Source organism: Thalassotalea sp. G2M2-11, assembly GCF_017168195.1.
In the GTDB taxonomy this organism is placed as follows: Bacteria; Pseudomonadota; Gammaproteobacteria; order Enterobacterales; family Alteromonadaceae; genus Thalassotalea_E.
This window is the reverse complement of sequence record NZ_JADNYL010000001.1, coordinates 57,672-115,342: the sequence shown is the minus strand read 5'-3', so window position 1 is coordinate 115,342 and position 57,671 is coordinate 57,672. Positions and strand designations below refer to the sequence as shown.

Genomic DNA, 57,671 nt, shown 5'->3' with positions numbered 1-57,671 from the left:
CAGTACTCGCTAGTTATGCAATAAAACTGCTTAAGCAGCTAAAAGCACAAACCAATCAGCAAAAGCAATTAGCCGAGCAAAAACAGCAAGCATTAAAAACTCATGACAAAAAAATCTTAGATAGCGTTGTGATCATTGTCAGAGCGATGAAAGAAGAGCAATGTGATATCTCTGAGGGATGTTGGCGACTGGCGGTATTGCTGGACTCTTTAAAGACGGTAAACGACCTAAGTGTGCAATTTCCTGCTATATTTGAGTTATATAGTGCAATAAAACATATGCCAATTCTTGAAGCACGTAAAAAGCTTAGTAAGCAAGAACGCATGAAATTCGATCTCGAGCGAACTAAGATAGAAGCGCGTTTACAACCTTCAGTTTTTCAAGCAGTTGATCATTTGCACAATTATGCGGTAGAAAAGATCAGCGCATTATCGCAGTAGCTGCTCTGTTCTGCCTTCTTGCAGAAGTAGGAGCAAGCTATGACACAAGAGTTAAAGCAACAATTCACTGAACGTATCATCGAATTACAGCAACGCGTTGAAGCAATTCATCAAGACTTTGCCCAAGGGCGCGATGCTGACTGGTCAGAGCAAGCCGGTGAACGCGAGAATGACGAAGTACTGAATGCTCTTGAATCTGAAGCTAAAGTTGAGATTCAACAACTATCATTAGCTTTGAATAAAATTAAACAAGGAAATTACGGCATTTGTGAAGGCTGTGGTGAAGCAATTGCACCTGAACGGCTAAATGTACAGCCCGCAGCGATTAAATGCGTTCAGTGTGCCGAATAAGTTTCAACAATTTGGACAAAAATTCCCAAGCAATGTGACAAAAATCACTTTGCTTGCGCTCGATCAATAACTAATCAACTCCCTTATCTTATACTGCTCAGGTACTTTAGATAAGGAACAAGCATGCAAACCGAGCAATTTTTTGATAGCCAATTATTAAACAAATACAACACCAGCGGGCCAAGATATACTTCTTACCCTACGGCACTTGAATTTAGCGATAAATTTGGCCATGACGAGCTACTTAATGCTATCGAAGCATCGGAAAATAGAGAATTATCACTCTATGTTCATATCCCTTTTTGTCATTCACTATGCTATTACTGCGGCTGTAATAAAGTGATCACCCGTCATCGTGGTAAAGCTGATACTTACCTTGAATTTCTGGCTCAAGAAATTGCATCTCGAGCGCCATTATTTAAAGACTATACCGTTAAACAGTTACACTGGGGAGGCGGTACACCCAGTTTCTTAACTCACGAGCAAATTACGACACTAGTGACCTTGTTAAAGTCTAAGTTTCACTTTGCTGAACAGGTTGAAATGAGTATTGAAATCGATCCTCGGGAAATTGAATTGGACCTTGCCGATCACCTTTATAGTTTAGGCTTCAATCGCCTAAGTATTGGGGTGCAAGATATTGATGAAAAAGTTCAACAAACCATTAATCGTGTGCAGTCGACTGAGTTTATCGAACAATTTATCGCTCATGCCAAACACGTTGGCTTTCAGTCCATTAATGTTGATTTAATCTATGGTTTGCCGCATCAAACCATTGAAACCTTTACCCGTACCTTAAATAAAGTGCACGAGATGGATGTTGATCGCATTTCACTGTTTAGCTATGCCCATTTACCTAGTCGTTTTGCCGCGCAACGTAAATTACGTGATGAATGGCTGCCAAGTGTTAAAGAGAAGTTTGCCTTAATGAAGCTTGCGATTGAGACATTATGTGGTTTTGGTTATGACTTTATCGGCATGGATCACTTCGCTAAACCAGACGATGAATTATCTATAGCACAGAAAAATGGTACGCTTCACCGTAATTTCCAAGGCTATACCACTAAAGGTAACTGTGACTTACTCGGCTTGGGTGTGTCTTCAATCAGTGCTATTGGCAATAGCTTTAGTCAAAATATTAAAGATTTACAGCCTTATTACAAAGCCATCGACCAACAAGGCCATGCGCAAGTAAAAGGCATTAGCTTAACCCGAGATGACATCATTCGCGGGGAAGTGATCAGAGAATTAATGTGTAATTTATATCTTGATAAAAACATGATCAGTGAGAAATATACTATCGATTTTGATCAGTATTTTGCTGAAGATCTGCCGCTGCTAAATACCTTTATTGATGATCAGCTCATTACAATTAATGAAGATGAAATTATTGTCGATCAAAAAGCACGTTTACTGATCCGTATTATTTGTATGAGCTTTGATGCTTATATGAAACAACATATTAATCAACAACGCTTTTCGCGGGTTATTTAAGTATCCAATTAACCAATGGCACGACTGACTATTGAGCTATGGCTTAGTCGTGCTATTCAAGCTCCCCTAAGACAAATTGCTGGCCTGCACTAGTAAATGCTAACACTTGCTTGTCATTATGCTCAGTCTCTGTGGCTAAATCTGCCCACTGGTAATAGACATTCCGATGCACTTTTGCGTAAAGGTTTCGGCGCACGTTAACGTATAATGTTCCTTCATCACTGAGCTTCATCGGGTGATCTTGGTTAAGCACAAACCTATCACCCAAATTGGTGATTAATTGCATCTGCCTTTTGTCACTATCAAGCCATTGCCATTGTGTGATCAGTAAGGGCGCATCTTCTACGGTGATTTTTACCTTCTCCACCGGTGTCACTAAAAAGTAATCGTCTTGCTCTTTTTTCAACACCGAAGCAAACAATTTAACTAATGCCTGACGCTTAAAAATACTGCCATTGTAATACCAGTCACCATTAGCTTTTATACAGATATCTATTTCACCACAATAGGGAGGATCCCATAACTCTACCGGCGGTAATGACTGTTCATCATCTGATAATTGTGAAATTTGCTGAGATATTTGCTCAATCGACAAGGTAACATGCTCCCATAAGCTGAGTTATTACTAGGGCGTGTTTATCTTTCAAATTTATTTTTGCAGCAAAGATAAACACATCCTAGTAGTTTAGCTTATTCTAACTGCCTTGACTTGGCTAGTGTCTGTTATCTTGCCGTTAAAACTTTGCGATGTTAGCAAGGTGGCAATAACGTAAAATGGGAGGGAGCAGTGAAACCGACACTAAACACCAAATTGGCCGATTTCACTCATGATATTATGCAATTTTCATTTCACGCACGTTATCACTGATCACTAACTCACCTTCAGTCAACGACTGAATTTGTTCAATTGACACACCGGGCGCGTACTCTAACAAATGAAATTTACCTTCTTTAATTTCTAAATAAGCTAAATCTGTCAGTACTTTTTTAATGCAATTTTTTCCCGTCAGCGGCAATGAACAGTTACTTAATAACTTAGATTCACCGTGTTTTGACGCGTGCGTCATAGTGACAATGATATTATCGGCACCTGCCACTAAATCCATTGCACCACCCATGCCTTTAATGAGCTTACCTGGGATCATGTATGATGCAATATTACCGTTTACGTCCACCTCGAATGCACCAAGCACAGTCAAATCAACATGACCACCTCGGATCATGGCAAACGATTCTGCACTGGAAAATATAGATGCACCCGTCGCCATTGTCACCGTTTGCTTACCGGCATTAATTAAGTCAGCGTCGAGTTCTTCCTCGGTTGGAAACTCTCCCATGCCAAGTAAGCCGTTTTCTGATTGCAACATAACGTCGATATCATCAGGCACATAATTGGCCACCAAGGTAGGAATACCAATGCCTAAATTCACGTAATAACCATCTGCTAATTCTTGTGCAACGCGCTGCGCCATTTGTTCTCTTGTAAGTGCCATTTCACATCTCCCCTGTTTATAAACTAGCGCGCACTGTGCGTTGTTCAATACGTTTTTCGAAAGTACCTTGAATCACACGGTCAACATATATACCGGGTGTGTGAATTTGATCGGGATCGAGCATTCCCGGCTCAACAATTTCTTCTACTTCAGCGACGGTTATTTTTCCCGCAGTTGCTGCCATTGGATTAAAATTCCGTGCAGTTTTACGATAAACCAAATTACCATAGGTATCTGCTTTCCATGCTTTAACAATGGCAAAATCACCACGGATACTTTCCTCTAAAATATAATCTCGTCCGTTAAATGAGCGTTGTTCTTTACCTTCTCCAACGGGTGTGCCATAACCCGTAGCGGTATAAAATGCCGGAATACCCGCACCGCCTGCCCGCATTTTTTCAGCCAAGGTGCCTTGTGGCGTTAGTTCTACTTCCAGCTCACCACTCATCATTTGACGTTCAAATTCGGCATTTTCCCCCACGTAAGAAGCGACTATTTTAGCAATTTGATGATCGCTGAGCAGTCGCCCTAAGCCAAAATCATCAACACCACAGTTATTAGAGACAATCGTCAGGCCTTTGGTGCCTTTACGTTTAATCTCCTCAATCAAGTTTTCTGGAATTCCACATAAACCAAAACCACCCGCAATCACTGTCATATTATCAGTGAGGCCAGCCATTGCAGCTTGATAACTGGTAACTACTTTATTAAAGCCTGACATTGTTTTCTCCTATTTTACTGTCCAACCGCCATCTAATACCAAGGCTTGTCCGGTCATGTTTTTTGCTTGTGGGCTTGCTAAAAAGCTCACCGTCGCGGCAATTTCTTCAATATCAATAAATGCCTTCTTCGGCATAGGTGCAAGCATGATTTCATCAATTACTTGTGCTTCACTGATACCATGCTGCTCAGCCTGAGCCGCAATTTGTTTGTCTACTAATGGCGTTTTTACATATGCCGGACAAATGGTATTAATCGTAATATCCGTATCGGAAGTTTCAAGCGCGATGACTTTTGAGAAGCCGATTAAGCCGTGTTTAGCTGACACATAAGCCGATTTAAATGGCGATGCGACTAAGCCGTGAATAGAACCAATATTAATAATACGGCCAAAGCCTTGCTGACGCATTTTAGGTAGTAACGCTTGGCAAGTACGTGCTGGCCCCGTTAGTAACACATCGACAATTTTCTGCCAGCTCTCCATTGGAAAGTCTTCTAAACGTGATACATGCTGAATGCCGGCATTATTAATCAATACATCAATCCGAGTATTAGCCAATGACTGCACCAGTTGTTCGACGTCCTGCGCGTTAGTGACATCTAAAATGAGCCCTTGTACAGATGCACCATCATTCGATAATGTGTTGGTCGCCTCACTCAGTGCTGCTTGATTGATATCAGTAATGATGAGGTTAACCCCCTGCTTGGCTAGTGACTGGGCAATACCGAATCCAATACCACTACCAGCACCAGTGATCAGGGCTGTCATGTCTTTCATTTTGTGCTCCAATTTGAAGATAAAGCTTATGTAGAATATCGATTAATTGTGCAGCAGCTATGCTAGAAACGGTATAGTACTTAAGTACCACAGACGATAGCGCGCAATTGCTCTACATTTATCTTCAATGAAGCTGCACTAAATAGGACAACTATTTCAGTATATTATGCTGTACGCCCCTAGTAACGTGTGATTAATTGGTGTTTAATACTGTGGATATTATTGCCTATGAGCCTTGAAACCGTGAAAATTGCCATTGCAGATGATCATCCGTTATTCCGTACTGCTTTAATTCAAGCGGCAAAAAAATCACTACCGGATAGTCAAATTATCGAAGCAGACTCATTTGAAAGTCTGCTCAAAGTGATCAATGACCATAGCGATCTTGAACTGATTTTCCTTGATCTCAATATGCCTGGAAATGACGGCTTTACTGGTTTAACCCGGATCAGAAACGCTCACCCTGATATTCAAATTGTCATGGTCTCTGCGACCGAAGACCCTCATGTTATCAATAAAGCCATTAGTTTAGGCGCATGTGGTTATATACCAAAATCAGCCGGATTAGATGAGATTTCTAATGCCATTGATGTGGTATTAGATGGTGAAACCTGGCTACCAGCTAATATTGATATTATGGAAGATGAAAATTCGGAAGCTACTGAAATTGCAGAAAAGTTAAGTAAATTGACACCGGCTCAATACAAAGTACTTGATATGATTTCCAATGGCTTATTAAACAAACAAATTGCTTATGAAATGCATATTCAAGAACCCACGGTAAAAAACCATGTGTCTGCTATTTTGCAAAAACTTGCCGTTAATAATCGAACGCAAGCCAGTACCCTGTTTCAAAAACTCAAACAACTGGAGCAATAACCCTCGCAGTCTCAGTCTTTAACTGACATCTACAAATCATAAGTTATTTGTTATAATGAAAAAATGTTAGTGTGAAGATCAACTGCTTTTGTATTACTTACTTTCACTATTATTGCTTTTTTCCAGCATTACTGCCGCTTATGATAAACAAGCGGTAACTGTTTTTTTTTACCATAATAAACCTCCCCTTGTGATTGATATTCAAAAACAACAAGGGCTATATTACGATTTCACTGACTACCTCAATCGCCATAGCGAGCATTTTACTTTTGACGCCGTTCATGTGCCGCGTAAACGTATCGAGCGCATGCTCATTCAGCACCAATTAGAAGGTATATTGCTGGGGGTAAACCCCGTGTGGTTTGACGATAAAGAACAACAAAAATACTTTTGGTCGGCGCCATTCACCGTAGACAGAGATGAGATTGTATCCTTAGCCAGCACCAGTTTTGAATTTACCAATCCCGAATCGTTTATCGGGAAGGTTTTTGGCGGCGTCAGAGGATTTTATTACTTTGGAATTAATGAACTGGTCAAGCAACAAAAATTGCAACGAGTTAACACTGCCAACGAAGTAGACTTATTTTATATGCTGCTTAATCAACGTATTGATGTAGCGGTGATCAGCAACTCAACCTTCAGTTATATGGTGAAAAAAAACAACTGGCAGCAATTATTTCATTTATCCAAAAAACCACACGATATCTACAATCGCAAAGTGCTAGTACCCAAACATTTACCTGAGATTTTTAACGATATTGATGACATTATTGCCACGCTACCAGCTAATAAGTCGTGGTTAAACATATTAAAACAATATCATTAGACTATCAGTTTTTTAATCGCTCTTTTTAGCGCTGCTGGCTTAACCGGCTTATGAATAAAGACGTAGCCATTTTCAACCACTTGCTCATGTATCTCATCTGAATGATCCGCTGAATTGATGATCACAGGAATACAGAGCCCGAGTTGTTGATTAACAAACTGCACCGCTTGTACCCCTGTTTTACCCGCATCAAGATGATAATCAGCAATAATGATGTCCGGTTGCTGTTTTTTACAGCAATCTAATGCTATTTCTTCATCCATGGCAGATTGTGCCTTACAGCCCCACTCTGCTAAACGTTTTACCATTGCTAATAATACCGACTGGTCATTATCTATCACTAAAACATTAAGCTTAGCCAGATCAAGCCGGCTTTTTTGTCGTGAAGACGAGGGGGCCAGCGAAGGTTTAGCCGTAACATTAATAATAGGTAAGCTAATGGTAAAACAACTGCCTTGCCCCTCTGTTGATTGCACACTTAATGATATACCCAGTATTTTACAAATCCGCGAGGTAATCGCTAACCCTAGTCCTAAGCCAACATGATGATCTTCATCCGTTGTATGTCCTATCTGCTCAAAGTCATTGAAGATACGTTGCTGATCAACCGCAGCAATACCAACGCCTGTATCACGGACACTAATGAGTAACTCACTTTCATGCTGCTGAGCAACAACGCAAATTTCACCTTTAGGCGTATACCTCACCGCATTTGATAATAAATTCTGCAATACACGGCGCAATAATGCTTTGTCAGAGCGCGTTCCCAATTGCGCAATGTGCTGGGTAAATACCAACCCCTTGGTTTTGGCAATTAAGGCGTAATCTTGGCAAATAGGTAAGATAAACTCATCAATATAAAAATCTTCAACAAATGGCTGAGTAGTGCCTGCATCGAGCTTGGTCAACTCTAAAATCGAGGTCAATAATTGCTCGGCATTACTCAATGAACGGTGGATATTTTGACTGAGTTCATTTACCTCTTTGCTATCAACCAGTTCCTCTTCTGTTTTCTCGACTAAAATGGATGAAAATAAACTCGCAGCATTAAATGGTTGCAATAAATCATGACTGAGTGCGGCGAAATAACGAGTTTTATTAATATTCGCCTGCTCCGCTTCTTGTTTTGCTGCTTGCAGATGTATATTTAATTGCTGTAAATCCTGAGTACGTTGCGCTACACGGCTTTCCAAATGCACATTAATTTCTTCTAGCGCTTTTTGTGTATTCACAAATTCCGTGATATCTGAATAGGTGGTAACAAAACCGCCACCAGGAAGCGGGTTACCTGACATTTCATACACTTTGCCATTTCGCTGCACACGCTGATAACGATATGATTTGCCTTCCTCTAGATAAGCAATCCGCTTAGCTACTTCTAACGCACTGTTATGCTTAGGAAAAAAACCACGTTTTGCGTTAAATCTTAAGACCTCTTCGACCGGTCGTCCGACAAAAATTTCAGCTTCTGGGTAATCAAACATTTCAATATAACGTCGATTCCAAGCAACCACCCTTAACTCTTTATCGACCACGGAGATCCCTTGCTCAACATTTTGGATGGTCGCTTGTAATAAAGAACGGTTAAACTTTAATAGCTCACTCGCTTCATCAACAATATCAACTACCTCATTGAGCTGAGCATGTCGTCTTCTTTTAGCAGAATCGAGCAAAAGTTTAGCTGATGCGCCACCAATTACCCCAGCCAACTCTTGTTCTGCTTGCTGCTCAAGTTTGACTGATGCGGTATGATGCCAATCAAATGATTGTTGCTGAAAGTGTTGTTGTAATAATTGATCAGCAAATTGTTGACCAAAAAAGCGCACTAACACATGGTGTAATTCTTTAATGGATAATTTCGACGCTAAATGCTGAGTCTCTTTACCGGGGCTATCTTTGCCAATAAAACTATGTGCCTGTAATTGTTCATTAATATCTGGCTGAACAATCAAAGAATAATAAATAAAGACCACAAAGCTGGTGACTAAACTGACGATCACACCATGTGAAATAAACTCTAATTCTAAGCCAAACATCATGGTTGGACGAAGCCATGAGATACCAAGTAAGCCATGTTCAAGCAAGGCATCAATGTTGACCAAATTATGATTTAGTGATGGCAGCAGTAAGGTATAAAACCATAACGACGTACCAACTAAAATACTTCGATAAGCCGCTTTAACATTCGCCCGTCGCCAAATTAATCCTAACAATAATGCTGGTGAAAACTGCGCCACCAAAGACATTGACATCAGTCCTGTCATCGCCAGCAACTCGGCATTAGAGGTCACCTGATGATAGGCATAGGCCGCCAGTAAAATCACGACGATGGTGATACGACGAATGATCAGTAAAGTATTTGGACTCAAGCGTTGCTGTTGTTGTAAGCCGCTCTCTCTGACTAACAATTTAGGCGTTACTAAGTCATTTGACACCATAATACTCAACACTATGGTTGCCACTATTGCCATACTGGTTGCAGCCGAAAAACCACCTAAATACGACACAGCCGTCATCCAGTAATTTCCTGCCAACATAGGTAATTGCAACATAAAGCTGTCGGAGCCAATACTGGAACCATCGAATAAAATCAAGCCAGCATAAGCAATGGGTAAAGCAAAGACATTCAACAAAATCATATACAATGGAAATAGCCAACGAGCAGCGTTTAATTCACGTTCGTTATCATGCTCAATAAAAGTCATATGAAATTGGCGGGGTAAACAAAACATCATTAACACCCCCAGCAAGGTTTGAGTCAGATAAACATAGCTCGGTGGTGCACTGATATCTTGTACCGCTTGATTGGTTTCCGCTTGAGTAAATAAATCAGACATGCCATCAAACATGACAAAACAGACAAAAAAGCCAATAGCTAAAAATGTCACCAGTTTTACGATAGATTCAAAAGCGATTGCTAACAGCAACCCGGGATTATGCTCAGAGGATCGAATACGCCGTGTACCAAATAAAATAGCAAAAACCGCTAATGTTAAGGTAAACAAAAGTGTGATATCGATACGACTCAACGCAAATGAATGATTGGTTACGGTATTAAAACTATTGGTAATGGCGCGCAGTTGTAATGCAATATATGGAATGATGGCAAACACCGCAGTAATAGTAATTAAGCCAGCAAGTTTTGACGATTTACCATAGCGAGAGGCAATAAAATCGGCTAACGACGTCAGTGATTGTTCACGACAAATACGTGCAACTTTGAGCACCAAAGGCCAAGCAAAAATAAAAACCAGTATTGCGCCGGTAAAAGTTGGCGTAAACCACCAACCCGTTTGGGCAAATTGTCCGGTAACGCCATAAATAGCCCACGACGTACAATAAACCCCTAAGCCTAAGCTAAAAACTACCGGTTTTAATTTCGTTGAAATCGTGTATTTATCGCCAACAAAAGCAATAGCAAATAATAAAACTAAATAGAAAAATGAAATTAAAACTAGCGCGGAAATCGATAGCATATGAGCTCATGTTTATTATTGGTCTGCATGCATTTTAATCCAATGTTTTGTAAAAGCGAATAGTGCTAAAGTGTGAGCCCTCGCCTTATTTACTAACTTAGACTCTGCGTATGGATAAGTGAAATGCTGCTATGTATGGATTACTGCAACATCGCCTCATCAATAGGAATATATTCATCAGCACTATTGATTAACGAATTGGCTGTTAAGCGTAATACGCCGTATACTTTAGTATGTACTTGATATTTATCCTTAATACTTTGCAGCAATAGATCAAAATCGCCATCACCAGAGAGTAAAACAACTTCATCAACATCAGGTGCAGTTTCCATCACATCGATTGTAATACCAACATCCCAATCACCTTTTGCTGAGCCATCACTTCGTTGAATATAAGGTTTTAACTTAACGTTAAAGCCAATATGTTTTAACGCTTTTTGAAACTTGTGTTGAGCATCATCACTTCGTTGTATGGCATAGGCGTTGGCAATCACAATAACGCCCTCTTCACTCAGCATTTGCCAAAATTTACGGTAATTAAACTGCCGTTGAAAGGCATCGCGAGTGGTGTAATAAATATTTTGTACGTCAACAAAAACAGCTATTTTTTTCACGGCAGCTCCAGTGATTTTTAATCCGTTATACGAGATAAACGGTATAACAACAATGTCGTTTTCTCAATATTTTTAGCCAATGAGGTAATATCAGCCACTTCATCCTTAGTATGTCCGCCTCGACCCATTAAGCCTAAGCCATCTAATGCCATATCAACTTTATTCGCAGCAAAGGAAATATCAGCAGCACCTGCTTTTCTCGGGTTTGCCGCCACAACTTCATTGTAGCCTAAGTCTTGGCTAACTTGACTGTATAATGCTAACAGCTGACGATTGCCAGCACTTGGTGCCATCGGAGGGTACCCTGTTTCAAACTCAATACTTGCTTGAGTATGAGCAAGATTTTGTTTGACAATTGTTTGCATGACTTGTTTGGCGTGAGCCACTTGCTGTGCAGTTAATGCACGCAAATCACCAGACACTGTTACTGTTTGCGCAATCACATTAGATTTACCAAAAACCGATAGAGTTGGTAATTGCGCTTGGTCAATGCGTGTACCGCCTGCAATTACACCTGGGTTAAACGATAAATACTCTATAGAGGATAATTGCTCTCTAAAGGCATTTAATATACGTGCGGCTTCAAAAATAGCGCCAAAGCCTTCTTGTTCAGTAAAAATTTGTGAAGAATGAGCCGGTTTTCCACTCACTTTGAGAGTCCAACCAGTATAGCCTCTGCGGGCAACCATCGCGGTTTTAATGTTGCTGTCACCGTCTTCAAACCCCAACGCGACATCAGCCCACTGACTTGCATCAACAATCGCCTTTTTTGAGAGAGACAGAGGTCTGCCACTACTTTCTTCATCGCCAGTCATCACCACTTTAATGCTGATGTCATCCAATATACCGGCATTTTTCAATGCCCGTATGCTGGCAATAATAATGGCATTACCCCCTTTCATATCGGTGATCCCTGGGCCCGCGATTTCGGTTTCTGAAATTTTGCTAAATTTTTGAAAACTATCATCTTGAGCAAATACGGTATCTAAATGCCCTATCATCAGAACTTTTTTAGCATCAGGATTGTGACTCATATAAGTAGCAACCACATGACCTGCACGATTAAAGGCACTGCCATCATGCCACTTAGCATCAAATCCTAATTGCGATAATTGCCTAAGCATTAAATTACCAACCGCTTTAACCCCATTAAAATTCATCGAGCCACTGTTGATATTTACCGCTTGCTCAAGCTCAGTTAAAGTAGTGTTAAGATTTTGATGAATATCTTGCACCATGTGCTGTTCAACAGCACTTAATGCAGATTGATTCTCTGCACAGACTAAGTTAGGTAACGCAATTATCGAGATAGCAATCCAAAATATTCGCAAACTCATATTAATAATTCCCTGCTAGTATAAATGCACTTATGTTCATTAGCATATTGCGGTAAAATTCGCACAAAACGACAAGTTTAGTGAAAACTGCTAAACTAATAATCCTAATAAAACCGAGTAAAACCAGATGTTAGCATTCCGACAATTTTTCTACTTTCTATTAAATCTACCGATAAAAATTTGGGTAAATTGTAGAATTGTTGCCGATAATGTCCTCGATAATAAACAAGCTAATAACAATAAACCAATCTTTTATGTGGTACGCAATAAATCTGCAAGCGATTTATTGGCGTTAAAAAAAGCCTGTAAGAAACTGCACTATCCTGATCCTCTGGAACAAGTCACCATTGATGGTAAACGTTACGATCGTACTTTTTGTCTTGAACAGCCTAGTCGCCTATTCGGCTCTGCGGGCACAACCAATCAGGCGGCTCAACTTCAAGGAGAAGCAATATTAACCGCGCATCACATCAATAACGCACTCGATGCTCAGTTAATCCCCGTGAATTTGATCTGGGGACGTAAACCCACGGTTGAAAGAAACAAAGCCAGTATTGGTACTTTACTCGCTGATCAGGAGTCTCCCAACTGGCTGCGTAAGTTCTTTATTGTTTTATTTTTAGGACGTAACACCTTAGTGCGCTTCAGTGATCCATTATCGTTTCGTTTTATGGCAGATAAGCATGGTACCGACGATAAAATAGCCCGTAAATTACTACGCGTTGCTCGTTTTCATTTTTATCGACAAAAAATTGCGGCGACAGGCCCACGTCTAATGCATCGCCAGCAAATGTTTAAAACCTTAATGAAAAACCCATCCATTAAGCGGTTAATTTCAGAAGAAGTCGCCAGTAAAAAAATCACTGAAGAGAAAGCCAAAAAACAAGCGCTCGCTATCATGGACGAAATTGCCGGCGATTATCGTGAATCAATGATCCGTGTGGGCGAACGCATACTGCATTGGTTATGGAATCGATTATATAGTGGTATTGAAGTCAATAATGCCAATACTTTGCGCGAATTAGCTGACGAAGGTCATGAAGTTATCTATGTTCCTTGTCATCGCAGCCATATGGACTACTTACTGCTAACCTACATCATTTATCAACAAGGCTTAGTTACCCCCAGAATTGCTGCGGGTATTAATTTAAATTTTTGGCCGGCAGGACCAATTTTTCGAAAAGCTGGGGCATTTTTTATTCGCCGTAGTTTTCGTGGTAATCGTATGTACTCCACTATTTTTCGTGAATATTTAGGCTTATTGTTTGAACGCGGATATTCGGTGAAATACTATTCTGAAGGTGGGCGTAGTCGCACTGGTAAATTACTTGAGCCAAAAACGGGTATGTTAGCCATGACTATTCAAAGTTTACTGCGTGGTATCAAACGTCCGCTGACGATTGTACCTGTATACTTAGGGTATGAACATGTGATGGAAGTAGGCACTTACCATAAAGAATTAAGTGGTAGTAAAAAGCAAAATGAATCTATTTTTGGTGTATTTAAAGCCATTCGAAACCTGCGTAATTACGGGAAAGGCTATGTTAATTTTGGTACACCGATTAATATCAATCAATTTTTAACTGAGCAGGTACCCGATTGGAAGTCTGCCATTGATGAAGTAGAGCCTCAAAAACCTACTTGGCTAACTCCTAGTGTGAACGTACTGGCAGATCAAGTGATGGTTGCCATTAACAAATGTGCGGCGCTTAATAGCATCTCATTAATAGCCTTGATCCTTCATGCTTCAGAAAATAAAGCCTTATCTCGTCAAGAGTTAGAAGCACAGCTCGACTTTTTCTTAATGATGCAGCGAGATGCTCCATACAGTGATGAACTGACCATTCCTGAACAAAATGGTCAGCAATTGTTATCACATGCAATCAGTTTAAATAAAGTGACAGTCGAACAGGATAGTTTCGGCGATATTATTTCACTAAGCGACTCAGCCGCACTTGAAATGCGTTATTATCGCAATAATGTTCTCCATACCTATATCCTGCCGGCATTAATCTGCCGAATATTAGACCGCACCGCCAAGATCAATCAACAAGATATCATCGAGCATGTCCTTACTCTGATGCCGTTATTAAAAAATGATTTCTTCCTCTGGCAAAATGACGAGCAATTAGCGAGCGCCACCAAACAAATTTTATCGGTATTAGCAGAGCAACAACACGCGAAACAAAGTAAAGCTGGATTTTGGACGCTGGTAGATGATCACAATTCACTGAACAAAATCAAATTACTCGGTGAATGTGTTGAAGAAACATTACTACGCTTAACAATCATCACCACGCTAATCAAACGACTGTCGCCAATTGGCAAAAATGAATTCAGTGAAAAAGTCGTGGCAATTGCTAAGCGCTTATCTGTAATTAACAATATCAATGCCCCTGAGTTCATTGATAAAAAAGCGCAAATGACCTTAATTAATGCGATGCGAGAACACGGATTTATCGCAAGTGATGATGATGGAAAATTAATGGCCAGTAGCACCATAGAAACGCTCAAGCCTAAAGTGCACAACCTAGTTGATATCGCAGTATTACAAAGTATTTTACGTTAATGTTTGTATTTAACGATCACAGGTATTCAACGTAAATCCCAATAAAGACCACTAAGCCAACCCAATGATTATTCAGAAAAGCCTGAAAACAGGGTTGGCGCTCTCTCGTTGCAATTAACATTTGTTGATAACAAAATAAACCGGCTGATATCACCAAGGCCAATTGATAAGGCCAGCCAAAGGCTAAGATTTCCCCAACGCTAAAAAGCAATGCTAACGTCATAAGCTGTAAAAAGCCGATAATCCGCTTGTCGTTTTGACCAAACAAGATGGCCGTCGATTTCACCCCGATTAATATATCATCATCACGATCCACCATGGCATACATAGTGTCGTAAGCCACTGTCCACATTAAGTTGGCAGCAAAAAGCATCCAGGCGACCAGTGGTACTTCACCCATGGTTTCAGCAAACGCCATGATCATGCCCCAGCTAAATGCTGCACCTAATACCACTTGCGGTAAATGAGTATAACGCTTCATAAATGGATAGCTGGCTGCTAACAATAAGGCGATAACCGATAATTGAATAGTATAAAAAGTCAAAGTTAATACCAGTGCCAAGGCTCCACCAATTAGAAAAGCAAACAAACTTAGCGCTTGCTGACTCGTCATAGCACCAGAAACCAAAGGTCGATTCTCAGTGCGTTTTACTTTGCCATCAACATGACGATCGGCATAATCATTGATGACACAGCCTGCACTGCGCATAATAAAAACCCCTAAACCAAAAACAAATAAGTGATGAAATGTGGGAAAACCATCGGATGCTATCCACAATGCCCAAAATGTCGGCCACAATAATAAGTAAGTGCCAATGGGTTTATCCATGCGCGTGATTTGCTTAACCGCATGCCATTTATTTTGCCAAGAGGAAGTTGAAGCTTGGGTCATCAGTTCATACTCTTAGCATTATATGCCGCAGCATGAGGGAGAAATACTTCAGAAACAATTAAAGGTTTATCCGCCAGCATAAAAATTGAACGTCGTCCCCACAATGGTGATGACACCGGCAGTTGGCAATGCTTGGCTAAACTCGCGACGGTTGATGCCTCATCAAATGACGCCACTTCAATTCGTTTACGTACCAAGTTGGGATGAGTAAAAATCACTTGCCCTAGGGGTTGTTCACCTAAATTAGCCAGTTGCTGAGCATCACCGGTTAACGAACTAAGCGGCAACAAACTACGAGCAAATACGCTAGGTTGCTGATCACAATATAAAATCACTTCTCGCACTAACACATCTTGATCAACAGCAACTTCTGCTGTTGCTTCATCAACTGGGCAAGGCAACACTTGTTGTCCCAACACTTCGACACGAAACTCTCGACAATGTTGTTTCAAACGGGCAGTCAGCGAACTGGGTTCTAGCAACCAATCACGCAGATGTTCAGGAAGAGAAAACGATTGTGCATCACGCCAATTCGCGTGTAGCTGCACAGGAAACAGAGTATGTTGATCAGCGTACTTTGTCATTAATTTTTACGAGCCATAACCATTAAAACGGGCGTATGATAACAGTTTTTTTTCATCAGGTGTTGATATTTGCCACGAGGCTTTTACTCCTATTTTACAGCGAGCGACTATTTTATCGTTAAACGAATAAATTAAATGAAAATCTTTGCTAAGATGGCTACAATAACTATCAATAATGACAATATTTATCATGACAATAGGCTAAACAAATATGATCAGATGCGTTATCTTACTGATAATTTTCCTAACAACATTCTCTGCTGCTAAAGCAGCCGATTATGCATATTATGGATTTGAGCCTTCCATTGTCACTAACTATGTCGCTGTGAAAAAGAAAATGGGCTATGTTCGATTAACCGTGGAACTAATGATTGAAAAATCAACTAATTATGAAATAGTTGAACATCATGCACCATTATTACGTGACGCCATTATTACCATTATTGGTCAGCAATCGGAGGCCAAAATTAAATCGATTAATGGCCGACACGAAATTCAAAAATTATGTGAAATAAAAGTCAAAAATTTACTGACCAAAGAAACTGGCAAGCCATTGATTAAAAAGTTATTGTTCACGCAATGGCTCGATAATTAAAGCGTTACTCCTATTCACTTGCTTGGCGAGGAGAAAACTTAAGCCAAGCAAGTAAACAACCCACAATTAAACCAACTAGATGCGCTGTATTGGCAACGTTAACGGGTAGCATATCAACAAATCCCAGCAACAACCAAAAGAGCAAGAAGCCGATAATGGGTCGAGATAACTGTAAGCCTTTTTCAGGTGCTAACCAGCCTGCCCACCATACATAACCAACCACCCCATATACCACACCCGATAAACCGCCAAAGTTTGGACCCGATACTAAAAACTGCGCAACATTTGATAATATTCCTGAGATCAAAAAGAGTTGCAACAACTCAAACTTACCTAAGCGTTGTTCGATATCGCCGCCTAATTGCCACCACCACATAGTATTAAAGGCAATGTGTAAAATGGAGAAATGGAAAAATACCGGACCAATCAACCGAATTGGATTGTCAAAAAATGCTTGAACAGATAACTGCTCAAAGAAATGTATGCGCTCAAAAATGGCCAACTGCCATCCCATGATACCGGCAAGATAAACTGCCCAGCACAATGCAAAAATGGTTAAAGTCACTAAGCCTGCATGGGCAAGAAACTGGCGCTTAAAAGCCGTCCACAATGATGGTGCATGACCAACCACATCCGTTGTTTGCCCACTTTGCCATGCTGCACTTTGGTATTTAGCATCATAAGGGTTTTCAATAAATTGCTCGAATAACTCTTTTGCTTGCTGCCACTTATCAGATTGACAATAAATAACAAATTGCTGATCTTGCTGATGAACTTCAGCCGCAATGTCATTATTAATTAAATAATTAGCAAACAATAACGCCACATTATGCTGCGATACGCCAACCAGCGCAGTTAAATCCATCGAGCTCATTATGCACCCTTTTCAATATGCTCAGGGTAATGTAATTGCCAATCAACAAAACCGCCATCAAGGGAGTAGACATCAGTAAAGTCCTGGCTTGCTAAAAACTGCGCAGCTTGCTGACTTGAATTACCATGATAGCAACACACCACAAGCGGCGCGTCTAGATCAGCTTCGCGTATAAAGTCGCTGATATTATCATTGGTTAAGTGAATTGCATTTGGAATATGGCTTGCTTGAAAAGAAGCCGGATCTCGAATATCAACAACTACATGGCTCTGCTCTGCTAACACTGCATATAATTCATTAATATGCATATGTTTAAAAACCACTTCCGTCATGATTACTTACCTCAACGTTGAAAACAAAAACCATAAGCGTATTGCTTATATTACTGGCTATTGTACGTCAAACTGGGGTGGGTTGAGTAGTCATTTGAGTAAGCATGAGCGATTGGTAAAGAGATAGCAGCCTAATATCTAAGTATTAGGCTGCGTTTAGCAGTTATTATGCTCTGACTTGCCCATCACCATAGACCACAAATTTTTCAGTGGTGAGTGATGCTAAGCCCATAGGACCGTAGGCATGTAATTTACTGGTAGAAATACCAATTTCTGAGCCTAACCCTAATTGCCCACCATCAGAAAATCTTGATGAGGCATTCACCATTACAACAGACGAGTTAATCTGGCGAATAAACTGCTGAGTTCGTGAAGTATCTTGGCTCACTATGACCTCAGTGTGATCAGAGGTGTATTCATTGATATGACTAACCGCGTCATCAAAGCTTGCCACCACTTTAACCGCAATTTCTTGCGCCAAGTATTCTGCATGATAATCCTCTTCACTAGCGGGCTCTGCTTGTTCAAAATACGGTAAGCTTTGCGCACAGGCATGCACTTTTACTTGTGCTGCATCTGCAAGAGCCTTTGCCGCTAACGGTAAAAATTGCTCGGCAATCTCTTGATGCACAAGTAACGTTTCAATTGAATTGCAGGCACTAGGTCGTTGAGTTTTACCATTGATTAGAATATCAACTGCTTTATTGAGATCAGCTGCTTTATCAATAAATAAATGACAAACCCCTTTAAAATGCTGAATCACAGGGATCTGGCTGTTTTCAGTGACATAGCGAATCAAGCCTTCACCCCCACGAGGGATGACCAAATCGATAGTCTCACGCTGTTTTAATAACTGCTCGATAACGCCACGGCTAGTATCTGGGATAACTCCCACAATATTTTTATCGATATTCTGCTGTTCCAGTACTTGATGTAAGCACTGTGCTAATGCCAAATTGCTGTGGATAGCTTCTGAACCACCTCGCAAAATAACGGCATTACCTGATTTAATACACAACGCCGCCGCTTCTGCAGTGACGTTTGGTCTCGCTTCATAAATCATCGCAATCACACCCAGTGGGATACGCATTTTACCCACTTGCATGCCATTTGGACGTAGAGATAGGTTACTAATATCGCCAACAGGATCAGTCAGTGTCGCAATTTCACGAATAGCATCACTAATATCTTTAACACGCTCTGGCGTTAGCAATAGTCTATCAAGCATGGCACTAGTTAAACCTTTAGCCTCGCCTGCATCAATGTCTTTTTTGTTTTCAGTAATGATAGTGTCAGCAGATGCTTCAATTGCATCAGCCATTTGATTTAAAAGATTATTTTTTTCAACTGTTGTCAGTTGTGCAGCAACACGGCTAGCAACTTTACTGTTCGCTGCCATGGCTTCCATAGAAAAAGTAGTCATTTTATTACTCTATATTTGGTTAACTTGTACGGTACTTATTTGCTGTATTCTTTCAGGATCACCATGTCATCACGATGTACAATCACATCGCCATAATTATGACCCAGTATCGTATCGATCTCATCACTATGCTTACCCATAATGCGTCTTAGATCGTTGTGGTTGTATAAGCAAATACCTTTAGCAATAATTTCCTTTGTCGTATCATCGAGCAATTCGATAGTATCACCCGCTTGGAAAGTATTACTGACAGATATAATCCCTGACGGTAACAGCGATGCGCCTTTATTCACTAGTGCATCAACCGCACCTGCGTCTAAAGTAATCTGTCCCTGACTCTTTAATGTGTGTTTTAACCAATGTTTCTTTGCAGTAATAATCTCTTTTTCAGCGGTAAAGCGAGTACCTGGATTATTACCCTGTAATAAAGAAGCGAACGTTTCACTCTTGCTACCATTGAGAATATAAGTATCAATACCATGCTCAATTGCTTTTTCAGCAGCTTCAATCTTTGTTTTCATGCCACCTGTAGCGAGGTGACTTCGGCTAGTACCTGCCATGGCATATATTGCATCGGTAATTTCGGTGATTTCAGGCACTAATTCAGCATCGCTGTTCACTTTCGGGTCTTTGGTGTATACGCCATCTATATCACTTAAAATAAACAAGCAATCTGCTTCACACACTTGTGCAACTAATGCAGCGAGGTTATCGTTGTCGCCAACAGCAAGTTCATCGGTTTTGACCGTATCATTTTCATTAACAATTGGTAATACACCATTGGCCAATTGCACATTGATGGTTTCTTTAATGCTGATAAAGCGCGCCCGATCGGCTAAATCACTTTGGGTGATTAAAATTTGACTGCACGGGTTATCAAAAAAACGCTGCCAATTGGCCATCATTTGCATTTGCCCTACAGAGGCCATCGCTTTACGTGTAGTCACAGATAATTCAGGGGAACCGTGATGGATAATACTGCGACCTGCAGCAACTCCACCGGATGAGACGAGTATGATTTCTTTACCTTGGTGTTGACAGTTGGTGATAAATTGTGCGATTGCTAGCGCATACTGACCGCTACAACCATTGCTTGTTGGCGCGATTAACGCGCTTCCTACTTTTATCACCGCTCTTTTAAAATCCATTAATCCTCCATTCTATAAACTTACTATTAGAATGCCTTGATTCAATTATAGATGCAAATAAAGGTCTGACCTTTGTTAGAAAGAATTGTTCTTTTGATTGCTTTAGGGCAATTACAAATGATAGTAGAACATTTTTGGACATTTACTTAGATTAATTGACCATAAAAACAATAGAAAGATTATATTTGATTAGTTGTTAGCCAGTATAATAATGAAAAGTAAAAATTTAGCTGAAAGGGAAAGTAAATCGCTTTATGATACCCTCTATCAATGGGTTAATTATTGTATATATTGCATTATGTTAAGTTTTTTGCCATCAATATTAATTGGGTTCTTGTCTTTTTGTTTATACGCCATCAATACTTTTTTATGGCTCATACCAATCATTTTATTTTCGCTGTTAAAAGCCATTTTACCTTTCCACGGCTGGCGTAAATTTTTTAGTTATTTACTCGATCAAATGGCCAGTAATTGGGTCGCTCTTAATACCATCAACCAAAAAATATTCACCAAAACGAAGATTTCAGTGAATGGTTTAGAAAAATTAGAGAAAAAGCAATGGTATCTTGTTATCGCCAATCATCAATCATGGGTCGATATATTGGTGCTACAACGGGTGTTGCACGGTAAAGTACCTTTTCTCAAGTTCTTTCTAAAAAAAGAATTATTGTATGTGCCTTTTCTTGGTATTGCTTGGTGGGCGTTAGACTTTCCATTTATGAAACGTTATAGCCAAAGCTTTATTAAAAAAAATCCGCACCTTAAAGGGAAAGATATTGAAACCACCCAAAAAGCGTGTCAAAAATTCAAACATAAACCCGTATCTATCATGAACTTTATCGAAGGTACCCGCTTTACTAAAGCAAAACATCAAGCGCAACATTCACCATTTAAGCACTTATTAAAACCTAAGGCTGGTGGCATTGGCTTTGTGATGTCGACCATGGGGGATCAATTAAATAAAGTACTCGATGTCACCATTTACTATCCCAATAAAACGCCTAATTTTATTGATTTCTTATGTGGTAAGATGCAACAAGTGCAAGTCGACATCAACATTACTGATATTGATCATTCCCTCACGGGCGACTACATCAACGACAGAGCACATAAAATTCGCTTTCAAAAATGGGTCAATCAATTATGGCTCGACAAAGATGAGAAACTGGCTAAGCTTCATCAACAACAATAATCAAGGATTAACATGCTAGCGTTTATTTCTTCATGGTTAACTGAACAAGGGGTTTCCTCTGACAACCTAGCACTCGCGACATTGTTGATAGGTTTAGCAATTACCTTAGTGCTATGCGCTCTTGCCTATTATTTTACAAAATATAAGTTACTGTCACTAATTAATCATTTGGTTATGCGTTCTCGCAACCAGTGGGATGATTTAATACTTGAACATAAAGTCTTCGAGCGCATAGCGTTAATCATACCATTACTCACCTTATGGTTTCTTGCTCCGCAACTATTGGCACAAGAAACAATTACCCTCACGATTCTAATTGTTGCCACCAAAGTGGCGGTTGCTTTTCAAGTGGCAAGAACACTTGATGCGATTTTAAATGTGATTAAAAGCTTATCACAACAATCGGCCAGTAAGCGCTATTTACCCCTTAATGCCACCATTCAGGTGATCAAGCTTATCATCTACCTAGTCACCAGTATTTTATCCATTTCATTTATTCTTGATAAGTCACCCATTTATTTATTAAGTGGTTTAGGTGCCTTAACAGCCGTGTTATTACTCGTATTTCAAGACACAATAAAAGGCTTAGTCGCCAGTATTCAAATATCAGCGAATAAAATGCTCGCACCAGGTGATTGGATTGAAATCCCCCAATATGGAGCAGACGGTGATGTCTTAGAAATTGGGCTGAATACCGTCAAAGTACAAAATTTTGATCGTACCGTCACCACTGTACCAACCTACGCTTTGATCAGTGGCTCATTTAAAAATTGGCGCGATATGTTTGCTTCTGGTGGTCGGCGCATCAAACGAACCATCACCATTGATATTTCCAGCATTCATTTTTATCAATCAGATGATATTGAGCGGTTAAGTCAGGTTAAGTTGATTAAGCAGTACTTAATGGACAAGCAGCAAGCAATTACCGCATACAATCAACAAAATGGCATTACAGATAATGATTTGGTCAATCAAAGGCAACTCACCAACATTGGTACTTTTCGCGCCTACATTGAAGCTTATTTACGCCAACATGACAAAGTACACCAGCAAATGACCTGCATGGTCAGGCAATTGCCCGCAACGGCCACAGGCTTACCTTTGGAATTATACTTTTTCAGTAATGATCAGAACTGGGTCAATTATGAAAGCATTCAAGCCGATATATTTGATCACCTTTATGCCATGGTGCCAGTATTTGAATTACGCGTATTCCAGCATCCAAGTGGTGCCGATTGGCGACAACGTTAAATGTTAACGTTGTCGGATAACGCCTTCTTGCATAGTGGTTGCCACTAACTCGCCAGCTTGATTGTATATCTGACCACGTACCAGCCCACGTCCCCCCATAGTGGTAGGGCTTTCCATCACATATAATAACCATTGATCAAAGCGAAATGGACGATGAAACCACATAGCATGGTCTATGGTGGCAATTTGAAAGTTCGGCTGCCAGTGACTCACACCATGGGGGAATAATGCCGTTGGTAGAAAATGAAAGTCTGACGTATACGCCAACATATATTTATGAATGCGCGGATCATCTGGCAAGTTACCATTAGCCTTAATCCACATATGGCAAATAGGCTCAGACTGTTCGGGCTTAATCCAATTATATTGTTCAACAGGGCGTAATTCTATCGGTTTTTCAGATAAAAACTTACCCCTGACATTTTCTGGAATAAGCTGCTGATGATCAAAAATAAAGTCACTAAATGAAGGAAGCTCTTCAGGTCCCTCAACCTTAGGCATAGTATTTTGATGTTCAAAGCCTTGCTCTTCTTGCTGAAAAGATGCAGTCATATAAAAGATAGCCTTGCCATTTTGAATCGCCTGCACCCGACGAGTGTTAAAACTTCGACCATCGCGAATATTTTCAACATCATACACAACTGGCTTTTGTGCATCACCAGGACGTAAAAAATAAGAATGTAAAGAATGAATATGGCGGGTAGATTCGACGGTTTCTTGTGCCGCAGATAATGCTTGTCCCATCACTTGGCCGCCAAACAATGCTTTAAAACCAAGATCTTGGCTTTGACCACGAAATAACCCCTGCTCTATCTTCTCCAGCGTTAACAACGCCAATAAATCATTTAAAACCTGGCTCATAAAAACTCTTACTCTTAGTGCATTTGTTCTAAATTATATAATGCTTACTGTAAAACAAAAACCACATACTTTACCCATAAGCAGATCGTTTTAGTTATTTGCAAATAAAATTCTCTTTTAGTATTATCCGCAGCTGATCATCTATGGTCGATTTTATCAGCGATAGATGTCAAAGGATTATTATATTTACCAATGGGATGGTAGCCTTATTTTTACCCTAACTGCGATAGTAGAGCTATCTTTGTTAGAAATATGGCTTGCCTATTGGAACACTCTAGCGAAACCAGAGCTAGGCAAGTCTAAATGATGGAATTATCATGATTAAGACTAGTGTATATAATTTGACCGTAGGAATGTACGTAGCCAAGCTTGACCGAAATTGGCTTGACACCTCATTTTTTCGCCATTCATTCTTAATAAAAGATCAAAAACTACTCGAACGTCTTAAAACTGAGTGCGACTTTGTTTTTATCGATCCCGCTAAAAGTGTTTCAACTACAAACATCAAACAACAAAACCAAATTGACGCAATTAATGCTGCCAAGCTAGAAAGAAACAAAGCCAAAAAAATACTTGTGCAGTTCTTCGATAAAATTCAACGAGGCGATCGCATTGATAGTCATTTTTTAATAAATTTTATTGGAACGTTCACCAATAAAATATTATGTGAAACAGAATCATACTTATACCTAAACATGCTTGAAGAAAAAGATAATTCACTCGCTGAAAAATCTATTAGGGTATTTGTTTTTTTCTTGGTCTTTGCCAAACATATTGGCGTCAAAAAAACCCAATTGCTAGACATTGCTATAGCGGCCATGCTACATGACGTAGGCATGTTATCGGCGCCTAAAGAACTTCTTAACTCTGCATTTATCAGCAAAAATGAGCGTAAGTATATTGAAAACCATACCAAAATTGGCGTTGATATATTGAAAAAAGAGAACACATTTTCTGAACTCATTTTGAACACGATTAAACATCATCATGAGAATATTGATGGTTCGGGTTATCCAAGTGGCTTAAAGGGCCGGGAAATAAGCTTGTATTCCCGCATGCTTAATATCACCTGCATGTTTGAAGCGTTAACACGAAACCGAGTATACAGAAAAGCTGTTTCCCCAATAGAAGCAATAAAAAGCTTAGTACATAACATAAATACTAAACTTGATCACAGATTAACTCTCAGATTTATCGAAGCTATGGGGCTTTATCCTCCTGGTTCAATAATTTCTCTAAAAAATGATGCGCAATTCAAAGTACTCTCTTATAACCCCAAAACTGGTTATAGCGTTGTAGAGAACAAGCTCACAAATGGAACTCCTGCGCCACTAATCATTCAGGCAAAAGACATTGAACAACTAATAAGCTGTTAATCATTATCAACGGCAGTGCTAACGAAAAAATGAAAGCAGAATTAACTGACATTATCCTATTACTGAGAGGTAGAAATCCATGTGTACGGGTAGCACACAACTACGATGAAGCTTTAACGGGGTACGATATAAGCTTTTTTAACTGGCAAGGCAGCACATATCAGAGCCAGTGCCAAACATTAACTCAGCTCAATTTTCGGTCTAATAAAGACATGATAGAGCTTCGAGATTAAACCAATAGTCTAGGTTCTAATCTTTATTTCATTGAGACTAAATTTTGAGACATCAAGTAAAAAAAAGTAAATATATGCAGAGCAATCTACACTCATTTTTCAGCGATTTAATCATGAAAACCAAAACTAAACATAAGCAAATAGAAAATATTGCCCATTGTGATAAATTGACTAAGCTGATCGATCGTCAGGAGTTTTTAGAACATATTAAACAACGACTCATTATTTCTGCAAAAAATGAATACCAAAGTGGGCTTTTATTTATTGATTTAGACGACTTTAAACAAATCAATAACTCCTTTGGTCTTTCATTTGGAGATGAATTACTAAAGCAAGTATCTGAATGTCTTCGTTCGGTAGTGTGCACTGAAAAACTGAGCTTTAAAATGTCACCTCAAACGTTTGAACTAAACCTTGCGCGCTTAGGAGGAGATAAATTTGCCATTTTTATCCATAAGCTCAAGTCTTCAGAAGACACGATTCGCATCGCGCAAAATATTATATTTGAACTAAAAAAAGGGTTCCTTATAGCAAACAAAAGTATCAATATAAGCGCAAGTATTGGTATTGCAATTTATCCAAAAAATTCCTCAACAACTCCAAATGCCTTATTACAAATGGCAGATGTTGCCATGTATCACGCGAAAGCAAACGGTCGAGGGCTTTGTTACGTATATTCGTCAACAATGAGTAAAAAAATGCGCCGACACCACTACTTGGTTGAAGAAATGCGCTTAGCACTTGCATCAAATAGCTTTACCCTCTCGTATCAACCAATTGTTAACGTAAATAGTCTCGAAATAAATTATTTCGAAGCATTAATCCGCTGGCAGCACCCTATTGAGGGCCATATATCCCCTTCAGAGTTCATTCCTATTGCCGAAGATTCAAATTTAATACTTGAGTTAGGTGATTGGATACTAGATGAAGCATGTCGACAAATGGCCTCTTGGTACAATGCAGGTATGAAAGAAACAAGAATTTCTGTCAATGTCTCTGGTATTCAACTTAAACATCGTTGTTTACACCCATGGGTAATAGCAGCTATTAATAAATTTGATTTACCAGCAAAGTCTCTAATGATTGAAATTACTGAGTCTTGCTTTGTTGACGCATCTCCTGAACTTATTTTACAGTTGGAGAAACTGAGAAATGAAGGCGTCAAAATTGCCATCGATGACTTCGGAACTGGTTTTAGTTCATTATCACTTCTAGCCACTCTACCTGTTGACGTATTAAAAATAGATCAACTCTTTATTGCACAAGCAATACAAAATAACAAATACAATAAAATTTTACGCTCCATCGTGAACATGGCTTCGCAATTGGACTTCAAAATAGTTGTAGAAGGTATTGAACAAGTCGAACAGTATGAACTCATTAAATTATTAGGAGTTTCTTATATTCAAGGATACTTTATAGATCCTCCATTACAGTCACATTATGTAGAAAAAAAACTGTTACAACGTTACACGGAACTACATACATGAACAGGCAGAAATGACTTACTAAGCATACTAAATTTTTACTTCAATTGAACAAAAGCACTGATGACGTTAATACAACACTAACTAATGATTTTAAGTAATTTTCTTCTTGCTACACACTAAGTATACCAATATGACTAATGCATTAATTCCATGTCTTTTTTTGTTGAATTAATAAGCAAAGTAAGATAATGTCCTTGATATAGAAAAATAAAAATAACCGAGGCAGAGACAACAGTGCAAGCAGTATTAGAGCGTGAAGTCTTACTTGAAAGAAGACATTATACACCAGAGCAATCAGTATTATGGGATAAACTATCATTGGCACAAAAATTTGCTGCCAGCAGTTTGTCTCAATTTGGCTACGACTTAGCGTTTATTCGCAACGGTAACTCTGGCAGTATGGCGGTTTTATTACGTGATGGTAACGCTGCGACAATTTCAGATGATGGCGAAATCAATAGCTCACCCGACATTACTATCCGCCCGTAAACATGCGTATCAAATTTCGAAAAATGCCATCTCTGATTGATGGCATTTTTTTTGGTCAATAGAAAATCCCTGATCAACAGACATAAAAAAACCCAGCATTTGCTGGGTTTTTAATTGAAGAAAAACTAATTACTTAATTTTAGCTTCTTTGTACATTACGTGCTTACGAGCTTTTGGATCAAACTTTTTGATTTCCATCTTCTCAGGCATAGTCTTTTTATTCTTATCTGTAGTATAAAAATGACCAGTACCAGCACTAGAAACTAAACGAATTTTATCGCGCATGATTAACTCCTTAACAAAAGTGCTTAAACTTTTTCGCCACGGGCACGAATGTCAGCTAATACTGCATCAATACCTTTTTTATCGATAATACGCATTCCTTTCGGAGTTAAACGTAATTTAACGAAACGATTTTCACTCTCAACCCAAAAACGGTGAGATTGAAGGTTTGGTAAGAAACGACGACGTGTTGCGTTTCTTGCGTGAGAACGGTTGTTCCCTACGACTGGCTTTTTGCCTGTTACTTGGCAAACTTTAGACATGTGAGTCACTCCAAAATTAATTTCAGCTCGAGCTATGTTTCCCCAAGACCGTCGCCTCGGGATCCTGAAAAAGGTGGCATATTATAGAGAAAGTGAAAAACGAATGCTAGCTTTTATCTACATTCTCTTTGTAAAAGCTAAAAAACTTTTAATATTCAGATGATTATACTACTTAATTTTGCTTACACCCACAAAAAAACAGCGAACAAAGCGCTGTTTTTTTGTGCTTAACGTAGTTAATTCAAACAAATTTAGTCTACATTAGACTCTAAAAGTTTGTTCAGTTTCTCTTGTTGTTCTTTATTGCACAGTTCATCAATCAAAATTCGGATAATATGCGATTTAGCCAGTTGACTATCCTTGGCTAGTTCTTGTAATTGTCCAATCGCTTCTTCACTTAAAGTAAACGTTGCATGACGAAATGGTTTATTCGTCGGTTTTCTTCGCTCAGCGCGTTTTTTAACCTCAAACTGTTTAGCCGCAGCAAGTGCTTGGGTTAAATCAACAGGGTGATTTTTACCGCGACTCACCAATTCAGGCGAGCCTTTAGCATAATTCTCCGCATCCGAAATAAATTCGTCTACTGTGAATGCCTTTTTCTTCTTTTTATCATCCTTGGATTTTTTAAGATCACTTAAACTCATGAGAGTCATCTGGCTCCATAGCTAATAATTCTTCAGCAATTGCTTTCATTTCTTCAGCGGCCTTACTATTAGGTTCATTCTCTAATACCGATGAACCTTGCTCTTCACTGTCATCATAAACATTACGATTATAGGTCACAGCGTTTAACACATTAATGCCGTATGAACTACATACTTCTTTTGCTTCTATAATACGATTTGCTTGATTAGGTAATGATGGACATTGGGTAATAACAAATGACGCAAGCATCTTAGGATTAACCATTTTACAGGTGCTCAGCATATCTTCCATATGAGGCACAGTTTTTAAATCTCGACGTTTAGGTCTGAGTGGAATAATCACATGTTCTGCCACTGACATTGCTGCCCTAAGTGCAAGGTTATCTTGGCCGCCACAATCAACTATCACATAATCGTAATGCTGTTTTAAACTGAGTAAGTCATTACGAATTTTACCGTAAAGTTGAATACAATTAATCGCAGGTAAAGATGGATCTGCGTTTCGTGCCTGTATCCAATCAGAGGTGGTTCTTTGGGGATCACAATCTACCATCAACACGATAGCTTGTTTATCACGCGCAAAATACACAGCTAAATTCTGCGCAAGGCAACTTTTACCACTGCCGCCTTTTTCGCCACCAACTAAAATCATCATATTGCTAATTCCTTCTACGACCACTTTTTTTTATGCAACAATACTTCATTATAGTCTAAAAATCTAAAGTCACAGATTAACTAGACAAACTTAAAGCAACTTCAAACCAACCATTGGGTTGTTGTATACAGCGAATCACGCGACCAGGAAGTTCTTGACTTTGCGGGGCAGCGCCCTGAAACACAACTTTCACATCTGTATTAAGAGGAATAGCTTGGTCACAATCAAGCTTTAAGCCTCCTTTTGAAAAATCAACACAGACAATTTTTTTCTTAATTTCCTGACCCTGATCATTATGCCAAACGATATCGACCAGCTCTTTTTCCATATCTAAGCGAAAAGCACGTCTTCGTTCTGTATAGTCTTGATCATCTTGGTTATCTTCGACCATTTTAACCTCCACATCCTACTTGTCATTAAACCTAACCGTCATTTTATCGAGTTGCAAGAATTTTCTCGGCTTTATCATCTAGTTAATTAAACCATGTTCAGCAAATGAAAAGCATTGATGACCCGCAACTATCATATGATCAAGCACATTAATTTCAACTAATGCCAAGGCTTGTTGTAGGCGCTGAGTGATCTGTTTATCAGAAATACTCGCTTCTGCCACGCCTGACGGATGGTTATGTGCCAAAATAACTGCCCCTGCATTATAGTTTAACGCTTTTTCAAGCACCACTCTCGGGTACACAGCCGATGCATTCAAGGTACCATGAAAAACTTTTTCAAAGCGGATGACTTGATGCTGACTATCCAAAAATAACACGGCGAACACTTCATTAGTTTCGTTTCTTAACTGACTCAATAAAAACTGTTTGCTTTGTGCTGACGACGTTAATGCCACTCCTGAGTTAATTTCTTCTGCTAAGTAGCGTTTTGTCATTTCTAAACACGCTTGCAGTTGCGCATATTTGGCAGCGCCTATTCCTCTGACTTGGCAAAACGCCTGTTGATCAGCACGATAAATCGCAGCAATACTGCCAAAGTTTGCCAGCAGGTGCCTTGCTAATTCAACGACATCACAACCATTTACCCCGGTTCGTAAAAATATCGCCAATAATTCTGCATCTGATAAACTTGCCGCCCCTAAGCTTAAAAGCTTTTCTCTTGGTTTCTCACCCTCAGGCCAATCTTTCAACATATTCGCATCCTTGCGTAACCGTAAACAGTAGTGGTATTTACAGTATAGATGCTGTTTAACGTTAAAGATCAATACGTGATAATTTTCTTCAAACACTAATAATGCTATGGTATGCACCATTAAATTTTAGATTAGTAAGACTAACCACATATGCAAACTTTACAGGACAAAAATATCGTTATCGGCATCACAGGCGGTATTGCAGCGTATAAAATTCCTGAATTGGTTCGACGCTTAAAAGACCAAGGAGCTAACGTACGAGTTGTGATGACAGACGGAGCCAAAGCGTTTATAACTCCTCTTACCTTACAAGCCGTATCAGGTTATGCGGTATCAGATAGTTTGCTTGATACTGAAGCCGAACTTGCCATGGGGCATATCGAATTAGCTAAATGGGCAGATCTCGTGCTTGTGGCACCCGCAACGGCCAATACGCTCGCAAAATTTGCCCATGGTTTAGCAGCAGATCTTCTTTCCACCATTATCTTAGCTACCAATGCACCAATTGTTGTTATCCCTGCGATGAATCAGCAAATGTGGCACGCCCAAGCAACACAAGACAACATTGCAATATTACAAAATAGACAAGTAAGCATATGGGGACCTGCACAAGGTGAACAAGCATGTGGTGATTTAGGCTACGGACGCATGATTGAAGTAGCTGAAATCGTCGAGCGTACCTGTCAGTTATATCAAACAAAGTCATTAACTGATCAGCATTGGGTGATCACCGCAGGGCCAACACGCGAAGCCATCGATCCAGTACGCTATATTTCTAATCATAGCTCAGGCAAAATGGGCTTTGCCATTGCCGAAGCAGCACAGCAGGCAGGGGCAAGCGTCACCTTAATTTCAGGACCGGTGAATTTACCAACACCGCCAGGCGTAGAGCGCATTGACATAGAAAGCGCCGAACAACTACATCAGCAAGCGCTGAAGAGCGCACCGAAAGCAACGGTATTTATCGCCTGTGCAGCCGTGGCTGATTATCGGGTCGAGCAAGTTGCGCCCCATAAAATCAAGAAAACCAATGATAATGAGCAGATGCAACTTAACTTAGTGAAAAATCCAGACATTGTCGCTGATGTGGCACAACTGACCAACAAGCCATTTACTGTTGGCTTTGCTGCGGAAACTCAAGATGTTGAACAATACGCATTAGCTAAATTAAAACGTAAAAACCTTGATTTGATTGCCGCGAATGATGTCGCTCAACAAGGGCAAGGCTTTAACAGCGACAACAATGCCTTAACGGTATTTTCTCGTGAAAAACAATTTGATATCCCCTTAGCAAATAAGCAAATTGTCGCACAACAATTAGTGAAGCTCATCAGTGAACAGCTAGATTGAGCAATCACTTCACGATACAATCTAAGTGAATACTAAAATAGTCATAATTCGAATAATAAGAGAACCATTGATATGTCGGTTAATCAAAAGCCCAACCGTAAACAACAAATTTTAGAGTGCTTAGCGCTCATGTTGCAATCTAGTCCAGGCCAACGCATCACTACTGCTAAATTAGCGGCAGAAGTTGGGGTATCTGAGGCTGCGCTATATCGACACTTCCCCTCAAAAGCACGAATGTTTGAAGGGTTAATTGAGTTTATTGAAGAATCTATCTTCTCTCGCATTAATTTAATACTCGCAGATCATAAAGAAACACTCGTCCGCTGTCATCATATCCTACACGTACTGCTGGTTTTTGCCGAGCGTAACCCAGGTATGTGTCGTATTTTATCTGGTGATGCACTGATGGGAGAAAATGAACGCTTACGTACCCGAGTTAATCAATTTTTCGAAAAATTAGAATCTCAGTTTAAGCAAGTACTTAGAGAACGTAAATTACGCGAAGGCAAAGGTTTTGATATCAATGAGTTAGCTTTAGCTAATATTTTAGTCGCTTACGCAGAAGGTAAAATTGGTGCCTATGTTCGTTCTGGTTTTAATAAAAAACCAAGCGATAGCTTTAATGAACAATGGCAATTTTTAATGGCGAGCAAGTAAGCACGTCTTCCCTGGTAAAACCTTGGTTTTACCAGTAATTATTTATAATAAAGGCGCAGAAGACGCCTGTATTACTGATAAAATTCGGTTAATGAGGAATTTACGTGAGCAGCATTTCACACTTTCAACCACAAACATTATGGCAGATTTTCGAACAAATTTGTGCAATTCCCCACCCATCAAAGCATGAGCAACAACTATCCGCGTGGATCCAATCATGGGCACAAACACGAGGCTTTGATGTCAAAGAAGATACGGTCGGTAACCTGTTAATTACCAAACCAGCAACCGCAGGAATGGAAGATAGAAAAGGGGTAATTTTACAAGCCCACATGGACATGGTGCCACAAAAAAATGCCGACAATGATCATGATTTTTTAACCGATGCTATCACGCCACTGATTATCGAAGAAGACGGTGCTCCTTGGGTAACCGCAGATGGCACTACCCTTGGTGCAGACAATGGTATTGGCTTAGCGTCAACCTTAGCCATTTTAGCCAGTGATGACGTAGCTCACGGACCATTAGAAGCCTTATTAACCATCGATGAAGAAGCCGGCATGACAGGGGCATTTGGCTTAGCGCCCAACTGGTTACAGGGCGACATTCTGATCAATACTGATTCAGAACAAGAAGGTGAAATTTATATGGGCTGTGCTGGCGGTATTGATGGTAATGCCAGATTCCCTTTACAATTTGAACCGGTAAAGCCTGACTATCAAGCATTCAACTTATCTCTATCTGGTTTAAAAGGCGGTCACTCCGGCGTAGATATACATTTAGGCCGCGCTAATGCCTGCAAATTACTGGTACGTTTTCTATTAACAATGAGTGAAAAGTATGATTTTCATTTAACTGAGCTTAATGGGGGTAGCTTACGTAATGCGATTCCTCGCGAAGCCGATGCCAGTTTTGTTATTGCTCAATCACAAGTTAATAGTTTAAAACAAGACTTAGCTGATTATTTAGCCACCATACAAACTAACCTTCAATCGGTTGAAAACAGCATTGATATGTTGTTAATTTCCCCAGAAACCTTCGAACAGTGCTGGAGTAACAACTGTCAAACCGCAATTTTAAGAGCATTAAATGCATGCCCTAACGGTGTTATTCGCATGAGCGATGACATTGAAGGTGTCGTTGAAACTTCAATAAACTTAGGTGTTTTAAGAACCAAAGGCACGCGCTTTGAAGCGATGACCTTAACTCGTAGCCTCCATGATGACGGCCGTTTAGAAGTGCAAACCATGGTCGAGTCGCTGTTTAAATTAGCCGGTGCAGACATTACCTTTAGTGGTGCTTACCCCGGATGGAAACCAGACACGAGTTCCGCAATTATGAATGTAGTGCGCGATACTTATGTGAAGTTATTCGACACAACGCCAGAGGTTATGGTGATCCACGCGGGTTTAGAATGCGGACTATTTAAAACCGCTTACCCACAATGGGATATGGTATCCATTGGACCAACAATTAAATTTCCCCATTCGCCAGATGAAAAAGTTGACGTAACCAGCGTTGGGCAATATTGGCAATTGCTGGTAGCGGTATTAAACAATACCCCGTGTAAAAATTAGGTATTAGATCAAAAAAAAGCTTATTAGATTTTAGTCTTATAAGCTTTTTTTATAATAACCAGTATACTGTTTGTAGAATAGTTTGAGGAACCCAAAATGATCCAGCCAGAAAAAATAATAATAGCTGATGATCACCCATTATTCAGACAAGCGCTTTTAGATACGCTAAAAGTAAAACTGACGCAAACGCAATGGGTAGAAGCACAAACAATTGAGGAACTGGAGCAGCAATTACATGCCCATAACGAGGCTGATCTGCTATTACTCGATCTTAACATACCTGGCGCGCATGGCTTTAATACATTAATTCACGTAAGAAACCATTTCCCGCAAGTCCCCGTGGTAGTGGTTTCAGCGCATGAAGATCACGATACCATAGCGAAAGCGATGGAATATGGAGCAGCAGGTTTTGTCCCTAAATCTACACCCGTCGAAAGTATTCTTATAGCCATTCAGCAAGTATTACTTGGTGATATTTGGTTACCCGACTCTTTCCAGCAGCAACAAAAAAGTGATGATAACAGTGATATTGCCACACGTGTTGCCAGTTTAACGCAGCAGCAATATCGAATTTTAATGATGTTTGCTCAAGGAATGCTCAATAAACAAATTGCGTATGATTTAAATGTTTCTGAAGCGACCATTAAAGCGCATGCAACCGCAATTTTTCGGAAACTAAACGTGAGAAACCGTACCCAAGCCGTTATTGCAATCGGACAACTTGATCTAAACGATACCAACTTTACCGACGATTAGCGCGGTATCACCTCTGCACAATGATATTAAAGCCTGTTGCCAACAGGCTATTGAATATATTTATCTTGTAAGCGTTTTGCCAACATCGCACTCATCATGGCTCTAAGCGCAGCAGGTTTCACTAATTTTCTCATAAAACCAACATCAGCCGCTTTAGTTTTATCTTCTATATCACTGTCTGTAGTGGCAGTGATCAATATCGCGGGTAAATAATGGGCGCACTGCTCACGTAATGAAGCAATTAACGATAAACCATCGTGATCATTATCTAATTGATAGTCTACTAATAAAATTTGTACATCATTCCCATGCTGAGTAAATAAATTTAACGCTTCTTGGTATGAATCTGCCGCCAATACCGTGCACTGCCATGCCGATAATAGCTCTACCATGCCACTGAGAACATCGGGATCATTATCAATACACATCACCGTAATATCATTAAAGCCAACATTGATCACGGCTCGCTCCACTACAGGCTTAAATTCAGCCTGAGCTTTAGCAACTGTGATGGTGAATTTACACCCTTGCTGCTCTTTTGACACTAACTTAAGCGGATGACCTAACAGTTGCGTCAAGCTTTGGGTAATATTGAGCCCTAAACCTAACCCTCTACTCGATTGTGATGAAGTATTACTTAATTGGGTGAACTGCTCAAAAACCAACGACTGCTTTTCTATTGGAATGCCGGGGCCATTATCTAATACCTGTAAAATAACCTGTTCTTTGAAGACCCTTGCACCTAATAAGACTTTACCCGGGCTGGCATAGCGAAAAGCATTACCTATTAAATTTTGTAGAATACGATGTAATAAATTTCGATCGGAATAAACCCAAGCCGAAGTATAAGCAATACGAAACTCGACTTCATGTTCAATTGCTGAGGCAGAAAATTCTTGGTCAAGCTCTTCAAATAAACTGTTTAAGGAAAAATTACTGAACTGAGGTTTAATATTGCCACTTTCAATGCGCGCTATTTCACTGAGATCAGCCAACAAGTCATTGGCAACTTTGAGCGAATGATCAATATTTTTCACCTGACGCTGCTGTGCGTCATTTAAATTATTTTGACTTGCCAAGGCAGAAGTAAACAACCTCGCCGCCTCCAATGGTTGCATCAAGTCATGGCTACAAGCCTTTAAATACAAGCTTTTTTTCACATGCGCTTGCTCTGCCTTTTCTCTTGCAGCCGCAAGCGCTTCATTGGCAAGTTCAAGCTTTTGGGTTCGCTCTTTAATTAAATCTTCCAAGTCCACATTAGCATCTTTAAGCACTTGCTCCGCTTGACGATAAGCGGTGATATCGGAAAACATCATCACAAAACCACCATCAGGCAATGGATTACCTTCAATGCGGATCACTTGTCCATTATCCTGTTGCCGCTCTGAACTATGAGAACTGCCACTGCGCAAATACTGTAAGCGCTTACTCACTTGCTGCTCAACATCCCCAGAGCCACAAAGTCCTCTACTGGCATTGAAGCGGATCAATTGCTCAATGGGTGCGCCTTTGTAAATCAGCTCTTCAGGATATTGAAAAATATCAAGATATTTTCGATTCCACGCCACCAAATTTAACTCACTATCGACAATCGAAATACCTTCACTGGCGTTTTCAATCGCACTTTGCAGTAAAGTTTCACTATACTGCTGCTTTTGATTCGACGCATCTTCAACCAGCACAGCCAAATCTTCAAGCGCAATATCCCGACCGTCAACAGCAGACGATAACACTAAACGCGCCGATGACGCCCCCATCACACTCGCTAAGGTTTTCTCAGCGTGTTGCAGTAGTGCTTGATTATAAGTGGCAGTACCTAATTCTTTTTTAATATTTTTACGTTGAAATTTAGCGAAACTATTGGACGCTTTTGACACCCCGACAAAGCGTGATGTTAATAACTCAAGTTCTTGGTAATCTATGCGGCGATTTTTGCCGTTAGATAATAAGCTAGGGGATTGCCATTCAAGAAAAATCGACGCTTGCACCCGCTCCTGAACACTTTGCCTACTGACTTGAGAAAGCGCCCACATGACAAAGACATTTGCCATTAAGCTGATTAAGCTAGAAGTGCTGTTGGCCGGTAAGATACCGTCATTAAATGGTTGTTCATATAAACCAAATTGCGGTAAGAAGTTTAAAATTAGCCACAACATGAAACCGACTAAAATACCACCATACACCCCTGTTAAACTAGCTCGACGCCAATAAAACGCGGCAATCAATGCTGGCGTTAACTGAGCAAAAGCCCCGAATGCCACTTCCCCCATAGAACTTAAGGTATCGGGTGAAGCCATCAGAAAAACCGCATAACCGAGTAAAGTTACCATCAATACTAATAACTTACGGATTTTCAGCAACCGATAGCGGAAATGATCATATTCAATCTCATGATGATTCTGGCTTTTACTGCGAAACAACCATGGAAAGACAATTTCGTTACTTAGCATAGTGCTTAAAGCAATAGAGGAGATAATCACCATAGAGCTCGCCGCCGAAATCGCGCCAAGAAAAGCAATCAATGTCAGCCAAGTTTGTTGCTCAATCCAAGGTAAAAATAAAACATAAGTATCAGCCGGAACACTATCACCAAGCAAAATTTGCCCCGCCAACCCTAACGGCGCCGCAAATATGGCGAACACTAATAAATATAACGGAAAGACTCGCCTACTGAGCCAAGTATGCTTTTGATCTTTTAACTCAACCACCATCACCTGAAATTGTCGTGGCAAAGAAAGAAATGCCGCCATCACAATAATCAACATGGCTGTCATCGATAAAATACTATCGACATTAAAGTTATTATACATTTGCACATTGGCTTCTGAGCGATGCCAAATTTCAGCTGGCGAATCAAACAAAAAGAAAGTCACAAAAATACCAATAGCTAAAAATGCCACTAACTTCACTAAGCTTTCAAATGCAATTGCGAGCACAACTCCAGGGTGGCGTTCAGTCACATCAATATTACGAATACCAAACACTATGGTAAAACCCGCTAAAACCAGACTTACAATTAAACCAAAACCCCAAGTACTGACGGTATTTGACGCCTGTAATTGCTGGAAAGAATAGACAATGGCTTTAAGTTGCAGTGCGATATAAGGCATGGTGCCTATTAAGGCAACTAAGGTAACGACAATGGCTAAGTTGTGAGATTTACCAAAACGTGCAGCTAACAAATCAGCGATAGAAGTTAAATTTAATTTTAAACTAATACGAATAATACGTTGAATAAATGGCCAAGCGAACACGAATAACAAAATTGGCCCGAGATAAATCGGTATGTGTGACAAAAAGTTAGACGATGCTTGTGCTGACGTTCCTAAAAAGCTCCACGAAGTACAATATACACCGAGTGATAATGCGTAGATAATACTTTGGCTTTTTTGCGCAATTCGATGACGATATTTATCACCTAAATACGCAATAATAAAAAGTAGCCCAATATAACTAATACTGATGAAGGTAAGTTGCCAGTTAGGGAACATGGGGATGCTCTATTGTTATTATGATTGATACCATCGTTACCTTAGCAAGTTAGCCACCCAAATAACAATGGTTATAGCTAAGACATAAGTCTAAATTAACGCCTTATTTTCAGAACAAAAACGACTAAAATACTGTATGTTTATGAAATACTTGCAGCAATATCGACCGCTTGTTCATTAAAGGACTCAAACACTTCGTCACTGATCGCTAATTCTTGTTGTAATGTTTGATATTGTTTTTGGCTGATATCCTGCTTCACTCTGAGCAAATAATTCTCACTAAGACGATTAGCACGATAGAGCAGCTCTCCTAAGACATCACGTTCAGTTAATCGTTGCTGAAACAATGCGTGTTGGTAAATACTCGGTAACTGCCATTCTTTCGCAATTAGGTAACTAATTTCCATGGACAAATCTGTCATCAAAATTTTAAATTCCCGACTACTGGGCATTAACGAACTAAAGGTGTTTTTACTCACTTCAGCCAGTCCATTGAAGACAATAATTCGTCCCATATCATGCACTAAGCCAATAAAATATGCATCCGCTTCACTAATATTTTCATCTTTAGCTATTAGCTCACACAAGGTGGCACATTGTACTGAATGAGTCCAAATTTGCCGACCATAGATCTTATAAAAAAAAGGGTCGCACGGGATAACTTCCGCCAATAATAAAGTACTGGCTATTTTCATCAGCCCTGTTGTGCCTAAAAATGCCGCCGCCTTACGTAAATGGATGACTTCTTCATTATTACGATTGTAACGTGCAGTATTAGCCACCTTAAGTACTTCAGCCGCAAACATAGGATCTTTTTCAATGATCTCTATATAAGTCATCAGGTCACTGTATGGATCTTTAAGCGCGTCTAATAGTTTAATTAGCATCTCAGGTAATAACGGGATGCGACTCTTTACTTCCGTTGGCTGCTTAAGTTTTTCCAAGGTATGTGCAAACGTATTACGCTCGATTAAATTCATGCTGCCACGAGCATGTAAACTACCGAACATTGCGTCATAAAAATCTGTATTCAATTCTTCAGTTAAAATAAATTTATGAGTCACGTACCTGTGCCTTAAGAAAAAACATATAAATACCTAAGGTTCATTTTCCAAATAATTAAACTTACAGCTAATACTAGCGTTAAATTAGAAAAGCTCAATTGTACTGAACAATCTTATATTAAAAACAATAAATAAAGACAAACAAACTTTTTCTTATTTTAAGTCAAGTCCTAAAGTTAAATGCTCGTTACAATCAAATTATTCACTAATTGAGAGATTAACAATGACTTCCGTACCCGAATTTATGACCTTAAAGCATCGCGAATGTGATGATTACTTTACCGAAGCAGAATCTGCCGTTGCTCAAAACAATTGGACAGACGCTACCACAAAATTTGACGAATTCAAAAAAGAATTGTTAATGCACTTAGCAGCTGAAGAACAAACTCTTTTCCCACAATTTGAACAAGCTACCGGCATGACATCAGGTCCAACACATGTGATGCGTATGGAACATGAACAAATGCGTGCCATCTTAAATGATTTATCAGCTGCGCTCGCATCCAACAACAAAGATGACTATTTAGGCTATTCTGAGACGCTAATGGTGTTAATGCAACAACATAATATGAAAGAAGAGATGATGCTGTATCCAATGGCGGCACAACATATTAGCGATCAGGCATCGCTATTAACCGCACTCAAAGCGGATTGTGCTGGCTAAGCAATATGTGTTCTTTGGTTGAACTTGATGTTTCAGCACTAGCACCGCCTGAACCACTCGTTAACATAACCACGGCATTAGCTAAATTGGCGAATCAGCAAGTGTTAAAAGTATTACACCGCCGAGAGCCATTCCCGTTATATGAACAGCTTAATGCCGCTGGCTGGCATTATCACACGATAAAATTTAGCAATGATAGTTATGCTATTTACATATTTCGCCCCCAAGTACAAACTGCGGCAATGGCATTAATTGCTCAGGATCAACCATGAACTTGGCTGGTTTATCGTTCAATGCACTGCCACCAATTAGCATTCCTTTTCGCTATTTTGCAACGGCGCCGCTATTTATCATCGCTATCGCTTTTTTCATGCTTTTTAATGGCGAGCAAATCTGGTCAAGCCGATGGCACCCCAGCACCATATTGGTGACTCATGGTTTCACCCTCGGTTTTTTTACCATGGTGATGATGGGAGCTATTATTCAAATATTACCTGTGGTGGGTGGTGTAGGTATTCCTCAGGTCAAACTCATTGGTAAGCTTTGCCATTCACTCCATACCATTGGCACTACATTATTATTAATCCACTTTGCTTGGCCTCACCCCTATATTACCATCATGGCTATATGCATGCTCGCACTGAGCTTTACTCTTTACATAAGCGCTGTCGCCAGTGTGTTAATCAAAAAACTGAGCCAAGGTGAAACCATCGTTGGCATTCGATTGGCTATATCAACCTTAGCATTAACCATTCTTTTAGGGTTATTGCTGCTAGCCCAATATCTGGGCATTGATATATTACCCCAAGATAAAGTATTCACTAACCTACATTTGATGCTTGGTTTTGGCTGGGTCAGCTTACTGATCATATCGGTGAGTTTTCAAGTCGTGCCTATGTTTCATGTAGCGCCCAGCTTTCCTACATGGCTAATGAAGCTCTTACCTTTAAGCATTTTCTTATTACTAATTGCGGCACTAATCATCCCTAATACCTGGTTACCCTTACCTGTAATTGTCAGTGCATTATTATTAATACACTGCCTGTTCGCGATCACACTACTACGCGTAATAAAACAACGTAAGCGACAAATAGCAGATACTACCATCAGCTTTTGGCAACTTGCCGCCATCAGTTTATTTGCAATCACTATATTGATGATAATACCTGCACATTGGTGGCCTCAGATCATTCAGGCCAACTTTCCATTATTGATTGGTGCCCTTTTTATCTATTTTTTTGCCAGTTCAGTGTTACTGGGCATGCTTTTGAAAATTTTACCTTTTCTAAGTTATACCCACTTACAGCAACGTTGTTTGACGCAGTTTTCAGCCATGGCGCACCTGCCAAATATGCATGCGTTTATTAGTAAGCGCCAAGGTTTATGGTTGTTTATTCTTCATCTTGCTAGTGGCTGTAGTTTAATAGCCACCATACTTATGCCGATGTTAAATCCAGTATTCTCCTTACTGTTATTGAGCCAATTTGCATGGCTTGGCCTGCTGATCACTAACGTGTGTTTACGCTATCACCACACAAGCAAATTAATTGATTCACTTGAGTCATAGTCAATCACTCCCCTTACTCACACTTTACAATTGCTTAGCAACTTTTTAAGATGAATTAATCAATTGCCAATAAACACTCTCCATGCCAAATGACATTGAATCAAGTATCTTAATTGTCGACGACAGTAAAATTAATGTGCGAATAATTTCTAAGATGATCGAAGAGCTTGGTCATCAAATTTATGTTGCTTCCAATGGTATTGAAGCGCTAAAACTGCTGACAAAATTTAAGCCTACGATAATTTTAATGGATATAAAAATGCCTAAAATGGATGGCTTCTCTTGTTGTCAACGCATAAAACGGTCAGCCAGTCGTGCCGATATTCCGATTATTTTCATGTCAGGCTCTCATGATAAAAGCGATATTGATAAAGCAAAAGCCATAGGTGGTAAAGACTACTTAACCAAACCGATAAATATAGAGTTACTCAAGCAAGCAATTGACTTTAATATGCCTTGGTCATAAATATCACATTTCAAATTTTTATTAACGTAAGCAACATCCTCTTCTTTTAACCCCACGCTTGCTTTTAATCCGCGGGTTAAGCCGATCAGAGTATGCTCTCCTCATCTCTTTTTACGTGTTGTCACATTATATTGAATAAATTTTCAGCAAAATACTTGCTTAAAACCTCATTTTGATATCATAATGATATCACTTAACAACTTAAGGAGTTGATGATGTTAACGGAAAAAGAAATCAAAGCACCTAACGGTATCATGTTTATTTTTATCTTACTTGCCTTACAACTTGCGACTTTCGCCGTTGTTTTTAATGGGATCAGTAATCAATCAGGAATGCAAACTGCTATCGGTTTGGTGCTTGCAGTTCCGGTCTTTATTTGTTGGTTTGGCTTTTTCATGGTCAATCCAAAAGAAGCCCGCGTGTTACAACTTTTTGGTAAATATGCAGGTACAGTGCACTTGCCAGGCTTACGATGGGCCAACCCTTTTTATTCCAAATCTCGGGTTTCTATGCGAGTAAGGAATTTTGAAAGTGGCAAATTAAAAGTTAACGATAACAATGGCAACCCCATTGAAATTGCGGCAGTGATTGTTTGGGAAGTGGTGGATAGCGCCGAAGCGGTATTTAACGTTGATGATTATGAAGACTTCGTTTCTATACAAAGTGAATCGGCTTTACGTAATTTAGCGACTAGCTATGCTTATGACCACCATGATAATGATGAAATATCACTTAGAAGTCACCCTAATGAAATCTCTAAAGCACTAAAATCTGAGGTACAAGAACGACTCGCAAAGGCCGGTGTAAATGTAATAGAAGCACGGATCAGTCATTTAGCTTATGCGCCAGAAATCGCCAATGCGATGCTGCGTCGCCAACAAGCAATGGCGATTATCGCCGCCAGACAGAAAGTGGTTGAGGGTGCTGTTGGTATGGTTGAAATGGCGTTAACACAATTATCTGAACGTGAAATTGTCGATCTGGATAGTGAACGCAAAGCCGCCATGGTCAGCAACTTATTAGTGGTATTATGTAGTGATGAAGCTGCACAACCAGTAATTAATTCAGGCAGCTTATATTAATTCAATTAAGGATGTTGTCAGTACATCATCCTTTTCTGCTCACCAAGACTAGAGGTTATTGTGGCAAAAAAAGCCTATCCATTACGTGTTAATGAACAAGTATTAAAGGCAATGCAACAATGGGCTGACGATGAACTTCGCAGCCTAAATGCGCAAATTGAATATGTGTTACGGGATGCTCTGCGTAAAAATGGTAGAACAAAACCACCAACCATTACCCCTATTATTGATCCTGATGACAGCAATGAGTAACTCACGCCACCGGCAAAGAGTCATTTAAAGTAAGTTTATTACAGAGTATTGCCATTAAATTTCAGGCAAAAAAAAGCCGATAAACAATTATCGGCTAATTAGCTATGAGGAAAGCTAGAATATACAAATTATTACAACAAGCGTTCGCTTAGGAACGATTAGAATTATAGAGTAATTACTCATCCTATGTAAAGCACTTTTTGTAATTAAATTACATAATCGTATTAAAGCTACAATAATTGGATAGTTTTCCACAAAAAATAACCTAGATCTTATGGGCGTTCATTCCCCAAAAGTTAAGAATACCATTTTCTAAAACCTTAATGACTGCCCCATCTTCTAGCATAACTAATGAGTTTTTAGATATAGGATACAATTGATGTGTTGTACCTCTGGGGGTTTTTAATTCTAAATAATTATCGACTTGATATATTTCAACGCTAAAACCTGCTTTAGAAAATCGATAACTACCAACAAGCTCCTGAAACTTCGATGTTTTCCAATTTGCTAGTGTGAGCTTTGTACTTTTATACGCATCCCATTCAAATTGGCCTGAGACGCTACGCATAATTTCTTCAATCAGTCTGTTACTGTAATTACTATTTGCCATGACCACTACCGCATCACCTAACTCTGGAAAAGCAACCATATATGCCCTATAACCTTTGTTCCAACCAGCGTGGTCAATATGTAAATCAATTCCCTTACCATGAACACCAAAACCTAAACCCATTTTTGACTCAACAACGGTCGCAACTTCTTTTGCCTGCTCTTTAGACATCATCTTGGAATCAACACCTTGATATGATTTCATATAAGCAATAAGTAAGTTCGCAATGTCAGTTGGTGTTGACCAAAGCCCAGCAGCTGCTTTTTGAGGATAATTGAACCAACCAGATGGATATGTATTCCCCGAATAACCGTGCCCTTTAGCGATATTAAATTTACTAGAATGATCCATTATTTTAAAATGACTTTGCGGAGCATTAAACGTTTTAAAAAGCTCTGAGTGCATAAATTGAGAGAAAGACTGTTTGAAAACGTTCTCAATCACTAACTGCAATAACGAGTACCCCCCGCCAGAGTAATTATATTGGCCAATTGGCAATTCAACTTTTACAGCTTTTAACTCTCCAATACCATTTAGAATATCAAATAAATTAGGGAGTTCTGCCCCTTGTTCGTATCCAGAATAAGACGCATTGTTAACACCCGCGGTATGCGACAATAACTGGCGCAATGTTAATGGTTTTCCCTTATTAAACTTCCAAGAATTCAGGTAATTGTTGATTGGCTCATCCAGTGAGAGTTTCTTGCCATCTAACCGGTGCATAATGCCTAGGGCAGTTATTGGCTTACTTATAGAAGCTGCTTGAAACAATGTTTGTTCGTTTACGAGCACTGTACTATTTTTTGCGATATACCCATATGCTTTAGTAAAAATAAGGTCGTTATTTTTGACAATCGCAATACTCACACCCGATGCACCATAACGCTTCATGCGATCTTGTAATTGAAATACTGCGCTATGGTCTCTAAATTGGATAGCAGGCGCTAAAGATTCTTTAAACTTAGTTTCATCAAATTTAAGCTCCTTGGCGTTTACCGATGTAAAATGCAAAAAAACAAGAATGATATACGCTTTTATATATTGAGCTGCCATACTAGACCTTTGGTAAACCTAAGTATAAAAATGTAGCTAACCGTTTTAAGTCGCAATTAGAATGTCCCTTTGGTAATGAGATAGTTATAAATAGTAATTGAGATGGCATTAAATTAACAAAGGTTTAAGAGCTAAATTTTCTGCATGCGTCATTTGTGGACATTTGTCTCCCCCAAAATTGCTTTGCTATTTGCGACACTCAGCCTTTATTAAAATTGGATGTTGTAATACATAGAAAGTAATCCAAGAAAGTTACTAATCACAAATGCCTTGTTATTGCACTAAATCTTCTTTTACCCGCTCTGTAAATGTTACTTTGAATGTTGACACCGATGACATCAATTGGGAATGAGGTTCTTCATTCATATACTTGCTTCGCACTTCACCAAAACCTCTCTCCATATGACTTTCATCTTTAAAGTCTATTGCCATATGGTATTTGAGCATTTCAGTGAAACTAATGGCATTTGTTAAAACATTTATTGCCCAAGAGTCAATTACACCTTTTAGCTGTAAATCATTGGCAAATTCAGAGGCAATTTTCAAGACCTCTGACTCACTAGCGGTTTCTTTTAACTCGAAATATAAATTGTACGTTTTCACAATGCTTAACGCCTATTTAAGGAGCTGATTAATAATTTGCTAAAATGTGTATATTTTGTTCGCTTAAACAGCTTTTTATATGCGATTACGCATGCTTAGATTCTAATAATTTGCGTAATGCTATTGGCAAAAAGCTTCTTGCTTTTGATGTTATTACAGATTCATTTTTTTGCCAAAGAACTCCCAAATAAATCACGAACAATCCAAGCAGTGTTAACGTAATAGGAAATAACCAACTATCTTTAAATATATTTGATGCCAAATGTCCGATGTAACCAGAACAACCTATCGCCCCAAATACAACAAACACCCTTCTTACAATTAAAACGCCTGTAAAAATCATGAAAAGGTTAATGGTGAAATATATAAACTTAGACAATTCACTATCTGAATGTTGAAGTGACATTCCGCCCCAAAATGCAATAACGCCAAAAAGATAGATCCAAAATGAATAGTCCGCTTTATTATGCGATCTAATATCAACCCAAAAAGCGAGAGCTATCATCAGTAACCCTGAATACATAGAAACTAATTTTCTGAGCTCCCAACTATTGTCGCCCTCATTGATCATCACTGCGATATCCATTGTTAAATACCAGAGGGTGACTGCAATAGGCATGACTAAGAAAGGGTATTTGTATCTCCAAGCAATGATGATACCTACAGCTAGCGTACTTAATTCCATATATAGCCAATGCCACTTAATGTATCGATGATATTCGCGATAAACACTTTCATCAGGCCAAACACCTAGTGCATGTTGCAAACCATACACGGCTAACGGAGTTAACGCGATAACAAAAGTTCCACAAATACCAGCAGGAATTGCTAACCCTTTAAATTTGAAAATATTAGTCAGTTTTAATCCGACGACAGCATAAAATAAAGAAATAAATAATATTCCTATTCCTCCGAAAGACTCCCACCCTAAGTTCATAAAAAGCGTCATTGCTCCAATTGCAATCATTCCGCCTATGTAATAAAGAACGTGTGTAAAATCAAATTTAGGACCAGCGTTTGGTTGTCTATTTAAAAATTCAATAAGTTTTTCAGACTGCTCTAATGAAATAATATTTTCATTTACAGCGTCTTCTAAATTCTTTTTATTAAAGTTCAATCAAGACTCCTTCCTCTGGTGAGCATCATACGCCCCATTACTTTACAAACTTGTTAGTTAGCCACCACTCTCTGAGGCAACAAAATCGGCAAGCTCAAAATAAGCGATGCAGTAAACAAATGCCAACTGTTATTTATCCGGTCTAGGTGTCTTATTAGGCATTTAAAGTCTATAGCTACCTAAACTTCTTTTTTCATGACTCCAGCAAATTCCAATCCACCTTCGAGCTCACGGAAATCAACATTCACAAGTTCCCAGCCCTTCGTTCCAAGAGAGTTTAGGTAGGCTTCAACATCTTCACGTTTTCTTCCTTTAAATAGCCCTGCTGATTCGACATCTCGAGTATCTATAATTTTATATTCGTACTTTTTCATTAATCCTCCATAACCTCATTTAGTGATGTATGCCTAACGCTTAACTAAGTAGAGAACAACGCACAAACCAATCCGCAGCATATTACCTTACACACTCAAAACCACTGCAAACCCAGAAAGCCAAGCGTGCGAATTTACTTAAATTCGCTTGTTAGATGTGTTGTCTTAATGTTCGTTATTTCCAACCTTGGAGCCATTTTCCTTGATCTTTAAGTTCCACCCAATCAATTAAGTACTCTTTGTTTGAAAGCACCGCTTCAACTTTACACCCCAAAACTGAACCGTCTTCGTCAAACTCTACCTCTGACACGAGAAAATGCTTTTCTCGATTCAATGGACTCACCGCCGTCCACTTACTGTTGTGCAACTTCGCTGGATTAATTCTATTCATGACCACTCCATAAAAATATAACTTTGCATGATCTTTACGACTTTGCCACAAAGCAAGTTCACTCTTGTTTCGAGTTCTCAAAAAAAAACCAATCGCCCTAATAATTCGCGTAATAAGCTTGACCATTATTAACGAAGAATGAGCACCAGCCAAACTTTAGACATTCATTTCATTAATGCGCTTGTTATATAGCTAACTACCACCAAGTAAATCAAGCCCAATATCCGTAATTTCATTAACGAGTTCAGACCTTGATGAACCACTTTTTAAATTCAATAGTGATTCAAAATTAAAGCGAGGCCAACCATCAAAACATTTATCTGCAATTGCTATACGCAAATCAGAATATGAAGAACTAAACTCCATTGATTGAGCGATGTTCATAAAATCTTTAGGTGAACAAAACATTGCATATGCGTACTGAATATTCTTATTGCTTTCGAACACTTCTGAAAAAATACTATCTACCTCTTCTGAAGTATAAAACTCTTTTTTATCAAAATTTTTTACAAGCTTCTTCGGCATTGAAGTAGCAATTGCTTTAATAGAGTTCTCGTCTCGGAAAGTATCAAACATGTTGGCCGACTCCTTTGCCATATAATGCCTAAATAATGGGCATGTATCAGTTGGTTAAAATGTGCAGCGAAGCGGAACCGAGCAAACTGTTAGCAGTCCCGCTCTTTATTACCTTGTTATGTTTATGATTTTTGACACTTAATTATGTCTTTATTTATATTTAGGTTAACAATGCCATTTTGATTATCTTGATATTCACTCCAACCGTTTGGACAATTTTTAGCGTTAAAGTCTACAATTGCTCCCTTAGGTAAAACTACTTGAAATTTTTTTCTTTGCTCGAGTTGATTTTCAAGCTTTGATATCTTTCTTTGCAGACATTTAACAGACTCTTTTGAATTACTAGTAATTGAACAATCACTAGCTAAAGCACTGAAAGAATTAAATGATAGAATTACTGATACAGTGATTAACGAGGTAATTAGTTTAAGGTTTGTCATCTGATAGTCCTTTTTCATGATTATAGAAGCTTAAAGTAAACACTATATTAAATAAACTTAACGCCGTAATATAGGGCGCATAAATGCTTGGCTAAAATTAGCGAGGAACGAGCGACAGCCAAGCTTTAGACGTCACATTCATCATTACCCTTTTTAGGTAAATATTAATGACATAGTTAAGCCTGTAATAATCTCTGAAGCCCATAAACTGAAAAAATAAACAATTGATACAATCACGGCATGTTTATTTGAGAGCTCAAATTTAGCTTTAGAACGCACAAAGACATAAAATATAGTTACCAGAATAATGGACAATAATATAATTAGATTGATTGTTGCATCTAGTTCTGTAATCCGAAGTAATAAACGTGTGGCAATTAGAACGATAAAAGGAATAGCTAAGAAGAACAAAATATCTTTGAATGTAGCTTTAATTGCAATAAAACTGTTTATTACGAAAAATAATACTATTGAAACTAAAATAATACCGAGCACAAAACTCTCCTTGTTTACCTATAAAGTTTATGGTGAATAATCTTAAAGCTTTCTTTGGAAACTAAAAAGTTACCACCGCCACCCCTTTTCATATAGAACTTCTAACGCCTCATTCAGAGGCAAATAATTGTTGGCTAAAATAGCGACGCAGGAGCAAAAGCCAACTGTTTTTCCCGTTTGATGTTCTTGTTATACGTTTTTACTCAGAAGCTGCAACGTCAAGTAATGATAAATTACAATTAACAGAATATGTACGGCTATCTAGTGATTTTTTATCTTCTGTTTTTACTATATCTACCGTGAAATAAAAAACTTCACCGTTGATACTAACAATATCAATAAATGTAGTTTCTGATATCCATAGCTCTTGTCTAACACTTCTCCCTTTTTGTTTAGTATTTCTGTGGGTAATTCCTCTATAACCTTTTAAACATTCAGCAAATCTTCCCAGTTTTCCGCTATATAATGGTTTACTGGGGTATCCTCTTTCTTTTAATGTAAACTTTGTATCTTTTGAAATTTGAGGAATGACTTCTAATATAACTTCGTCAGGATCAGAACAGCCCACAGTTAAAACCGTTAAGAGTAAAACCTGTTTAATTAAATTCATAGTTCGATAAACGTATAACGCCGCGTTAAACGGCTGAGTAATGCTTGCTAAAATGTGAAGCGAAGCGGAACCGAGCAAGCTGTTAGCAGTCCCGTTACTGTAATGGCTTGTTAGCTGTTTATTGTACAGGCTTAGTTCTATTGCTTATAAAAGATTTAGCCAGAATAGTACCTATGTAAAATAACCCTACAAAAACACCAAGGTCGATAAGTAATTTTTGTAAATCAAATGCGTCAGAAAATAAAGCGTACTCAAACGAGAAATAATAAAATATACCTTTTGACCCCAAATATGCGATTAAGAATGGAACTAAAAAGGTTAAAATAGGTTTACTTGATTGATTATTTTCCATGATTGAATCTCCTTTATTAATTTAATCAACGTAACTTTGAAAAACAGCTAACAGTATATTATGTAGATGTCTTAGTAATACACATCTACCAGTTTTTATTTAAACTACCAGAAAAGTTAAAACTTACAACAAGTTAAACTATCTCATGCGCTATTAATTAACTCATATCAAGGAACCACTTAAAATTCTTACTAATATCCAACCTTAATTTAACTAATTTAGCTAAACAAAACAGATAGATATTCATCTGAAGGACGCACACATTGTTTAAGCTGCCTGATCAACTGTGAGCGACAACAAATAAATCTGCTAACACTAAGCGACTTTGTTGTATCTTTCTTTCATACTAATAAAAAAAACTCAGTGTTAATTGCACTGAGTTTTGTCATTACGTAGTTAATTGTCTACGACAAGCTAGTGTGCTTGTTCCCAATTATCACCAATACCAGCTTCGGCAATTAGCGGCACATTTAGCTCCACCGCGTTATTCATGATCTCCACCAGTTTTTCAGTCACCGATTCAACAATGTCCTGATGAATTTCAAAAATGAGTTCATCGTGTACTTGCATGGTCATTTTAATACGCGGATCATCTTGCTCTACTATCCATTGATCAACAGCCAGCATGGCTTTTTTAATGATATCTGCCGCTGTGCCTTGCATTGGTGCATTAATCGCAGCACGTTCAGCCCCTTTTCGACGCATCGCATTTTTTGATTTAATTTCAGGTAAATACAAGCGACGACCAAATAGGGTTTCAACATAGCCCTGCTCTGTCGCTTTTTGGCGCGTTTCTTCCATATAACTATGAATACGAGGATAACGTTCAAAGTAAGTATCCATATATTGCTGCGCTTTATTTCGGGCAATGCCTAACTGTTTCGCTAAACCAAAAGCAGACATGCCATAAATCAAACCAAAGTTTATCGCTTTAGCACTACGACGCTGATCACTGGTTACCTGCTCAAGCTCAACAGAAAAAATTTCTGCCGCCGTTGCTTGGTGAACATCTTTGCCTTGTGAAAAAGCATCAAGCAAGCCTGGATCATCGGATAAATGCGCCATAATACGTAATTCGATTTGAGAATAATCAATGGCAACAATTTTATGATCTTTCGGCGCAATAAAGGCATGACGTATCTTACGACCTTCTTCACTACGAATTGGAATATTTTGTAAATTAGGATCGGTTGACGATAATCTGCCTGTGGCGGCAACGGCTTGATGATATGAGGTATGCACTCGCCCTGTTGTGCGATCAACCATTAAGGGTAGTTTATCAGTATAGGTAGATTTTAATTTACTCAACCCACGATTCTCTAAAATCACTTTCGGTAACGGGTAATCTAACGCTAGCTCTTGCAATACTTCTTCAGCAGTAGAAGGTGCTCCTTTAGGCGTTTTTTTAATGACTGGAATGTTAAGTTCTTCAAATAGTATTTTCTGCAGTTGTTTAGGAGAGCCTAAATTGAAACTTTGCCCTGCAATATTATGGGCTTGTACTTCTAACTCTTGTAAACGAGCACCTATGCTTTGGCTTTGTTCTGCCAACATATCAGAGTCAATTAACACCCCTTGCTGTTCCATGCGAGCAAGTACACTCAGCAAAGGCATCTCAATGTTATGAAACACAGATAACTGCCCTTTACGTTGCTCAAGCTGTGGATAAATGGCCTGATGTAAACGTAAGGTAATATCGGCATCTTCAGCAGCATAATGGCCGGCTTTTTCAACTTCAATTTGGTTAAACGTTAATTGCTTGGCGCCTTTACCAGCAATTTCTTCAAAATGCACCGTTTTATAGTCGAGAAATTTCTCGGCTAACGCATCCATATTATGGCGTGTTGCCACACTATTTAAGCAATAGGATTCGAGCATAGTATCAAAATAAATACCCTGTAATTCAATGCCATAACGGCTTAACACATTGGCGTCATACTTTAAATTTTGCCCCACTTTTGCTAATTCTGCGTTCTCTAACAAAGGCTTTAATTGAGCCAATACCCAATCAACCGATAATTGTGCTGGTGCATCGGGATAATCATGAGCAAGCGGTACATAAGCCGCCTTTCCCGGTTCAATAGCAAACGATAGGCCCACCAGTTCTGCTTCCATATAAGCAAGGCTGGTTGTTTCGGTATCAAAGGCAAAAAGCGATGCTTGCGATAACTTGGTTAACCATTCGTTGAACTCATCTTCTGTATAAACAATTTGATAATCCACCTCTTCAGGCGCAGTATTCTTCTCAACTACTTTTTGCTCAGTGTCAGTCTCAGTGTTTTGCGCACCCGATTGTAAATCGGCAAGTAAACGTCTTAATTCATACGCTTGGTAAAGCTCGGTTAGCTTACTAACATCGGGGTCTTTAGGTAATAATTGCTCTACAGAAAGATCTAGCTCTACATCTAATTTAATAGTCGCTAGTTGGTAAGAAAGCGGTAATTGCTCAAGCGCTTTTCGTAAGTTTTCACCTATTTTGCCTTTAACGGAATCGGCATTGGCAATCACGTTATCTAAGGTTTCATGCGCTAACAGCCATTTTACCGCTGTTTTAGGGCCACATTTTTCCACACCAGGGATATTATCAACTTTGTCCCCCATCAAGGCTAAATAATCAATGATTTGATCAGGACGAATACCAAATTTTTCGATCACGCCAGCAACATCCATTTCTACATTGGTCATGGTATTAATTAAGCGCACGTGCTCATTCACTAATTGAGCCATGTCTTTATCGCCGGTAGAAATAACCGTTTCAATACCCATTTGTGTTGCCTGGTGCGATAATGTACCAATCACATCGTCTGCTTCAACACCTTCAATCACTAACAATGGCAAACCCATCGCACGAATAATGTCATGCAAAGGAGCTATTTGGCTTCGTAAGTCATCAGGCATCGGTGGACGATTGGCTTTATATTCAGGATACATATCATTTCTGAATGTTTTACCTTTGGCATCAAAAACCACCACAATATTGCCATTGGGGTAATCTTTCTTCAGGCTACGGATCATATTCAATACACCCGTAATAGCACCAGTAGGTTGACCATCGGCAGTAGAAAGTGCTTGCAAATAAGGCACATGGTAAGCACGAAATAAATAAGAAGAACCATCAACTAAAATTAATGGTGATAATGAGGTATCCGACATGAATAAAAACCTTTACGAAAAAATTAGCGCTAGCATGACATATTCAGCGGCTTCTCTCCATATTGAAAAATAGTTTTATACCCAAAAAGACGTCAAGCCTGTGGATAACTATGTTGAAAAGCATCACTAAAGCCCATAAAGAATTTTCATCTTTACGGTGACTTATGTAGTTAAACTACTGTTTATTAGGAAAAAAAGGTAAGAAAAAATCCTTTTTACACTGTTATTATTCTAATTTTAAATATGTGAATAAAAATTTTTCACATTGCAGCTATTGAACAAATAACGTCCGAATATTTTGTCCAAGGGTGTAAGAGATTACCAGAATTTTTTGCCATTACCACCCTATTATTAAAATATTTTTAAAGTAATATGAAACCTGTAAATAACAAAAAAACATAAGCCTTAAATAACGGGTGTTATGGGGAGGTTGTAAAGTTGAACCCATCTAATATTTTGGACAAAACCTCAAAAAACTCAGTAAATATGCCAGTAAATTGAAATATCATGATATACATCAAGCTTCATTAAAACATCAGTCATTATCTCAGCTATACTCATAGCAAACCCTATGTGTTTATATTGCTATGTTTTTAGATGTAATAAAAAAAATCTTTTCGACAGAAGATTCTCAAACAAACTATTTTTATTATGAAGACAATAATACACCAACAAAGCAGCGACAAGAGCAAGAAATTAGCGCCTTTCAAAAACAATTAACCACTCCCCCAAAGACAAATAAAATCGTTGATGAGCATCACCATCAGCAAGCATTTTATGATTACCTCTTTGGCGAATCATCTTCAGAACAAGCACATGATGAATTATCGCTTTACGTTGCCAATAAAATTAATGAATTAATCAGTGAACCTAATCAGATATTATCGACACTTCCTGCCCTTCCCGCTTCATTAGGTAATATGTTAACTCAGCTAAATAATGAAGAGTTTGATGCAAATTTGATCATTAATTTAATTGAATTAGAGCCAGCCATCGCCGCGAAAGTGATCGAATTAGCCAACTCCGCTTATTACAATAAGTCAGAAAAAGAGATCACCGATTTAAAATCAGCTTTTATGCTTCTAGGGGTAAATGGACTAATTGAAGGTGTTCTAAACGGTTTTGTTAGCCAGTTTACACCGCAATCACAAGCCTATTTTCGCCAATACGGTAGTAAAATTTGGCAACACAGTTTATCCACCGCCAATATCGCCAAACAATTAATATTAGCATCCAATGATAAATCGTCTGCCGCCACAGGCTACTTGATTGGTTTAATTTCTAATTTAGGAGAAATGATTATTTATCAACTGTTAACGCAGGCTTTTTCTTATGTACACCCTGATTACCAACCTAATTCATTAGCGTTTAAAGAGCTTATGATCTCTCATGCTAAGCGAATAACGTATTTAACCGCTAAACACTGGCAATTTCCGCCAAGCATATTATCAGCGCTAGCACTTCAATCAAAAATTCATCAAGCTTCCACTTTAAAGACGCTTTTTCCACAAAACCCTATCGCCTGTTATATTTATGAAGCCAGTATGATCAGCGAGTTACTGATTAAGTATGATCACAAACTGATAGACAAAGACTATTTATCTCAAGCAAGTGAACTACTTATCTTTAGTGAACAAGCAAAAAATTACCTTTCTGAACACGCGCAGTAATCAATAAAATATAAATAGTTCTCAATGATACAAATTCAAAATTATTTATTTTATTCATTACGTTATGCTCTATATTTACTGTGTTTATCATAGATAACTTACCGAAAATACGATAAGCTATTAACTCTATTTTCTGCTTATTTTTTCGAGAATGGTTATTGAATGACGTCAATTTTTAAAGCGTTAGTGAACGTACCAGAACCAAAGCAAACTAGGAGCCAGGAAGCGTTAAATCGTTTTTTGACGACTGGCGAAAGATTATTAGCAGAAAATCGTTTCGAAGAGGCTGGTGTTGCTCAAATTGCAAGAGAAGCTGATTCATCCGTGGGTACTTTTTATCGACTGTTAAGTGACAAAGAGACCTTATCGCTGTTATTACTTCAACGTTTTTTTACACAATCAGAAGCGACTATCATCAATATATTAGCGCCTGAAAAGTGGCAAGGAAAATCGATAGCTCAAATCGCCCAAAAATTTATCAGCACCTTAGTCGAATTACATAAAGGTCGAGCAGGCACCTTACGTGCAATGATTCTTAAAGCATCCAGAGATCCTAAATTTAGGGATCAAGTTCACCAGCTTAACGAGTTTATTGGAGAACAACTGGCTACTTTACTGAAAGCGCGATTATCTGAGATATCACACCCCAAACCTGAACAAGCAATCAGCTCGGTTGCTCATATGGTATTAGGTATATTAAACCAACATACCATTACTGGTTCATTGGGTGGTTTGTCTCAAACAAGCTTAAAAAATGAATTGACCCGTGTGTTTATCAACTACTTAGGTGCTAGTACTAAATAACCTGAAGCCGCCGCAGCAAAACTTCAGGTTATTTATTCATCTCTAGGTTTGTTCAAAAATCAGAACTGATAGCCTAACGTAAACGCCACGGTTTGTGGATCACCATAGTAACCCACTAGCACCTCTTCAAGACTTAACGTTGGCGCAAAATTATAACCCGCCACGCGATATTCTTTATCTAATACGTTATTCACTTTTAATGCTGCCGTCCAATGACCATCACTGTGGTAAAAAGTAACCCCGGCATTCACTAAGGTGTAAGCTTTTTGATCAATCGCTGACGGAGTTTCATACATGTGGCTATCACCACGATAGGCAAGGCTGGTATTAACAACAAAATCTCCAATATCGGCAACAAAACTGTAGTTTGCCCCTAAGTTGATGCTCCAATCTGGCGTATTAGAAACCACATACTGATCGGCCTTATTAATCACTTCACCTGTTGGTGAGGCATCTAAAAATTCAACAAATTCAGCATCGATATAACCAATACTTAAATTTATATTTAAATTATCGGTGGCGGCATAAATACTCTCGAATTCCAGCCCTTTTATTTTTGCCTCGCCCGCATTAAGCACACGCGCAACAAACTGACCTTCACTAACGGCTCGCTGTACCGTCACTTGCATATCACTATAATCTGACGAGAATATTGCCGCATTCACACGTAAATCAACCGTTGGTTCACTTTTAAATCCTAGCTCAATTGTATCAACAATTTCAGGATCATAAGGTTGATCGGCACTGGGATCAGCACCTATATCAGCTCGCATATTAAAACCACCAGATTTAAAGCCATTGGTGTAAGACGCGTAATACATTAAATTGTCATTTGGCTTATACTCAACACCCACTCTCGGGGAAAAATGCGTCCATGATTCATCATTGGCGAAAGTATTATCAGGGTTAATTGCCATGGCTAACCCTTTATCAACATCGCCAGGAAAAGCGGTTTGATAAAATGTGTATTTATAGCCATCTGCAGATTTTTCATCACTGGTATAACGTGCACCTAAGGTCATAGACCAATGATCATCTAAATCAAACGATGTTTGTCCGTAGGCAGAAAGACTTTCAGTATTCGTACAACCTCCATTTTCAGAGGTCAAGCCTGGAGCGCCTAAAATCTGGCCAAGAACTTCAAGTTGCACGTCAAAAGTTCCACAAGCATCACCGTCGTAATAATAAACACCACCAACAGCACTTAAACCATTTACCCTATAGCTTAATTGGAATTCTTGAGTAAATTGTTCATCATCAAATATACCGGGCACATCAAAAGACTTTAACGCGGTATTATCAAAATCAATGCTCGCTAGCGTATCACCCTCTCTCTTTGCTGTTACCGACTTAAAGCTAAGAGCATCTGATAGATCCCAATCAATGATTAGCGACATTCCCGATAATTCAACCATTCCTTCTACCGGCACGCTGATATCAGAATCATAGACATTGTCATAAGGTTGTTGACCAGTGAGTCGACTGGGAGACATTCGATAGCCGCCCTTGGCATTTGAGTCATCTTGGGTATTGTCGTAACTAAACTTAAACGATAAGTCTTCCGTTGGTCTGAAGGCTATTTTCAATCGGCTGGCGAAGACATCTTTGTGATAATTATCTTCGTCGTTATTTCTAAATTTACCAAAACCATCTCGGGTTAAATTTGCTATTGCAGCACCGATATAGAGTTTATCTTCGATAATAGGTAATTGACCTGAGAGTTTGATATCTTTGCGTCCATAGTTTCCGACAGTAGCTGAAGCAGCAAACTCTGCATCACCAGACATCTCTT

Annotated in this window: 58 protein-coding genes (2 of these 58 cut by a window edge); 24 read left to right on the top strand and 34 right to left on the bottom strand. The window is 39.0% G+C overall.

What is annotated here, in order from left to right:
• From IV514_RS00505 to hemN, 3 genes are all read left to right on the top strand, one after another.
• Window positions 1–440 carry the 3' portion of a DUF2489 domain-containing protein gene (locus tag IV514_RS00505; protein WP_206482966.1) on the top strand. Its footprint begins 52 nt before the window's first position, so the window shows 440 of its 492 coding nt (coding positions 53–492); its start codon lies beyond the left edge, outside the window; its stop codon occupies window positions 438–440.
• Window positions 441–479: 39 nt separating this feature from the next.
• Window positions 480–791, top strand: a complete 312-nt coding sequence (locus IV514_RS00500) for a TraR/DksA C4-type zinc finger protein (protein ID WP_206482965.1) — start codon at window positions 480–482, stop codon at window positions 789–791.
• Between the two features lie 123 nt (window positions 792–914).
• Entirely contained in the window at window positions 915–2,285 is a 1,371-nt protein-coding gene (gene hemN, locus IV514_RS00495) for an oxygen-independent coproporphyrinogen III oxidase (RefSeq protein WP_206482964.1), read from the top strand.
• A 52-nt stretch (window positions 2,286–2,337) separates the two neighbouring features.
• Here hemN and IV514_RS00490 read toward each other — a convergent pair whose 3' ends face one another.
• The 4 genes from IV514_RS00490 to IV514_RS00475 all read right to left on the bottom strand — a co-directional run bounded on the left by IV514_RS00490 (window position 2,338) and on the right by IV514_RS00475 (window position 5,276).
• Window positions 2,338–2,880 carry a DUF1285 domain-containing protein gene (locus tag IV514_RS00490; protein WP_206482963.1) on the bottom strand — a complete coding sequence of 181 codons (543 nt, stop codon included), beginning with the start codon at window positions 2,878–2,880 and terminating at the stop codon, window positions 2,338–2,340.
• A 238-nt stretch (window positions 2,881–3,118) separates the two neighbouring features.
• Window positions 3,119–3,778: a CoA transferase subunit B gene (locus IV514_RS00485; protein ID WP_206482962.1), complete on the bottom strand. Its 660-nt coding sequence runs from the start codon at window positions 3,776–3,778 to the stop codon at window positions 3,119–3,121.
• 16 nt (window positions 3,779–3,794) lie between these two features.
• Window positions 3,795–4,499, bottom strand: a complete 705-nt coding sequence (locus IV514_RS00480; RefSeq protein ID WP_206482961.1) for a CoA transferase subunit A — start codon at window positions 4,497–4,499, stop codon at window positions 3,795–3,797.
• Between the two features lie 9 nt (window positions 4,500–4,508).
• On the bottom strand, window positions 4,509–5,276 hold the full coding sequence (locus IV514_RS00475) for a 3-hydroxybutyrate dehydrogenase (protein WP_206482960.1): 768 nt from the start codon (window positions 5,274–5,276) through the stop codon (window positions 4,509–4,511).
• A gap of 228 nt (window positions 5,277–5,504) precedes the next feature.
• Between IV514_RS00475 and IV514_RS00470 the strand changes: the two genes are divergently transcribed.
• Window positions 5,505–6,155, top strand: a complete 651-nt coding sequence (locus IV514_RS00470) for a response regulator transcription factor (protein ID WP_206482959.1) — start codon at window positions 5,505–5,507, stop codon at window positions 6,153–6,155.
• 88 nt (window positions 6,156–6,243) lie between these two features.
• Window positions 6,244–6,981, top strand: a complete 738-nt coding sequence (locus IV514_RS00465; protein WP_206482958.1) for a transporter substrate-binding domain-containing protein — start codon at window positions 6,244–6,246, stop codon at window positions 6,979–6,981.
• Here the strand turns inward: IV514_RS00465 and IV514_RS00460 are convergent.
• The 3 genes from IV514_RS00460 to IV514_RS00450 form a co-directional block, all read right to left on the bottom strand.
• Window positions 6,978–10,457: a PAS domain-containing hybrid sensor histidine kinase/response regulator gene (locus tag IV514_RS00460; protein WP_206482957.1), complete on the bottom strand. Its 3,480-nt coding sequence runs from the start codon at window positions 10,455–10,457 to the stop codon at window positions 6,978–6,980. The two genes, IV514_RS00465 and IV514_RS00460, sit on opposite strands and share 4 nt — an antisense overlap.
• 140 nt (window positions 10,458–10,597) lie before the next feature.
• Window positions 10,598–11,071, bottom strand: coding sequence for an NYN domain-containing protein (locus tag IV514_RS00455; protein ID WP_206482956.1), 474 nt, complete (start codon window positions 11,069–11,071; stop codon window positions 10,598–10,600).
• A gap of 17 nt (window positions 11,072–11,088) precedes the next feature.
• On the bottom strand, window positions 11,089–12,408 hold the full coding sequence (locus IV514_RS00450; protein ID WP_206482955.1) for a M20/M25/M40 family metallo-hydrolase: 1,320 nt from the start codon (window positions 12,406–12,408) through the stop codon (window positions 11,089–11,091).
• A gap of 127 nt (window positions 12,409–12,535) precedes the next feature.
• On the opposite strand from IV514_RS00450, the gene plsB reads away from it, so the two are divergent.
• Entirely contained in the window at window positions 12,536–14,977 is a 2,442-nt protein-coding gene (gene plsB, locus IV514_RS00445) for a glycerol-3-phosphate 1-O-acyltransferase PlsB (RefSeq protein ID WP_206482954.1), read from the top strand.
• A 16-nt stretch (window positions 14,978–14,993) separates the two neighbouring features.
• Here plsB and ubiA read toward each other — a convergent pair whose 3' ends face one another.
• Both ubiA and IV514_RS00435 read right to left on the bottom strand, forming a co-directional pair.
• Window positions 14,994–15,869, bottom strand: coding sequence for a 4-hydroxybenzoate octaprenyltransferase (gene ubiA, locus IV514_RS00440; RefSeq protein ID WP_206482953.1), 876 nt, complete (start codon window positions 15,867–15,869; stop codon window positions 14,994–14,996).
• Window positions 15,869–16,453 carry a chorismate lyase gene (locus IV514_RS00435; RefSeq protein WP_206482952.1) on the bottom strand — a complete coding sequence of 195 codons (585 nt, stop codon included), beginning with the start codon at window positions 16,451–16,453 and terminating at the stop codon, window positions 15,869–15,871. Before IV514_RS00435 ends, ubiA begins: the two co-directional genes overlap by 1 nt.
• Before the next feature lie 211 nt (window positions 16,454–16,664).
• Between IV514_RS00435 and IV514_RS00430 the strand changes: the two genes are divergently transcribed.
• A complete protein-coding gene (locus tag IV514_RS00430; RefSeq protein ID WP_206482951.1) occupies window positions 16,665–17,048 on the top strand; it encodes a flagellar basal body-associated FliL family protein in 384 nt (127 codons plus the stop codon).
• Between the two features lie 10 nt (window positions 17,049–17,058).
• Here the strand turns inward: IV514_RS00430 and glpG are convergent, their stop codons facing one another.
• From glpG to proB, 4 genes are all read right to left on the bottom strand, one after another.
• Window positions 17,059–17,922 (bottom strand): rhomboid family intramembrane serine protease GlpG, encoded by an 864-nt coding sequence (gene glpG, locus IV514_RS00425; RefSeq protein ID WP_206482950.1) that lies wholly within the window; start codon window positions 17,920–17,922, stop codon window positions 17,059–17,061.
• A complete protein-coding gene (glpE, locus tag IV514_RS00420) occupies window positions 17,922–18,254 on the bottom strand; it encodes a thiosulfate sulfurtransferase GlpE (RefSeq protein WP_206482949.1) in 333 nt (110 codons plus the stop codon). The genes glpG and glpE overlap by 1 nt, the downstream gene beginning before the upstream one ends.
• Before the next feature lie 166 nt (window positions 18,255–18,420).
• Window positions 18,421–19,677: a glutamate-5-semialdehyde dehydrogenase gene (locus tag IV514_RS00415; RefSeq protein ID WP_206482948.1), complete on the bottom strand. Its 1,257-nt coding sequence runs from the start codon at window positions 19,675–19,677 to the stop codon at window positions 18,421–18,423.
• A gap of 35 nt (window positions 19,678–19,712) precedes the next feature.
• Window positions 19,713–20,825, bottom strand: a complete 1,113-nt coding sequence (gene proB / locus IV514_RS00410; RefSeq protein ID WP_206482947.1) for a glutamate 5-kinase — start codon at window positions 20,823–20,825, stop codon at window positions 19,713–19,715.
• Window positions 20,826–21,123: 298 nt separating this feature from the next.
• On the opposite strand from proB, the gene IV514_RS00405 reads away from it, so the two are divergent.
• Both IV514_RS00405 and IV514_RS00400 read left to right on the top strand, forming a co-directional pair.
• Window positions 21,124–22,017, top strand: coding sequence for an acyltransferase (locus IV514_RS00405; protein ID WP_206483971.1), 894 nt, complete (start codon window positions 21,124–21,126; stop codon window positions 22,015–22,017).
• A gap of 12 nt (window positions 22,018–22,029) precedes the next feature.
• Entirely contained in the window at window positions 22,030–23,268 is a 1,239-nt protein-coding gene (locus IV514_RS00400; protein WP_206482946.1) for a mechanosensitive ion channel family protein, read from the top strand.
• Between the two features lie 3 nt (window positions 23,269–23,271).
• On the opposite strand, the gene tesB is transcribed toward IV514_RS00400, so the two are convergent.
• On the bottom strand, window positions 23,272–24,129 hold the full coding sequence (gene tesB / locus IV514_RS00395; RefSeq protein ID WP_206482945.1) for an acyl-CoA thioesterase II: 858 nt from the start codon (window positions 24,127–24,129) through the stop codon (window positions 23,272–23,274).
• Window positions 24,130–24,446: 317 nt separating this feature from the next.
• Here tesB and IV514_RS00390 point away from each other — a divergent pair, with 317 nt between their 5' ends.
• The 3 genes from IV514_RS00390 (at window position 24,447) to IV514_RS00380 (ending at window position 27,717) form a co-directional block, all read left to right on the top strand.
• Window positions 24,447–25,505: an HD-GYP domain-containing protein gene (locus IV514_RS00390; protein ID WP_206482944.1), complete on the top strand. Its 1,059-nt coding sequence runs from the start codon at window positions 24,447–24,449 to the stop codon at window positions 25,503–25,505.
• Between the two features lie 346 nt (window positions 25,506–25,851).
• Complete coding sequence (locus tag IV514_RS00385) at window positions 25,852–27,228, top strand: bifunctional diguanylate cyclase/phosphodiesterase (protein ID WP_241242124.1); 1,377 nt, start codon at window positions 25,852–25,854, stop codon at window positions 27,226–27,228.
• A 234-nt stretch (window positions 27,229–27,462) separates the two neighbouring features.
• Window positions 27,463–27,717, top strand: a complete 255-nt coding sequence (locus IV514_RS00380; protein WP_206482942.1) for a hypothetical protein — start codon at window positions 27,463–27,465, stop codon at window positions 27,715–27,717.
• A gap of 129 nt (window positions 27,718–27,846) precedes the next feature.
• On the opposite strand, the gene rpmG is transcribed toward IV514_RS00380, so the two are convergent.
• From rpmG to radC, 6 genes are all read right to left on the bottom strand, one after another.
• Entirely contained in the window at window positions 27,847–28,002 is a 156-nt protein-coding gene (gene rpmG / locus IV514_RS00375; RefSeq protein ID WP_044834320.1) for a 50S ribosomal protein L33, read from the bottom strand.
• Window positions 28,003–28,025: 23 nt separating this feature from the next.
• A complete protein-coding gene (gene rpmB, locus IV514_RS00370; protein WP_084692866.1) occupies window positions 28,026–28,262 on the bottom strand; it encodes a 50S ribosomal protein L28 in 237 nt (78 codons plus the stop codon).
• Between the two features lie 251 nt (window positions 28,263–28,513).
• Window positions 28,514–28,915: a hypothetical protein gene (locus IV514_RS00365; RefSeq protein WP_241242123.1), complete on the bottom strand. Its 402-nt coding sequence runs from the start codon at window positions 28,913–28,915 to the stop codon at window positions 28,514–28,516.
• Complete coding sequence (locus tag IV514_RS00360; RefSeq protein WP_206482941.1) at window positions 28,893–29,561, bottom strand: AAA family ATPase; 669 nt, start codon at window positions 29,559–29,561, stop codon at window positions 28,893–28,895. Before IV514_RS00360 ends, IV514_RS00365 begins: the two co-directional genes overlap by 23 nt.
• A 76-nt stretch (window positions 29,562–29,637) precedes the next feature.
• The gene (locus IV514_RS00355; protein WP_206482940.1) at window positions 29,638–29,952 is read right to left on the bottom strand and encodes a PilZ domain-containing protein; all 315 of its coding nucleotides are present in this window, start codon (window positions 29,950–29,952) and stop codon (window positions 29,638–29,640) included.
• Window positions 29,953–30,030: 78 nt separating this feature from the next.
• Window positions 30,031–30,705, bottom strand: coding sequence for a DNA repair protein RadC (radC, locus tag IV514_RS00350; RefSeq protein WP_206482939.1), 675 nt, complete (start codon window positions 30,703–30,705; stop codon window positions 30,031–30,033).
• A 150-nt stretch (window positions 30,706–30,855) separates the two neighbouring features.
• On the opposite strand from radC, the gene coaBC reads away from it, so the two are divergent.
• The 4 genes from coaBC to IV514_RS00330 all read left to right on the top strand — a co-directional run bounded on the left by coaBC (window position 30,856) and on the right by IV514_RS00330 (window position 35,045).
• The gene (gene coaBC, locus IV514_RS00345) at window positions 30,856–32,055 is read left to right on the top strand and encodes a bifunctional phosphopantothenoylcysteine decarboxylase/phosphopantothenate--cysteine ligase CoaBC (protein ID WP_206482938.1); all 1,200 of its coding nucleotides are present in this window, start codon (window positions 30,856–30,858) and stop codon (window positions 32,053–32,055) included.
• A 72-nt stretch (window positions 32,056–32,127) separates the two neighbouring features.
• Complete coding sequence (gene slmA / locus IV514_RS00340) at window positions 32,128–32,712, top strand: nucleoid occlusion factor SlmA (protein ID WP_206482937.1); 585 nt, start codon at window positions 32,128–32,130, stop codon at window positions 32,710–32,712.
• Between the two features lie 104 nt (window positions 32,713–32,816).
• Window positions 32,817–34,289, top strand: a complete 1,473-nt coding sequence (locus tag IV514_RS00335; protein ID WP_206482936.1) for an aminoacyl-histidine dipeptidase — start codon at window positions 32,817–32,819, stop codon at window positions 34,287–34,289.
• 96 nt (window positions 34,290–34,385) lie between these two features.
• Window positions 34,386–35,045 carry a response regulator transcription factor gene (locus IV514_RS00330; protein ID WP_206482935.1) on the top strand — a complete coding sequence of 220 codons (660 nt, stop codon included), beginning with the start codon at window positions 34,386–34,388 and terminating at the stop codon, window positions 35,043–35,045.
• A 47-nt stretch (window positions 35,046–35,092) separates the two neighbouring features.
• Here IV514_RS00330 and IV514_RS00325 read toward each other — a convergent pair whose 3' ends face one another.
• Both IV514_RS00325 and IV514_RS00320 read right to left on the bottom strand, forming a co-directional pair.
• Window positions 35,093–38,536, bottom strand: a complete 3,444-nt coding sequence (locus IV514_RS00325) for a PAS domain-containing hybrid sensor histidine kinase/response regulator (protein WP_206482934.1) — start codon at window positions 38,534–38,536, stop codon at window positions 35,093–35,095.
• A 140-nt stretch (window positions 38,537–38,676) separates the two neighbouring features.
• Window positions 38,677–39,600, bottom strand: a complete 924-nt coding sequence (locus tag IV514_RS00320) for an HDOD domain-containing protein (RefSeq protein ID WP_206482933.1) — start codon at window positions 39,598–39,600, stop codon at window positions 38,677–38,679.
• Between the two features lie 223 nt (window positions 39,601–39,823).
• On the opposite strand from IV514_RS00320, the gene IV514_RS00315 reads away from it, so the two are divergent.
• The 6 genes from IV514_RS00315 to IV514_RS00290 all read left to right on the top strand — a co-directional run bounded on the left by IV514_RS00315 (window position 39,824) and on the right by IV514_RS00290 (window position 43,631).
• Window positions 39,824–40,264, top strand: a complete 441-nt coding sequence (locus IV514_RS00315; RefSeq protein ID WP_206482932.1) for a hemerythrin domain-containing protein — start codon at window positions 39,824–39,826, stop codon at window positions 40,262–40,264.
• 5 nt (window positions 40,265–40,269) lie between these two features.
• Window positions 40,270–40,536: a DUF2249 domain-containing protein gene (locus tag IV514_RS00310; RefSeq protein WP_206482931.1), complete on the top strand. Its 267-nt coding sequence runs from the start codon at window positions 40,270–40,272 to the stop codon at window positions 40,534–40,536.
• Window positions 40,533–41,831 (top strand): hypothetical protein, encoded by a 1,299-nt coding sequence (locus tag IV514_RS00305; RefSeq protein WP_206482930.1) that lies wholly within the window; start codon window positions 40,533–40,535, stop codon window positions 41,829–41,831. The genes IV514_RS00310 and IV514_RS00305 overlap by 4 nt, the downstream gene beginning before the upstream one ends.
• An 82-nt stretch (window positions 41,832–41,913) precedes the next feature.
• Complete coding sequence (locus IV514_RS00300) at window positions 41,914–42,297, top strand: response regulator (RefSeq protein WP_206482929.1); 384 nt, start codon at window positions 41,914–41,916, stop codon at window positions 42,295–42,297.
• A 212-nt stretch (window positions 42,298–42,509) separates the two neighbouring features.
• Window positions 42,510–43,379 (top strand): SPFH domain-containing protein, encoded by an 870-nt coding sequence (locus IV514_RS00295; RefSeq protein ID WP_241242122.1) that lies wholly within the window; start codon window positions 42,510–42,512, stop codon window positions 43,377–43,379.
• Window positions 43,380–43,436: 57 nt separating this feature from the next.
• On the top strand, window positions 43,437–43,631 hold the full coding sequence (locus IV514_RS00290) for an Arc family DNA binding domain-containing protein (RefSeq protein WP_206483968.1): 195 nt from the start codon (window positions 43,437–43,439) through the stop codon (window positions 43,629–43,631).
• Between the two features lie 265 nt (window positions 43,632–43,896).
• Here the strand turns inward: IV514_RS00290 and IV514_RS00285 are convergent, their stop codons facing one another.
• From IV514_RS00285 to polA, 11 genes are all read right to left on the bottom strand, one after another.
• Window positions 43,897–45,294 (bottom strand): serine hydrolase domain-containing protein, encoded by a 1,398-nt coding sequence (locus IV514_RS00285; protein ID WP_206482928.1) that lies wholly within the window; start codon window positions 45,292–45,294, stop codon window positions 43,897–43,899.
• A 273-nt stretch (window positions 45,295–45,567) separates the two neighbouring features.
• Entirely contained in the window at window positions 45,568–45,897 is a 330-nt protein-coding gene (locus IV514_RS00280) for a DUF6614 family protein (protein ID WP_206482927.1), read from the bottom strand.
• An 85-nt stretch (window positions 45,898–45,982) separates the two neighbouring features.
• Window positions 45,983–47,014 (bottom strand): DUF2157 domain-containing protein, encoded by a 1,032-nt coding sequence (locus IV514_RS00275; RefSeq protein WP_206482925.1) that lies wholly within the window; start codon window positions 47,012–47,014, stop codon window positions 45,983–45,985.
• A 179-nt stretch (window positions 47,015–47,193) separates the two neighbouring features.
• Window positions 47,194–47,388: a DUF4177 domain-containing protein gene (locus IV514_RS00270; protein WP_206482924.1), complete on the bottom strand. Its 195-nt coding sequence runs from the start codon at window positions 47,386–47,388 to the stop codon at window positions 47,194–47,196.
• 175 nt (window positions 47,389–47,563) lie between these two features.
• A complete protein-coding gene (locus IV514_RS00265) occupies window positions 47,564–47,779 on the bottom strand; it encodes a TIGR02450 family Trp-rich protein (protein ID WP_206482923.1) in 216 nt (71 codons plus the stop codon).
• A 192-nt stretch (window positions 47,780–47,971) separates the two neighbouring features.
• A complete protein-coding gene (locus IV514_RS00260; protein WP_206482922.1) occupies window positions 47,972–48,376 on the bottom strand; it encodes a DUF6559 family protein in 405 nt (134 codons plus the stop codon).
• Between the two features lie 101 nt (window positions 48,377–48,477).
• On the bottom strand, window positions 48,478–48,795 hold the full coding sequence (locus IV514_RS00255; RefSeq protein WP_206482921.1) for a hypothetical protein: 318 nt from the start codon (window positions 48,793–48,795) through the stop codon (window positions 48,478–48,480).
• Window positions 48,796–48,948: 153 nt separating this feature from the next.
• Window positions 48,949–49,290: a hypothetical protein gene (locus IV514_RS00250; RefSeq protein ID WP_206482919.1), complete on the bottom strand. Its 342-nt coding sequence runs from the start codon at window positions 49,288–49,290 to the stop codon at window positions 48,949–48,951.
• Between the two features lie 199 nt (window positions 49,291–49,489).
• Complete coding sequence (locus tag IV514_RS00245; RefSeq protein ID WP_206482915.1) at window positions 49,490–49,900, bottom strand: hypothetical protein; 411 nt, start codon at window positions 49,898–49,900, stop codon at window positions 49,490–49,492.
• A 118-nt stretch (window positions 49,901–50,018) separates the two neighbouring features.
• Window positions 50,019–50,252 carry a hypothetical protein gene (locus IV514_RS00240; protein ID WP_206482913.1) on the bottom strand — a complete coding sequence of 78 codons (234 nt, stop codon included), beginning with the start codon at window positions 50,250–50,252 and terminating at the stop codon, window positions 50,019–50,021.
• Window positions 50,253–50,666: 414 nt separating this feature from the next.
• Window positions 50,667–53,405, bottom strand: a complete 2,739-nt coding sequence (gene polA / locus IV514_RS00235) for a DNA polymerase I (protein ID WP_206482911.1) — start codon at window positions 53,403–53,405, stop codon at window positions 50,667–50,669.
• A 587-nt stretch (window positions 53,406–53,992) separates the two neighbouring features.
• Here polA and IV514_RS00230 point away from each other — a divergent pair.
• Entirely contained in the window at window positions 53,993–55,075 is a 1,083-nt protein-coding gene (locus IV514_RS00230) for an HDOD domain-containing protein (protein ID WP_206482910.1), read from the top strand.
• A gap of 162 nt (window positions 55,076–55,237) precedes the next feature.
• Window positions 55,238–55,879, top strand: coding sequence for a TetR/AcrR family transcriptional regulator (locus IV514_RS00225; RefSeq protein ID WP_206482909.1), 642 nt, complete (start codon window positions 55,238–55,240; stop codon window positions 55,877–55,879).
• A gap of 59 nt (window positions 55,880–55,938) precedes the next feature.
• Here the strand turns inward: IV514_RS00225 and IV514_RS00220 are convergent, their stop codons facing one another.
• Window positions 55,939–57,671: the 3' portion of a TonB-dependent receptor gene (locus IV514_RS00220; RefSeq protein WP_206482908.1), read on the bottom strand. 505 nt of this gene lie beyond the right edge of the window; only the last 1,733 of its 2,238 coding nucleotides appear in the window; its start codon lies beyond the right edge, outside the window; its stop codon occupies window positions 55,939–55,941.

Excerpts from the sequence above, each read along its gene's own strand:
- IV514_RS00415 (WP_206482948.1), bottom strand. The coding sequence starts at position 19,677 with ATGACTACTTTTTCTATGGAAGCCATGGCAGCGAACAGTAAAGTTGCT.
- IV514_RS00265 (WP_206482923.1), bottom strand. The coding sequence starts at position 47,779 with ATGAATAGAATTAATCCAGCGAAGTTGCACAACAGTAAGTGGACGGCG.
- IV514_RS00365 (WP_241242123.1), bottom strand. The coding sequence starts at position 28,915 with ATGACTCTCATGAGTTTAAGTGATCTTAAAAAATCCAAGGATGATAAA.
- glpG (WP_206482950.1), bottom strand. The coding sequence starts at position 17,922 with ATGAGCTCGATGGATTTAACTGCGCTGGTTGGCGTATCGCAGCATAAT.
- IV514_RS00295 (WP_241242122.1), top strand. The coding sequence starts at position 42,510 with ATGATGTTAACGGAAAAAGAAATCAAAGCACCTAACGGTATCATGTTT.
- glpE (WP_206482949.1), bottom strand. The coding sequence starts at position 18,254 with ATGACGGAAGTGGTTTTTAAACATATGCATATTAATGAATTATATGCA.
- radC (WP_206482939.1), bottom strand. The coding sequence starts at position 30,705 with ATGTTGAAAGATTGGCCTGAGGGTGAGAAACCAAGAGAAAAGCTTTTA.
- IV514_RS00270 (WP_206482924.1), bottom strand. The coding sequence starts at position 47,388 with ATGAAAAAGTACGAATATAAAATTATAGATACTCGAGATGTCGAATCA.
- IV514_RS00355 (WP_206482940.1), bottom strand. The coding sequence starts at position 29,952 with ATGGTCGAAGATAACCAAGATGATCAAGACTATACAGAACGAAGACGT.
- IV514_RS00300 (WP_206482929.1), top strand. The coding sequence starts at position 41,914 with ATGCCAAATGACATTGAATCAAGTATCTTAATTGTCGACGACAGTAAA.
- IV514_RS00500 (WP_206482965.1), top strand. The coding sequence starts at position 480 with ATGACACAAGAGTTAAAGCAACAATTCACTGAACGTATCATCGAATTA.
- ubiA (WP_206482953.1), bottom strand. The coding sequence starts at position 15,869 with ATGACCCAAGCTTCAACTTCCTCTTGGCAAAATAAATGGCATGCGGTT.
- IV514_RS00475 (WP_206482960.1), bottom strand. The coding sequence starts at position 5,276 with ATGAAAGACATGACAGCCCTGATCACTGGTGCTGGTAGTGGTATTGGA.
- IV514_RS00385 (WP_241242124.1), top strand. The coding sequence starts at position 25,852 with ATGAAAACCAAAACTAAACATAAGCAAATAGAAAATATTGCCCATTGT.
- IV514_RS00460 (WP_206482957.1), bottom strand. The coding sequence starts at position 10,457 with ATGCTATCGATTTCCGCGCTAGTTTTAATTTCATTTTTCTATTTAGTT.
- IV514_RS00405 (WP_206483971.1), top strand. The coding sequence starts at position 21,124 with ATGTTAAGTTTTTTGCCATCAATATTAATTGGGTTCTTGTCTTTTTGT.
- IV514_RS00325 (WP_206482934.1), bottom strand. The coding sequence starts at position 38,536 with ATGTTCCCTAACTGGCAACTTACCTTCATCAGTATTAGTTATATTGGG.
- IV514_RS00225 (WP_206482909.1), top strand. The coding sequence starts at position 55,238 with ATGACGTCAATTTTTAAAGCGTTAGTGAACGTACCAGAACCAAAGCAA.
- proB (WP_206482947.1), bottom strand. The coding sequence starts at position 20,825 with ATGGATTTTAAAAGAGCGGTGATAAAAGTAGGAAGCGCGTTAATCGCG.
- IV514_RS00260 (WP_206482922.1), bottom strand. The coding sequence starts at position 48,376 with ATGGCAAAGGAGTCGGCCAACATGTTTGATACTTTCCGAGACGAGAAC.
- IV514_RS00480 (WP_206482961.1), bottom strand. The coding sequence starts at position 4,499 with ATGTCAGGCTTTAATAAAGTAGTTACCAGTTATCAAGCTGCAATGGCT.
- IV514_RS00485 (WP_206482962.1), bottom strand. The coding sequence starts at position 3,778 with ATGGCACTTACAAGAGAACAAATGGCGCAGCGCGTTGCACAAGAATTA.
- IV514_RS00430 (WP_206482951.1), top strand. The coding sequence starts at position 16,665 with ATGATCAGATGCGTTATCTTACTGATAATTTTCCTAACAACATTCTCT.
- slmA (WP_206482937.1), top strand. The coding sequence starts at position 32,128 with ATGTCGGTTAATCAAAAGCCCAACCGTAAACAACAAATTTTAGAGTGC.
- hemN (WP_206482964.1), top strand. The coding sequence starts at position 915 with ATGCAAACCGAGCAATTTTTTGATAGCCAATTATTAAACAAATACAAC.
- IV514_RS00390 (WP_206482944.1), top strand. The coding sequence starts at position 24,447 with ATGATTAAGACTAGTGTATATAATTTGACCGTAGGAATGTACGTAGCC.
- IV514_RS00285 (WP_206482928.1), bottom strand. The coding sequence starts at position 45,294 with ATGGCAGCTCAATATATAAAAGCGTATATCATTCTTGTTTTTTTGCAT.
- IV514_RS00245 (WP_206482915.1), bottom strand. The coding sequence starts at position 49,900 with ATGAATTTAATTAAACAGGTTTTACTCTTAACGGTTTTAACTGTGGGC.
- rpmG (WP_044834320.1), bottom strand. The coding sequence starts at position 28,002 with ATGCGCGATAAAATTCGTTTAGTTTCTAGTGCTGGTACTGGTCATTTT.
- IV514_RS00240 (WP_206482913.1), bottom strand. The coding sequence starts at position 50,252 with ATGGAAAATAATCAATCAAGTAAACCTATTTTAACCTTTTTAGTTCCA.
- plsB (WP_206482954.1), top strand. The coding sequence starts at position 12,536 with ATGTTAGCATTCCGACAATTTTTCTACTTTCTATTAAATCTACCGATA.
- IV514_RS00330 (WP_206482935.1), top strand. The coding sequence starts at position 34,386 with ATGATCCAGCCAGAAAAAATAATAATAGCTGATGATCACCCATTATTC.
- IV514_RS00470 (WP_206482959.1), top strand. The coding sequence starts at position 5,505 with ATGAGCCTTGAAACCGTGAAAATTGCCATTGCAGATGATCATCCGTTA.
- IV514_RS00230 (WP_206482910.1), top strand. The coding sequence starts at position 53,993 with ATGTTTTTAGATGTAATAAAAAAAATCTTTTCGACAGAAGATTCTCAA.
- tesB (WP_206482945.1), bottom strand. The coding sequence starts at position 24,129 with ATGAGCCAGGTTTTAAATGATTTATTGGCGTTGTTAACGCTGGAGAAG.
- IV514_RS00305 (WP_206482930.1), top strand. The coding sequence starts at position 40,533 with ATGAACTTGGCTGGTTTATCGTTCAATGCACTGCCACCAATTAGCATT.
- IV514_RS00450 (WP_206482955.1), bottom strand. The coding sequence starts at position 12,408 with ATGAGTTTGCGAATATTTTGGATTGCTATCTCGATAATTGCGTTACCT.
- IV514_RS00435 (WP_206482952.1), bottom strand. The coding sequence starts at position 16,453 with ATGACAAAGTACGCTGATCAACATACTCTGTTTCCTGTGCAGCTACAC.
- rpmB (WP_084692866.1), bottom strand. The coding sequence starts at position 28,262 with ATGTCTAAAGTTTGCCAAGTAACAGGCAAAAAGCCAGTCGTAGGGAAC.
- IV514_RS00400 (WP_206482946.1), top strand. The coding sequence starts at position 22,030 with ATGCTAGCGTTTATTTCTTCATGGTTAACTGAACAAGGGGTTTCCTCT.
- IV514_RS00360 (WP_206482941.1), bottom strand. The coding sequence starts at position 29,561 with ATGATGATTTTAGTTGGTGGCGAAAAAGGCGGCAGTGGTAAAAGTTGC.
- coaBC (WP_206482938.1), top strand. The coding sequence starts at position 30,856 with ATGCAAACTTTACAGGACAAAAATATCGTTATCGGCATCACAGGCGGT.
- IV514_RS00255 (WP_206482921.1), bottom strand. The coding sequence starts at position 48,795 with ATGACAAACCTTAAACTAATTACCTCGTTAATCACTGTATCAGTAATT.
- polA (WP_206482911.1), bottom strand. The coding sequence starts at position 53,405 with ATGTCGGATACCTCATTATCACCATTAATTTTAGTTGATGGTTCTTCT.
- IV514_RS00315 (WP_206482932.1), top strand. The coding sequence starts at position 39,824 with ATGACTTCCGTACCCGAATTTATGACCTTAAAGCATCGCGAATGTGAT.
- IV514_RS00310 (WP_206482931.1), top strand. The coding sequence starts at position 40,270 with ATGTGTTCTTTGGTTGAACTTGATGTTTCAGCACTAGCACCGCCTGAA.